General features: G+C 56.3%; 45 protein-coding genes and 1 riboswitch (2 of these 46 only partly in view). Of the genes, 31 read left to right on the top strand and 14 right to left on the bottom strand.

The genetic code is table 11. The annotated features are described in order from the left end of the window. A protein-coding gene (locus ACW9KT_RS09835; protein ID WP_457079810.1) for a SusC/RagA family TonB-linked outer membrane protein crosses the window boundary here: on the bottom strand, positions 1-1,131 show its 5' portion. 1,908 nt of this gene lie to the left of the window's left edge; 1,131 of the gene's 3,039 nt are visible here — the first part of the coding sequence; its start codon is at positions 1,129-1,131; its stop codon lies off the left edge, out of view. Positions 1,132-1,688: 557 nt separating this feature from the next. Beyond that, a riboswitch (SAM riboswitch) is annotated at positions 1,689-1,780 on the bottom strand. 342 nt (positions 1,781-2,122) lie between these two features. Between ACW9KT_RS09835 and ACW9KT_RS09830 the strand changes: the two genes are divergently transcribed. The 9 genes from ACW9KT_RS09830 (at position 2,123) to ACW9KT_RS09790 (ending at position 10,981) form a co-directional block, all read left to right on the top strand. After that, entirely contained in the window at positions 2,123-3,430 is a 1,308-nt protein-coding gene (locus ACW9KT_RS09830) for an APC family permease (RefSeq protein WP_457079809.1), read from the top strand. A 71-nt stretch (positions 3,431-3,501) separates the two neighbouring features. Next, entirely contained in the window at positions 3,502-4,671 is a 1,170-nt protein-coding gene (locus ACW9KT_RS09825) for an LLM class flavin-dependent oxidoreductase (RefSeq protein WP_457079807.1), read from the top strand. A gap of 74 nt (positions 4,672-4,745) precedes the next feature. Beyond that, positions 4,746-5,417: a hypothetical protein gene (locus tag ACW9KT_RS09820; RefSeq protein WP_457079805.1), complete on the top strand. Its 672-nt coding sequence runs from the start codon at positions 4,746-4,748 to the stop codon at positions 5,415-5,417. A gap of 138 nt (positions 5,418-5,555) precedes the next feature. Next, positions 5,556-7,127, top strand: coding sequence for an NAD(P)/FAD-dependent oxidoreductase (locus tag ACW9KT_RS09815; RefSeq protein ID WP_457079803.1), 1,572 nt, complete (start codon positions 5,556-5,558; stop codon positions 7,125-7,127). A 110-nt stretch (positions 7,128-7,237) separates the two neighbouring features. Beyond that, the gene (locus ACW9KT_RS09810) at positions 7,238-7,597 is read left to right on the top strand and encodes a CoA-binding protein (RefSeq protein ID WP_457079801.1); all 360 of its coding nucleotides are present in this window, start codon (positions 7,238-7,240) and stop codon (positions 7,595-7,597) included. Between the two features lie 203 nt (positions 7,598-7,800). Beyond that, positions 7,801-8,328 carry a YceI family protein gene (locus ACW9KT_RS09805; protein WP_457079799.1) on the top strand — a complete coding sequence of 176 codons (528 nt, stop codon included), beginning with the start codon at positions 7,801-7,803 and terminating at the stop codon, positions 8,326-8,328. 104 nt (positions 8,329-8,432) lie between these two features. After that, the gene (locus tag ACW9KT_RS09800) at positions 8,433-9,011 is read left to right on the top strand and encodes an RNA polymerase sigma factor (protein ID WP_457079797.1); all 579 of its coding nucleotides are present in this window, start codon (positions 8,433-8,435) and stop codon (positions 9,009-9,011) included. Next, positions 8,992-9,834, top strand: coding sequence for a hypothetical protein (locus tag ACW9KT_RS09795; RefSeq protein WP_457079795.1), 843 nt, complete (start codon positions 8,992-8,994; stop codon positions 9,832-9,834). The genes ACW9KT_RS09800 and ACW9KT_RS09795 overlap by 20 nt, the downstream gene beginning before the upstream one ends. A gap of 13 nt (positions 9,835-9,847) precedes the next feature. Then, the gene (locus tag ACW9KT_RS09790) at positions 9,848-10,981 is read left to right on the top strand and encodes an outer membrane beta-barrel protein (RefSeq protein WP_457079793.1); all 1,134 of its coding nucleotides are present in this window, start codon (positions 9,848-9,850) and stop codon (positions 10,979-10,981) included. A gap of 82 nt (positions 10,982-11,063) precedes the next feature. Here ACW9KT_RS09790 and ACW9KT_RS09785 read toward each other — a convergent pair whose 3' ends face one another. Next, on the bottom strand, positions 11,064-12,509 hold the full coding sequence (locus ACW9KT_RS09785) for a Gfo/Idh/MocA family protein (protein WP_457079791.1): 1,446 nt from the start codon (positions 12,507-12,509) through the stop codon (positions 11,064-11,066). 334 nt (positions 12,510-12,843) lie between these two features. On the opposite strand from ACW9KT_RS09785, the gene ACW9KT_RS09780 reads away from it, so the two are divergent. From ACW9KT_RS09780 to ACW9KT_RS09740, 9 genes are all read left to right on the top strand, one after another. Then, complete coding sequence (locus ACW9KT_RS09780; RefSeq protein WP_457079790.1) at positions 12,844-14,385, top strand: MBL fold metallo-hydrolase RNA specificity domain-containing protein; 1,542 nt, start codon at positions 12,844-12,846, stop codon at positions 14,383-14,385. A 96-nt stretch (positions 14,386-14,481) separates the two neighbouring features. Further along, positions 14,482-15,489: a 2-hydroxyacid dehydrogenase gene (locus ACW9KT_RS09775; protein ID WP_457079788.1), complete on the top strand. Its 1,008-nt coding sequence runs from the start codon at positions 14,482-14,484 to the stop codon at positions 15,487-15,489. A gap of 42 nt (positions 15,490-15,531) precedes the next feature. Next, positions 15,532-17,028 carry a L,D-transpeptidase scaffold domain-containing protein gene (locus tag ACW9KT_RS09770; RefSeq protein ID WP_457079786.1) on the top strand — a complete coding sequence of 499 codons (1,497 nt, stop codon included), beginning with the start codon at positions 15,532-15,534 and terminating at the stop codon, positions 17,026-17,028. 296 nt (positions 17,029-17,324) lie between these two features. Next, a complete protein-coding gene (locus tag ACW9KT_RS09765; RefSeq protein ID WP_457079784.1) occupies positions 17,325-17,762 on the top strand; it encodes a hypothetical protein in 438 nt (145 codons plus the stop codon). Positions 17,763-18,098: 336 nt separating this feature from the next. Further along, positions 18,099-19,556, top strand: coding sequence for a BON domain-containing protein (locus ACW9KT_RS09760; protein ID WP_457079782.1), 1,458 nt, complete (start codon positions 18,099-18,101; stop codon positions 19,554-19,556). Positions 19,557-19,688: 132 nt separating this feature from the next. Beyond that, complete coding sequence (locus ACW9KT_RS09755; protein ID WP_457079780.1) at positions 19,689-19,913, top strand: hypothetical protein; 225 nt, start codon at positions 19,689-19,691, stop codon at positions 19,911-19,913. A gap of 18 nt (positions 19,914-19,931) precedes the next feature. Then, positions 19,932-20,753: a universal stress protein gene (locus tag ACW9KT_RS09750; RefSeq protein ID WP_457079778.1), complete on the top strand. Its 822-nt coding sequence runs from the start codon at positions 19,932-19,934 to the stop codon at positions 20,751-20,753. A gap of 41 nt (positions 20,754-20,794) precedes the next feature. After that, the gene (locus ACW9KT_RS09745) at positions 20,795-21,694 is read left to right on the top strand and encodes a universal stress protein (RefSeq protein ID WP_457079776.1); all 900 of its coding nucleotides are present in this window, start codon (positions 20,795-20,797) and stop codon (positions 21,692-21,694) included. A gap of 393 nt (positions 21,695-22,087) precedes the next feature. Continuing rightward, positions 22,088-23,764, top strand: coding sequence for a DUF4394 domain-containing protein (locus ACW9KT_RS09740; protein WP_457079774.1), 1,677 nt, complete (start codon positions 22,088-22,090; stop codon positions 23,762-23,764). Positions 23,765-23,890: 126 nt separating this feature from the next. Here the strand turns inward: ACW9KT_RS09740 and ACW9KT_RS09735 are convergent, their stop codons facing one another. The 3 genes from ACW9KT_RS09735 to ACW9KT_RS09725 all read right to left on the bottom strand — a co-directional run bounded on the left by ACW9KT_RS09735 (position 23,891) and on the right by ACW9KT_RS09725 (position 28,737). Continuing rightward, positions 23,891-24,634 (bottom strand): TrmH family RNA methyltransferase, encoded by a 744-nt coding sequence (locus ACW9KT_RS09735; RefSeq protein ID WP_457079772.1) that lies wholly within the window; start codon positions 24,632-24,634, stop codon positions 23,891-23,893. Positions 24,635-24,867: 233 nt separating this feature from the next. After that, positions 24,868-27,021 carry a tetratricopeptide repeat-containing sensor histidine kinase gene (locus ACW9KT_RS09730; protein WP_457079770.1) on the bottom strand — a complete coding sequence of 718 codons (2,154 nt, stop codon included), beginning with the start codon at positions 27,019-27,021 and terminating at the stop codon, positions 24,868-24,870. A gap of 174 nt (positions 27,022-27,195) precedes the next feature. After that, a complete protein-coding gene (locus ACW9KT_RS09725) occupies positions 27,196-28,737 on the bottom strand; it encodes a glycosyltransferase family 39 protein (protein ID WP_457079768.1) in 1,542 nt (513 codons plus the stop codon). Positions 28,738-29,000: 263 nt separating this feature from the next. On the opposite strand from ACW9KT_RS09725, the gene tamL reads away from it, so the two are divergent. Further along, complete coding sequence (gene tamL, locus ACW9KT_RS09720; protein WP_457079766.1) at positions 29,001-31,502, top strand: translocation and assembly module lipoprotein TamL; 2,502 nt, start codon at positions 29,001-29,003, stop codon at positions 31,500-31,502. Between the two features lie 341 nt (positions 31,503-31,843). Next, positions 31,844-35,128, top strand: coding sequence for a T9SS type A sorting domain-containing protein (locus ACW9KT_RS09715; RefSeq protein WP_457079764.1), 3,285 nt, complete (start codon positions 31,844-31,846; stop codon positions 35,126-35,128). A 129-nt stretch (positions 35,129-35,257) separates the two neighbouring features. Here ACW9KT_RS09715 and ACW9KT_RS09710 read toward each other — a convergent pair whose 3' ends face one another. Further along, positions 35,258-37,393 carry an alpha-ketoacid dehydrogenase subunit alpha/beta gene (locus ACW9KT_RS09710; protein WP_457079762.1) on the bottom strand — a complete coding sequence of 712 codons (2,136 nt, stop codon included), beginning with the start codon at positions 37,391-37,393 and terminating at the stop codon, positions 35,258-35,260. Between the two features lie 202 nt (positions 37,394-37,595). On the opposite strand from ACW9KT_RS09710, the gene hemF reads away from it, so the two are divergent. Both hemF and ACW9KT_RS09700 read left to right on the top strand, forming a co-directional pair. Then, positions 37,596-38,507 carry an oxygen-dependent coproporphyrinogen oxidase gene (gene hemF / locus ACW9KT_RS09705; protein ID WP_457080187.1) on the top strand — a complete coding sequence of 304 codons (912 nt, stop codon included), beginning with the start codon at positions 37,596-37,598 and terminating at the stop codon, positions 38,505-38,507. Between the two features lie 32 nt (positions 38,508-38,539). Beyond that, positions 38,540-39,115, top strand: a complete 576-nt coding sequence (locus ACW9KT_RS09700; protein ID WP_457079760.1) for a phosphatase PAP2 family protein — start codon at positions 38,540-38,542, stop codon at positions 39,113-39,115. A 116-nt stretch (positions 39,116-39,231) separates the two neighbouring features. Here the strand turns inward: ACW9KT_RS09700 and ACW9KT_RS09695 are convergent, their stop codons facing one another. Then, the gene (locus ACW9KT_RS09695; protein ID WP_457079758.1) at positions 39,232-39,438 is read right to left on the bottom strand and encodes a hypothetical protein; all 207 of its coding nucleotides are present in this window, start codon (positions 39,436-39,438) and stop codon (positions 39,232-39,234) included. 61 nt (positions 39,439-39,499) lie between these two features. Further along, positions 39,500-40,090: a riboflavin synthase gene (locus tag ACW9KT_RS09690; protein WP_457080185.1), complete on the bottom strand. Its 591-nt coding sequence runs from the start codon at positions 40,088-40,090 to the stop codon at positions 39,500-39,502. Positions 40,091-40,354: 264 nt separating this feature from the next. Here ACW9KT_RS09690 and ACW9KT_RS09685 point away from each other — a divergent pair, with 264 nt between their 5' ends. From ACW9KT_RS09685 to ACW9KT_RS09665, 5 genes are all read left to right on the top strand, one after another. Beyond that, positions 40,355-41,005 carry an RNA polymerase sigma factor gene (locus ACW9KT_RS09685; protein ID WP_457079756.1) on the top strand — a complete coding sequence of 217 codons (651 nt, stop codon included), beginning with the start codon at positions 40,355-40,357 and terminating at the stop codon, positions 41,003-41,005. Between the two features lie 140 nt (positions 41,006-41,145). Further along, positions 41,146-42,231, top strand: coding sequence for a FecR family protein (locus ACW9KT_RS09680; protein ID WP_457079754.1), 1,086 nt, complete (start codon positions 41,146-41,148; stop codon positions 42,229-42,231). A 122-nt stretch (positions 42,232-42,353) separates the two neighbouring features. Further along, on the top strand, positions 42,354-45,440 hold the full coding sequence (locus ACW9KT_RS09675; protein ID WP_457079752.1) for a TonB-dependent receptor domain-containing protein: 3,087 nt from the start codon (positions 42,354-42,356) through the stop codon (positions 45,438-45,440). Between the two features lie 109 nt (positions 45,441-45,549). Beyond that, positions 45,550-46,458 (top strand): AEC family transporter, encoded by a 909-nt coding sequence (locus ACW9KT_RS09670; RefSeq protein WP_457079750.1) that lies wholly within the window; start codon positions 45,550-45,552, stop codon positions 46,456-46,458. 130 nt (positions 46,459-46,588) lie between these two features. Further along, positions 46,589-47,890: a cation:dicarboxylate symporter family transporter gene (locus ACW9KT_RS09665; protein ID WP_457079748.1), complete on the top strand. Its 1,302-nt coding sequence runs from the start codon at positions 46,589-46,591 to the stop codon at positions 47,888-47,890. Between the two features lie 117 nt (positions 47,891-48,007). Here ACW9KT_RS09665 and ACW9KT_RS09660 read toward each other — a convergent pair whose 3' ends face one another. Both ACW9KT_RS09660 and ACW9KT_RS09655 read right to left on the bottom strand, forming a co-directional pair. Continuing rightward, on the bottom strand, positions 48,008-48,865 hold the full coding sequence (locus ACW9KT_RS09660; protein ID WP_457079746.1) for an alpha/beta hydrolase: 858 nt from the start codon (positions 48,863-48,865) through the stop codon (positions 48,008-48,010). A 50-nt stretch (positions 48,866-48,915) separates the two neighbouring features. Then, the gene (locus ACW9KT_RS09655; RefSeq protein WP_457079744.1) at positions 48,916-50,334 is read right to left on the bottom strand and encodes a sugar transferase; all 1,419 of its coding nucleotides are present in this window, start codon (positions 50,332-50,334) and stop codon (positions 48,916-48,918) included. 189 nt (positions 50,335-50,523) lie between these two features. Between ACW9KT_RS09655 and ACW9KT_RS09650 the strand changes: the two genes are divergently transcribed. The 4 genes from ACW9KT_RS09650 (at position 50,524) to ACW9KT_RS09635 (ending at position 53,809) form a co-directional block, all read left to right on the top strand. Further along, on the top strand, positions 50,524-51,177 hold the full coding sequence (locus ACW9KT_RS09650; protein ID WP_457079742.1) for a protein-L-isoaspartate(D-aspartate) O-methyltransferase: 654 nt from the start codon (positions 50,524-50,526) through the stop codon (positions 51,175-51,177). 72 nt (positions 51,178-51,249) lie between these two features. After that, complete coding sequence (locus tag ACW9KT_RS09645; RefSeq protein ID WP_457079740.1) at positions 51,250-52,308, top strand: redoxin domain-containing protein; 1,059 nt, start codon at positions 51,250-51,252, stop codon at positions 52,306-52,308. 85 nt (positions 52,309-52,393) lie between these two features. After that, positions 52,394-52,912, top strand: a complete 519-nt coding sequence (locus tag ACW9KT_RS09640) for an acyl-CoA thioesterase (protein ID WP_457079738.1) — start codon at positions 52,394-52,396, stop codon at positions 52,910-52,912. A 99-nt stretch (positions 52,913-53,011) separates the two neighbouring features. Further along, positions 53,012-53,809: a hypothetical protein gene (locus ACW9KT_RS09635; protein ID WP_457079736.1), complete on the top strand. Its 798-nt coding sequence runs from the start codon at positions 53,012-53,014 to the stop codon at positions 53,807-53,809. A gap of 207 nt (positions 53,810-54,016) precedes the next feature. On the opposite strand, the gene ACW9KT_RS09630 is transcribed toward ACW9KT_RS09635, so the two are convergent. The 4 genes from ACW9KT_RS09630 to alaS all read right to left on the bottom strand — a co-directional run. Next, positions 54,017-55,165, bottom strand: coding sequence for a redoxin family protein (locus tag ACW9KT_RS09630; protein ID WP_457079734.1), 1,149 nt, complete (start codon positions 55,163-55,165; stop codon positions 54,017-54,019). A gap of 104 nt (positions 55,166-55,269) precedes the next feature. Beyond that, the gene (gene gatB / locus ACW9KT_RS09625; protein ID WP_457079732.1) at positions 55,270-56,733 is read right to left on the bottom strand and encodes an Asp-tRNA(Asn)/Glu-tRNA(Gln) amidotransferase subunit GatB; all 1,464 of its coding nucleotides are present in this window, start codon (positions 56,731-56,733) and stop codon (positions 55,270-55,272) included. A 37-nt stretch (positions 56,734-56,770) separates the two neighbouring features. Further along, positions 56,771-57,541: a TonB family protein gene (locus ACW9KT_RS09620; protein WP_457079730.1), complete on the bottom strand. Its 771-nt coding sequence runs from the start codon at positions 57,539-57,541 to the stop codon at positions 56,771-56,773. 33 nt (positions 57,542-57,574) lie between these two features. Next, positions 57,575-57,671: the end of an alanine--tRNA ligase gene (gene alaS, locus ACW9KT_RS09615; RefSeq protein WP_457079728.1), read on the bottom strand. Its footprint extends 2,588 nt past the window's final position; 97 of the gene's 2,685 nt are visible here — the last part of the coding sequence; its start codon lies off the right edge, out of view — the gene reads right to left on this strand; its stop codon occupies positions 57,575-57,577.

The following is a 57,671-nucleotide window of genomic DNA, read 5'->3' as shown; positions in this document are numbered from 1 at the left end:
ATCAAGATTCACGCGCAGGCTGAAGCGGTTGAACTTGCTGGGCCTTGCAATGGACTCCTGATCGAAATAGCCAGCGCCGATGTAGAATTGGGTTTTGTCTGAGCCACCCGCCGCCGACACCTCGTAGCTCTGGGTGCGGGCCGTGCGAAACACATCGGAGAGGCGGTCATAGGTTTGCTGCTCTTCCGGCAGTCCCCGACCGCCTTCCGCCACCGACCGGAAAGGCACTAGCGCCGGGTTGCCGCCGTCGTTCAGAAACCGCTCGTTTTCCAAGGCTGCCACCTCCGGGCCAGAAGCCAGCTTGAACTGCTTGGGGGCTTTGGATACGGCCTGATAAGTATCGAAAGTGATGCGGGTTTTCTCGCCGGCCTTGCCGCGCTTGGTTCGGATAAGCACCACCCCATTTGCCCCCCGAGAGCCATAAATGGCCGTGGCGTTGGCGTCTTTCAGAATTTCGATGCTCTCAATATCCTGGGGGTTAAGGTCGGCCAGCGGGTTGGAAGACACTTGGTTGCCGAGGCCCGTAGCTATTAAGTTGGTATTGTTAATAAACACGCCGTCAACCACATAGAGCGGGTCATTGCTGGCATTTACCGAGTTGCTGCCGCGCACCCGGATAAAGATGCCGCCGCCCGGCACCCCTGAGTTGGCCGATACCTGCACGCCGGGTGCTTTGCCCTGCAATAGCTGGTCGGGGCTGGCAGCGGGCACATCTTTGAGCGCATCGCCTTTTACCGAGGAAATAGCGCTGGTCAGAGATTTGCGGTTTTGCTCGCTGTAGCCTGTTATTACCACCTCTGAGAGCTGCTGCACGTCAGACTTCAACGCCACGCGCAGGTCGCCGCCCTTGGTGCGCACTTCCTGCCGTACGTAGCCGATGGCGGTGATAACGAGCGTGGCGCCTTCAGCCGGAATAGGCAGTGAAAATTGCCCCCCAGGGTCGGTGGAGGCGCCCGTGGTCGTGCCTTTGATGATGACCGTCACGCCCGGCAGCGGACTTCGGTCGGCAGCATCCGTAACGGTTCCGTTGACGGTTTGGGCCGCCGGTTGGACAGCAGCAGTTTGCGCAAACCCTGTGGTAGCGCCCGCCAGCAAGACGGCCGGCAGAGTTAAAAGAGTAGAAGATTTCATGAGAAAAGTCTAGTCGAGGATTGAGATTGGATAGACCCTTGGGCTGCTCCATTTTGCCCCCTGCCGTCCCTACCACCCCGTATCAGACAGGGTTTTGCAGGTGGCATTGTCAGGGGCAGCAGTGTGTTTTTCTCCCCTACCGCGTCGGAAACAGCTAGTAATCGACGCAAGCTTTTTTCTTGGCTGGCCCTGCTTGTGCACAGAAGGGCTCAGCACTGCAGCGGTAGCGGCGGCAGTTTTGTGCAAGAAAATTGGGGGTGGGAGCCGACGCAGCACCGGGGCCCGAAGCGTAGAACGCTTGGGGGCGGCGGGCAGGCGGGTATGGGTTGCTAGCTCGGCCAATGAGATGCAGGCGGGCGTAGCGGCCTGACGGCGCTAAGCTACCTTTCTCGGTAGAGAGTTAGCAGGAAAAAAAGAGTCTTTCCAACGCTTTAGCAGGCCATACCGGCCATCTGCATACAGATGGCACAACAACACATGATACAACACCGATGCTGTAAAGACAGGCGGGTGAAGTAGGCAGCGGGGGTACTGGGGGAGCTTTTCACGGTACTTTGTTTTTATATGGTCAGGACTTGGCACCGTTCCAGCAAAGCTGGGGGTTGCCGGCGTTTCGTCGAGCCTGTCTCTCCACGCCTCTGTATAAAAACAATCCTTCGATGGGAAAGAATTGATGCTGTAAAGGTAAAGACGCGTTTTTCAGAAACGCAAATTTTATTGTTTGCAAGTCCCGCTCTCGGTTTTCAGATTAAATAACTCCATCAAGCCAAAAACTTGCACCACGCGCTCCGTTGCCTATATTTGCCTCCCAGCGGCTACTAAATCAGGCCCTGACAGTTGGCTAAAAAAAGCCTATTAATTCTTTGCTTTCTCCTGCATGCTGCCCCTGAAGCTGATCGAAAAACGCCTCTATTGTTGTTGCCCCGCAACTGCTTGAGCCCGCGTAGTGGTTGCCCCGGCGACCCGTTTTTCGTTGCATTTTTCGTTTTGCATGCCCTCCTCCCCAATGGTCGCCTCCCGACCAGACCTCGTGCGCGGTATTCGGCGCTGGGACTTCGTCGCCCTGATTATCAACATCACCATTGGGGCCGGCATCCTGGGTTTGCCCTCCAAAATCTATGCGCTGGTTGGGGCTTATAGCTTGGTGGCGTACGTAGTTAGTGCGGCCATCGTAACGCTCATTATTTTGTGTTTTGCCGAGGTCAGCAGCCGTTTTAGTGGCACGGGGGGGCCTTATTTGTATGCTCGAGAAGTGTTTGGCCCTTTGGTAGGATTCGAAGTAGGCTGGCTGCTTTGGATTTCTCGCCTGGCCAGCTTCGCCGCCCTCTGCAATCTGTTTATTGACTATGCAGCTTACTTCTGGCCAGCGGCCGGGGCTGGGGTTGAACGAGCGGCCCTTATTACGGGGATTATAGTCGTTCTCACCTGTATAAACCTAGTGGGAGTGCGTACGGCTTCCCTAATTAATAACATATTCACTGTCAGCAAGCTACTAGTGCTGGGTCTGTTTACAGCTGTGGGATTATTTTTTGTTGATTGGGGGGCTTTTTCCTTTGCAGTGCCGCCCACCTACGGTAATTTTTCGGGGGCAGTGCTACTGCTCATCTTCACCTTTTCGGGGTTCGATGTGGCGGCTATTCCTGCTGGTGAAATTCAACAGCCCCAGCGCAATGTGCCATTTGCATTATTCATAGCTATAGCCACGGTGGCTTTCCTGTTTCTGCTGGTACAAGCGGTGTGCATCGGCACCCTACCCGACCTTGCCACCTCCGACCGGCCCCTTGCTAGTGCGAGTCAGCAGTTTCTGGGAGCCGCGGGCGCGGCTTTTATTGCCGGTGCGGCGATGCTCACAGCCCTGGGCACCCTTAACGCGCTAATGCTTACGGGGCCCCGCTTGCTGTTCGCTTTGGCGGAGCAAGGCCAGATTCCGTCCTTTTTTGGCGCTACCCACCCTCATTTTCGCACTCCATTTGTAGCCTTACTCGTGTCGGCGGTACTGAAGCTGGTATTGGCTATTTCCGGCACTTTTATCTATGCACTCACCCTGAGCACCATTATTCGGCTGGCATATTTTGCGCTTACCTGCGCTGCGTTGCCGGTGCTGCGGCGTCGGCAGCCCCTGCACCCTGCGCCGTTTCAGGTGTGGGGCGGTAGCGTGGTGGCAGTGGTGTGCGTGGCTCTCTGCCTGTGGTTGCTTAGCAGCAGCCAGGGCACAGAAGCCCGCGATGTGGCGGTAGCTGCGGTGGTTGGCCTGGGCTTATATTTTGTCTCGAATGGGCGTACGACAGCCAAGCCATAAGTTGTTCTTATCTCTGCGAATGTGCCCCCAGTCCTAGTTTTGATTTTTGCATCTCCCCTTTTCCTATTCCTATGCCGCTTGCTTTGCCCATTGCTTCCGTTGCTGTTCGCACGCCCCAGCGGGTGGCTGAGATTTCCTGGTTTGATGACCTGTGCGGGGGCGACACGCAGTATTTGAGCGTGCTGGATGGGGTCTACCGCAGTTCCTGGGCTCATTGCCGCGACATCACCCTCAAGGCCGAGCAGCTAGGTTACTCTAATATTCTGCTGCCAACTTCCTACACCGTGGGCCAGGATGTAATGACGTTTGCGGCCGGAATTGCCCCCCAGACCTCGCATATCAATCTGCTTACCGCCATTCGTACTGGCGAGATTCACCCGCCCATGCTGGCCCGCGCTCTGGCTTCGCTCGACCACATGCTGGAAGGGCGACTTACTATTAATATCATCAATTCCGACCTGCCTGGCCTGCGCGAGGTGCCCGAGCTACGCTATCAGCGCTGCGCCGAAACCATCGAAATCCTGCGCCAGGCCTGGACCCAGGAGCGCATCGTGCACAAAGGTGAATTGTACCAATTTGATATGCCTTCTGACCCGGCCAAGCCCTACCAGCAAAACGGCGGTCCGCTGCTCTACTTCGGTGGTACGTCGGAGGGCGCCCGGGCCGTGTGCGCCCAGTACTGCGACATGTTTCTGATGTGGCCCGAGACGGAGGAAATGCTCTACGAAACCATGCAGGACCTGAGTGCCCGCGCCGCCGCCCACGGCCGGCAAATTGATTTCGGCCTGCGCATCCACGTTATCGTGCGCGAAACCGAGGATGAAGCCCGAACCTACGCCCGCAAGCTGATGTCGAAGTTTGACCCCGTGAAAGGCGCTGAAATTAAGAGCCGGGCCCAAGATTCGTGGTCCTTGGGAGTGCACCGCCAAAACTTGCTGCGCGAAAACGCCGATATGGAAGGCTTCGTGGAGCCGCTGCTGTGGACCGATATCGGCAAGGCGCGCTCCGGGGCGGGCGGTGCCTTGGTCGGCAACCCCGATCAGATTGTGGAAAAGCTCAACCGCTACATGGATATGGGCTTTCGGGCCTTCATCTTCTCTGGCTACCCTCTGCTCGACGAGGCCGACCACTTTGCCCGCTACGTGCTACCACGCCTGCCCAACGTGTCAATGCCCCAGGTGCAAGGGCGCATTCCACTTGAGACGCCGGTCACACCACTTACCACGGCTATTCTTCGATAAAGTGTTTTTTGGTGGCTGTTTGCAACCTAAATCACTCGTAGTTGCTCTTGACTTTGTAGCTGACTCGAACTGCCATGAAACAATTATCACTGCTCCTCTGTAGCCTGCTGATGCTGGGCTGCCAAACCGATAAAGACGCACTGGCTCTTGAAGGTTCAACCGAGGAGTTTGAGGTTGAGACCATGGGCCGGGGCATGGATTGTGGTCTTCCCCTGATTGATTTTAAAGACAAACTAGATGAAGTTGAGAAGATAACGGGCTCCTCCTGGGACCGGTTTTATGCCTACAACCTTAGTCCGGAGCTTTGGCAAGGCAAAATATTGAAAGTTAAAATTCGCAAGACCAGAGACAGTGAGTTGGGCATTTGCACTACCTTCGGACCATGGTACCCGTGGGTGACCATCGTTAGTGCCAGAGTCACGGAGGAGTGCCTGGAGTATCGCCAGGCTCCCGCGGTTGGCGTAGAAGGCCCAGTCACTGGCCGAGTAAATGAGGTTGTGCCGCTCTCGGTATCCTTCGGGGTCAGCAGCGGGTGCGGACAGTTCAATCAGTTTGTGGTAGAGAGCTTAGCTGGCACTACGCACACGGTACAGGTACGAGCCCGCTACGCAGGTTGTATTTGCACCCAGGTTGCTCCTATTCTTCAGGCAACCTACCCGTTTCAGGCAAATCAGCCGGGCATATATACAGTCCGGTTTCGTAAAGCCGATAACAGCTTCGTGACGCACACCGTGACGATTCAATAGCGCAGCGGCGCAGTTTATAGTGCGCTTTCAACCCAATCCATACTAATCGCACTAAAGCCAACCTGGTGGTGTTTCGTGCTTACCTTTGCCTGCAACAAAGGTTTCTCACGGTTTAAAGGCTAGCTCCCTTTCACCCCCATGTTCGACAAAAAAGAAATAGAAGTGCTGCTTCCGCCCGAAGTAGCCTACGACGAATTTGCCCGCTACCGTGCCCTGCTCGATGCAGTGGGTGCTCAGCCTGGCGAAGCCGATTTTGTGCATTTGCGCAAGCGCTCCATTGATGCTCGCGGCCGCCAACCCCTCGTCCGCCTGCGGGCCGATGTGTGGTTTCAGCCCCCGCCCGCCGATATTTTTGGTCCCTGGTTTACGTATTCCGATGTAAGCCAGGCACGCCGCTCGGTCATTATCGTAGGGGCCGGACCCGCAGGCTTATTTGCGGCTTTGCGGGCCATTGAGTTGGGTATAAAGCCCATTGTATTGGAACGAGGCAAAGACGTGCGCACCCGCCGCCGCGACTTAGCGGCCCTCAACAAAGACCATGTTGTAAACCCCGATTCCAACTACTGTTTTGGGGAAGGCGGCGCGGGCACTTATTCCGATGGCAAGCTCTACACCCGAGCCACCAAGCGCGGCGACGTAGGTCGTATCCTAAAGCTGCTGGTGCAGCATGGCGCCACTCCCGATATTCTGGTCGATGCCCATCCGCACATTGGCACCAATAAGCTCCCCTATGTGGTAGCCGCCCTGCGTGACTCTGTACGGCAGGCTGGCGGCGAAGTGCGCTTCGAGACGCGGGTAGACGATTTGATTCTGGAGAAAAACCACCTGCGCGGCGTAGTCACGGCCACGGGTGAAGCCGTGGAGGCCGACGCGGTTATTCTGGCTACCGGCCACTCGGCCCGCGATATTTATGAACTTTTGCATCGTCGCGGCGTGCGGGTGGAGGCTAAGCCCTTTGCCCTCGGTGTGCGCGTGGAGCACCCGCAGGCCCTCATCGACCAGGCCCAGTACCGGCGCACCGACCGCGGGCCGCTGCCGGCGGCTTCGTATTCCTTGGTGCACCAAACCCAGTGGCGCGGACAGCAGCGAGGCGTTTTCTCGTTTTGTATGTGTCCGGGGGGCTTTATTGTGCCCGCGGCTACGGCTCCCGGTGAGGTGGTCGTGAATGGCATGTCGCCGAGCCGCCGCGATTCGCGCTTTGCCAATTCGGGCATTGTGGTAGCGGTGGAACTGGAAGAAATGGACCTGAAGCGGCATGGCGCGTTGGCTGGTTTGCGCTTGCAGCAGGAAATTGAGCAGCGCGCTTGCGCGCTGGGGGGCAATTCGCAGGCCGCCCCAGCCCAACGTCTGGGTGATTTTCTGAAAGACAAGCTTTCACCCGAACTGCTAGAAACTTCCTATCAACCGGGCTTGGTATCGGTGCCTATGAGCCAAGTGCTGGGCGCGGGGCTTACCGACCGTTTGCGCCAGGGTTTCAAAGCTTTTGGGCAGAAGATTGCTGGCTACGCCACCAACGCGGCGCAGATCGTGGGTGTGGAAAGCCGTACTTCGGCCCCCGTGCGCATTCCGCGCGACCCGGCCACATTGCAGCACCCCGAAATTACGGGGCTGTTTCCCTGTGGGGAAGGCGCGGGCTTTGCGGGCGGCATCGTATCGGCGGCGATGGATGGAGAGCGGTGCGCGGAGGCCGTGCTGGCAGTGTTAGCTTGAAAATGCCCCCCAGCCCAGTTTTTTTCGTATAAATACAGAATGGACAGCTCCGCTGTTTACTCATTATTTCACCATCAAATGGCCGCGCTTTGCCGCGTGTCCTCAGCTATATGAAAAAGACCCTCGTACTCGGCGCCAGCGACAACCCCGCGCGCTACGCCTATAAAGCTGTTCACTCCCTCAAGCGCCACGGCCACGATGTAGTGCCCGTAGGCCTACGCAAAGGCCAGATTGCCGGCATCGACATTCACACCGACCGCCCCACCGACTCCGAAATTGACACGGTAACGCTCTACGTTGGCCCCAAAAACCAGCCAACCTGGTACGATTACATCCTGGATTTAAAGCCCAAGCGCATCATTTTCAACCCCGGCACCGAGAATCCGGAGTTGGAGCGCATGGCTCAGGAGCGCGGCATTGAGACCGAAGAAGCCTGCACGCTGGTAATGCTGTCGGTTGGGCAGTACTAAGTTATTAGCCTTTAAAAAGCCCCCCAGGATTAGTGCTGGGGGGCTTTTTTGTGCGGTGCAACTAGTAGTTAACCGTTGAGGCAGGCGTAGCTTCAAGGGGGACGAAACAAAGCAAGCTACTTCGTCTTTTGAAGGAAACGGTGTTGCAATGTCAAGTGCATGCGCTTCCTACCCCGCGGGTTGTATCCTAAAAGGCTATCCTTATGAAACAAAGGTTTTTACTTGGATTACTGCTTTGGTTGTGCGCTGGTATGACGCCGGCGCAAACTGATATTGCCGAGTCGGATATTCGATTTCAGATCGTGAATGCCGGCCTTACCGTGACGGGCACGTTCTCGGGCCTTAACGCGACGATTCGCTTCAATCCGGCTGCTCCCGAGCGAGCTTTTATTCGCGCCTCCGTCCCGGTGAACACCATCAAAACCGGTATCGGCCTGCGCGACAAGCATTTGCTGAAGCCCAACTATTTTGATGCGGAGAAATTTCCGAACATAGTGCTGGAGTCGTCCGCAATTCGCAAAACGGGTCCGGGCAAGTACGAAGGACTGTTTAAACTGACCATCAAAGGCACCCAGCGCGAGGTGAAGCTGCCATTTTCAGTATCGACGGCGAATGAGCTAACCGGCAATTTTCGCCTCAATCGGCGGGATTACGATGTAGGCAACGCCAGCCTGCTGTTAGCTGACGAGGTGGACGTGAGCATTCGGGTGAAGCCGTCCCACGGCTTTTAAGCGATATTTTAGAAAAAAAGCATCCCAGAGGCAACCGCTACCGCAAAGGTTGCATCTACCCCACCAAACGCCCTGCTATTGTCCTTTTCTACTCTTTCTTTCCTGTGACTGACGCCGACCTCATAGCTGCTTGCCGACAAGGTAACAGCCGCGCGCAAAAACAGCTCTACGAGCGGTTTGCGGGCCTGATGCTCTCGGTGTGCTCGCGCTACCTGCGCCACCGCGAAGATGCTGAAGAAGTGATGCTGATGGGTTTTGTAAAAGTTTTTAGAGCCTTGGATCAATACCGCCACGAGGGCAGTTTTGAGGGTTGGATTCGGAAGATTATGGTGAACGAGGCCCTGGGCCAACTCCGCCGTAAAGAACCGCTCCACCTAGCCATCGACGATTACCCCGTAGACGTGGCCATCACGGCGGCCGACGCGGAAAGCGACCTGAACGCGGCCGATTTGATGCAAATGCTTACCCAATTGCCCGCTGGGTATCGTACCGTATTTAACCTCTACGCCGTAGAGGGCTATTCTCACCCCGAAATTGCCGAGCTGCTGGGCATTACGGAGGGCACCAGTAAATCGCAGCTGAGTAAGGCTCGGGCTATGCTCCAGCGCCGCTTAGGCGGGGCTAGCAGTGCTTCAGCTTCCACCTCTTCACCTAAGGAATTTTATGCAACCGGAAGATATTGATAAGCTGTTTCGGGAAAAGCTGGAGCGCCACGCGCCCCCGCCACCCGACTACCTCTGGGCCCAGCTCGAAGCCGAGTTGCAACCCGCCCGTAAGCGCCCCGTTATGTGGCTCTACGCTTCCGCCGCTGTGATTACGCTGCTCATGTTAGCCGGCGGCATGTGGTTATGGCGGGGAGCAAATCTGAACTCGCCTGTAGGCACTATAGCTACTGTAGCTACCAAGCCTACTACCAAACCGGCTCCTGTGGTTTCTTCGAAAAATTCATCTTCTCAGGCAACTCTTCCCGCCGCGCAGTCATCTACCACATCAGAAGCCGCCAGTGTAGCAACGGCTCCTACGAAGCAGCCTGAGTCGGGGGCGCAACCAGCCCAGCCGCTTCGCTCCAAGTTAGCTACTGCTCCGCAACTAGCCCGCGCTACACCCGCTCCTCGCTCGTCATCACCTAAAGCTTTACCTACCACTCAGTCTAAGTCTTCGCCGAGCACTATGGTAGCTACCCTCACTCCCACCGAAGCGCAACCGGAGCGCCCAGTGGCCGAGGAAACCCTATCAATTGCCCCCCAGCAGCTTCCCACCGTAGCCACTGCTACCCCATCCGCACCCACAGGCCCTATAGTAGTCGAAGTGCGCCAGTCGACGGCCACGGCTGCGCTCGCTGCCACCCAGGAGGCTCCCCGCAAGGGTCGCCTTGGTGGGCAGGTAATGCGCCAGGTGGGCAATGCTTTGCGCGGCGAACCAGTGACTTTACCCCGCTTACCAGAGGACGTGACCGTGACTGTCCGGCCTCCCGGCGCCAACCACGCCCTTGTCATTCAACTCTAATTTTTCCTACACCATGAACCGCTTCTATACTCTGCTGGCAGTAGTGCTGCTGGCCCTGGCCGCGCCTTGCCGCACCCTTGCCGCTGCTCCCGCCCCCGACGACACCATTGTGGTGAAAATGCCCAATCAGGCCACTATGACGTTGTTTGTCAAGAACAAGGCTCAATTGCGCGAGTTCCGCAACTACAAGCTCGACTCGCTGATGATCTTGCTCGACACCTACATCACCCAAGCTGAAGCCGCCGGTAAAACCGCCAAAACGGAAACGGTAACGATGGAATTTTATCCGGCTAAAGACCAGCCCGGCAAGCAAGTGCCCGAGCAAATCCGGGTGACGGTGCGGGCGGATAAGGGTAAAAAACGCGAAACGGAACGGGTGGATGTGGTGCTAGGCCGCGGCTTCGGTGTATCGGTAGTAGAAGACGGCGACGGTGACCATGTTTCCGTGAAAGTAGGTGCCTCAGCCGTCGATGACTCCACCCGGAATGCTCAGCGCGAAGCCAAGCAAAAAGCGCGCGCTGCTCGCCCCGGCCACAGCGACTTCGGTATCGATATTGGCTTGAATGCCTTAGTAAATCGGAATGCCACCACCGCCGAGGACTTCGATCTGCGCCCCTTCGGCTCCCGCTACATCAGCTTCAACTGGCACTATCTGTACCGCCTTGGCCCACAGGGCAGCCCCCTACGCCTGCTCACCGGCCCTGAGCTGTCCTTCAACAACTACATGTTTGATAACAACGCCCGCTTGTTCACGACGCCCGTCGGCACGCAAATTCTGAACGAGCCTCTCCTCGACCTGGATAAAAGCAAGCTGGCTACCACGACTGTTAATCTGCCCTTGATGCTGGTGTTAGGCGCCAAAAACAGAAAAGGCAACGACGACGGATTCCGGTTGGGTGGCGGCGGGTTTGTAGGCTACCGTCTCGGCAGCCACACCAAAATCAAATACGACAACAATGGCCGCAACCGCAAAGACAAAGACCGTGGCAGCTTCAACCTTGAAGATTTTAATTATGGCCTGCAAGGGCTCGTGGGTATCGGCGACTGGGATCTATTCGTCAAATACAATCTAAACGAGCTATTTAAAGACGGCCGCGGCCCTCAAGCCCAGACTCTCAGCTTCGGTATAACCCTTGGCGGCATCTAGGATTTAGGAATAAAAAAGACAGTGTAGAGAAAAGCCCCCCAGATAGATTCTGGGGGGCTTTTTCTGTTAAACGTATTTAAGTCTATGCATTCTTCTTCGGCTCCGGTCCGCGAAACACATCCGTACCAGTTACGGGGGGCAATTTTACTGGCCGGCCTTCGCGGGCTGACTGGTAGATAGCTTCCATGATGCGCTGGTCCTGCAACCCTTCTTCGCCGGGCGTGTGAGGCGGCTTGTCTTCCAGCACGCAGGCAGAAAAGTGGTCCATTTCGGCCGCAAACTGATTTACTGGGCTTATCGTAATCTGATTCTGCATCTTGGCTGGTCCCTCGGCGTGAGAGGTTTGCAGCTGCTGGCCGGTGTAGGCATAGGCATTATTGAGGTGCATCCAACCCCGCTCCGAGTTCACGCGGTAGAAGCGCGAATCGTGGGTATTGTAGTGGGTGATACTGTCCACAACGATGCCATCGGGAAAGCGCATCTGCCACGACATCAACTCTTCTACTTCCTTAAACAACGGGTTGCCGGGTGTACTGTGGGAGTAGCCAAATACCTCCGTGGGCTCGGTGCCGAGCAGAAAGCGCGAGGTATTGAGACAGTACAAGCCAATATCGGGGAGGGCGCCGCCGCCGGCCAGGGCTTTTTTGTGGCGCCAGTGATCTGGGTTAGCAGAGCTTTGGCTGTTTTGGGCCTGAATGTATTTTGTCTTGCCCCACTTGTTTTCGCGGATCATGCTGCGCACCAGTCGGTTGTAGGGCTCGTATTGAATGCGGTAGGCAATCATGAGCTTGCGGTTGGCTTTTTTGCAGGCCGCAATCATGGCCTCACACTCGGCAGAGGAGTTGGCCATGGGCTTTTCGCAGAGAATATGCTTTCCAGCCTGCGCCCCGCGAATGGTGTACTCAGCGTGCATGGAGTTGGGCAGGACAATGTAGATCACCTGCACCTCCGCATTGTCCTTTAGCTTATCATAATCGGCGTAGCTGTAGCAACTCTCGGGCTTGATGCCGTACTGCTGGGCCACTTTCTTAAGCTTCTCGGGCGAACCACTGACTAAAGCCACCGGCTTCGATTTTTTGCATTCTCCGAAAGCCGGCAGCAACTCCTCCAGGGTCAGGTGGCCCAGCCCAACCAGCGCATAACCCACCCGCTGATCGGGGGGCAAAGGCGTGGGCGTGGGCCCCGATTGCGGGTCTACATCTGACTTCCAAGCTTCGAGCTCAATGGGCTTATCCACGCCTGAAGGAACCTTCGCCGGCGGCGACACAGCTTCCGAGGACGGCACCTGCTGCCCATCGGGAGCGGTGTAGCGCGTGGATGCATCCACCTCCGAGGCTGGCGTGCCGGTGGTGGGCACAGCAGCGCTCGTTGCGGCCCCGGCGCCGGCTTTGTCCTGGCAGCTGGCCAGCGTGCTAGCGGCCACTCCCACGGCCAGGCTTCGTCCAGCCAGAGTTAAGAATTCCTTGCGCGACACCTCTTGGTTGGCTTGGCGCAGCACAGTGCTCAGTAAATTATTGGTAAAAGACATAAAGTGAAGGGGTTGGAAGAATAGAATAGAGAAACAAAGCAGGCGTTGACACGAATTATAAGCTGGTCTTACGAGCGTTTAAGGATAAATAGATGATCACTTTTTGGGCTATCTGCGCAGCTCAGAATAAGGTTGGTACCCGTCTGGGCATCGGAGTGCTGATGGCTGCCATTTGGGCCCGGACCTGACTGGTCCTGTTGAACGAGCAAGGTCATGGGGTGATTTGATTTCTGTCATGGGCGGGGCCGGCACGACCTGTTAAACTTGCATGTCGGCCGGAAGCCTTTGCTGACAGGCCTTTACTCGCTGGCGACGCACACTATTGGCCTTTGCTATGAACGCTGCTTTCCGCTTCCCTTCTCCTGCTTCTCCCACTACTTGGCTCCCTCATTTGACGACGCGAACCATCTACCCCCGCCCAACGGTGCCGACCGTCCAGCCCCAGGTTGGGCATTGGACCGTACCCGAGCAGCTTCCCCTCGACGTCAGCCTGACGTTTCTGGGAGCCGCGCATTGCGTGACGGGCTCTAAATACCTCGTGACGATGGAGCAGGACCATCAGCGGCGGCAGCTGATAGTTGATTGCGGACTGTTTCAGGGGTTGAAGGAACTGCGGCTGCGCAACCGTGAGCCGTTACCGCTCTCCGCGGCCGACCTGGAGGCGGTGGTGCTTACGCACGCCCACATCGACCATAGCGGCTACCTGCCCAAGCTGGTAAAAGATGGCTTCCGGGGGGCAATTTTCTGCACCGACGCCACCGCCGATCTGCTCGAAATCATGCTGCTTGACTCAGCTAAGCTACAGCAGGAAGAAGCCGATTACGCCAACGCTGAGGGCTTTTCCAAGCACCATCCGGCCGAGCCACTCTATACTGTAGCCGATGCTGAACAAGTGCTAAACCTGCTTCAGGCAGTGCCTTACGATGAGACCGTCGATGTAACCGAGCAGGTGCAAGTCACCTTCCGCGACGCGGGCCACATTCTGGGTTCGGCCAGCATTGAGATGATTATAAAAGGCGCCCAACAAACCAAGAAGCTAGTATTCAGCGGCGACTTGGGCCGCTACGACAACCCCGTATTATACGACCCTACCCCGATTGCGGAAGCCGATGTAGTGGTAGTCGAATCCACGTACGGAGACCGGAATACGCGTATTCAGGACCCGGAGGCGGAGTTGGCGCGAGTGGTAAATGCAGCCCTGGGTCGGGGTGGCGTTTTACTTATTGCCGCCTTTGCGGTAGGGCGCACCCAAGCCCTGCTTCACTATCTGCGCAAGCTGCGCCAGGAGGGGCGCGTGCCCCAGGTGCCGGTGTACGTGGATAGCCCTATGGGAACGCGCGTCACCGATTTGTTTCGCCACCACACCGATGCCCACCGCCTGGGCCTGAACAACCCGCTGCGTTTCGATGGGCTTACTTTTGTGAGCAGCCAGCAGCAGTCCAAAGCGCTAAACAAGCTTACGGGCCCGGCAATCATTATTTCTTCCAGCGGAATGTGCACGGGCGGGCGCATCGTGCATCATCTGTCGCACCGCTTGCCGCGCCCGCAGGATACGCTCCTACTCATTGGCTACCAGGCCGAAGGCACCCGGGGCCGCAGCCTCCAGGATGGCGCCCCGCAAATCAAGATGTTTGGCCAGTGGGTACCCGTGCGCTGCCACGTAGCGGAGCTCGACGGCTTCTCGGCTCACGCCGACCGCTCCGAGCTATTGCGCTGGCTGCGCGGCTTCAAAAAGCCCCCCAAGCGCGCCTTTGTAGTCCACGGCGAGCCGGTAGCCGCCGACAGTTTGGCCCAGGCCCTGCGCCACGATTTGGGCTGGCCCACGGTAATAGTACCGGAGTATCGAGAATCTGACATTCTCTTCTCGGGTATCTAATCACTGTTAAGACGCAGATAATCAACAATAAACATTCTCAAGCTCCACCGTCGCAATTACACACATCTTTACAGGTTACGAACTTAAATTTCTATTATGCAAATCACCGTTTTTAGTGCTCATGCTTTTGAGCAACCTTACCTGACCCAGGCAGCAAAGGACCAGCATGAGCTGCGCTTTGTATCGGAAGCCCTTTCGTTGGCAACAGTCGCCAAGGCCAAAGGCAGCTCAGCCATAGCTATTTTCACCAGCGACGATGCCTCGTCGCCGGTGCTAGAACAGCTGGCGGCTCTGGGCGTGCGCTTTGTGGCCGTACGCGCTGCTGGCTACGATCAGGTAGATGTGGCGGCGGCTAATAAGCTGGGTATCCGCGTGGCTAATGTGCCCGAGTACTCGCCCTATGCCATTGCTGAGCACGCCGTAGCCCTTATTCTGGCCCTGAACCGGCAGCTAATAAAGGCCGATGAGCAGCTGCGCCAGTATAACTTTCAGCTCGACAACCTCATTGGCTTCGATTTGCACGGCAAAACGGTTGGTATTGTCGGCTGTGGCCGTATTGGTGGGGTGCTGGCCGGCATTCTGCACGGGTTTGGCTGCCGGTTGCTGGGCGCCGATGTGGAGCCCAATGACGAGCTCTGCCGGAGCTACAACCTGACTTACGTGCCATTAGCGGAGCTGTGTGCCCAGGCCGATATTATCTCGGTGCACGCGCCCCTCACGCCCCACACCCGCTACCTCATCAATGCCCAATTGCTAGCCAGCATGAAGCCCGGCATCATGCTCATTAACACCGGCCGGGGCGGCGTACTCGACACCAAAGCCGCACTGGAAGCCCTCAAGTCTGGGCAACTGGGCTACTTGGGCCTCGATGTATATGAGCACGAAAAAGACCTGTTTTTCCATGACCACTCCCAGCGCCCCAACCACGATCCGCTGCTTGATGAGCTGCTGGCCCAGCCCAATGTGCTGATCACCGGGCATCAGGCTTTCCTTACCCAGCAGGCCCTGGGCAACATAGCCGACACCACTCTTCAGAATATCAATGAATGGGAGCTTGGCCAACCAATTAGCAACGAACTGCACCACGAGCTACAACCGGCTTAGGTAGCGCTGGGGGGCTTTTTTCCTGTTTCATTTACTCCTTTCATGCTCGCCCGAATTTCGCTTCTGTTTGCTAGTGCGCTGCTGGTTTTGCTGCAATGCGGCGACCGGCATCAAACTGCTGTAGTGCGGGCAGGCGGTGTGATTGAAAGCGGAAAAAAGCCCCCCAGCACCTTGCAGCTGGCCCAAGGCGGTGAAGTGCTGAAAGCATTGCTCGACACAACGGCGAGTGGGCGCGCGGCCGCTGATGCGCGCCTTGGGTTGGAAGTCGGGCTTCAGGTACGCACGTTCTATGGTCCCGCACCCGCGCCCATCTGGACCCAGGGCACCGACAGCTTAACTGCCGACGCCGCCGCACTCCTCACTTTACTCAAGCAAGCTCCCAACTACGGCCTACGAGCCGAAGACTACGCCACGCGCCGCCTACTGACCCTGCGCGACTCCTTGTTGTTGAGCCAACCTACCTCCAGCGGCTTAAACGCGGCGCGACAGGCACGCTTTGACGTGTATCTGACCGACGCCGCGCTCCGCTTTATGCTCGATTTGCACCGGGGCCGGCTCCAGCGTCATCAATCTTCACCGTTGGAGCGGGCCGCGGACCAAGCGTTGCAGCCGGCTCTAGTGCTTCGACAAGGGCTGGCAGCGGGGCAGGCAACGACCGCAGTGCTGGCCTGTCAACCCCAACACCGGGAATATCAGAGGCTGCAAGCAGCACTAGCTCGCTGGCTGCGCCAACCAGTCGCGCCCGACTCGGCCGCCCGTCGCCAAGCCCAGTACGAGCAGGTAGCCCTCAACTTGGAGCGCTGGCGCCGCGAGGCCATTCCGGATTCAACGTATCTGCTGATAAATATCCCCGCCTTTACCCTCCAGGTAGTAAGCACCGACAGCGTGCTGCGTCAGCACCGCGTGATTGTGGGCAAGCCCCAAACCTCGACCCCAACGCTCAGCAGCGTTATCAAGCACTTCACGCTGGCCCCTGACTGGCACGTGCCCCACTCCATTGCAACCAAGGAGATTCTGCCCCGACTAAAGCAGGATGCCGGCTACCTGGCGCGCAACAATTTTGCCCTCTACAATAACCGAGGTCGCCTGCTGGACCCCTACCAAATCAATTGGCGGCAAGTCACGGCCCGGAACTTCCTGTATGCCATCCGGCAGTCGGCGGGCTGCGATAATGCTTTGGGCAACATTGTGTTTCGGTTTAAAAACTCCTACTCGGTGTATCTGCACGATACGCCCGTGCGGCAAGCATTTACTTATCCGATGCGGGCCCTGAGCCACGGCTGTATTCGGGTGGAGTACCCGTTTCAGCTGGCGGCCTTTCTCTTGCGGCGTGGGGGGCAAAATGTGCAGTTGCCCACCGAGGATGAGTGTGCCCGCCAACCCCGGCCCCAAGATGTGCCCCTCACTCAGCCTATTGCCGTGCACATCCGCTACGCTACCTGCGCCGCCGAAGGCGGCCGCCTCCGTTTTTACCCCGATATCTATGGCCACGATGCGGCCTTGCGGCGGCAGTTGCAGCTGGTGCGCAGCGCCCAATAAGAGCAATTTTGAGGTCCAGTGATGCAGCCTTTTCGCAAAATTCGCGAACATGATTATTATCAAGGTTTTACTTGATTCAGGCCATTGCCATCAGTAAGTCAGGGCCTGATATTTACAGCAGTAAAATCGCCTGCAAGGGGCGGATGTTCAACGGCTTAACATCTACGGCCATGGTCACTTCCACCTTTTGGTTTTCGCTGTTACTCCTGACGCTGGTCAGCGTCGGCTTGCACTTGTTTCAGTCCCCGCACTACTTATCCACCGCGGGCTAAGGTCTTGCATCACTGCTTCAAATCATGGACAACCGCTTTCTCCCCGACCTAGACACGCCGGCCCAGCGCCGAGAGTTCGTGAACCTCTTCACTGCCAATATTGCCCAGGACGACGTGCTGAGCCTGGTTTTTAGCAGACCGCTCGAAACCGAAATCCACTATGTATCGGCGCAGGAGTATGCGTGGTGGGAGCTAGCCCTGACTGGTGCTTGGTACCAAGGCCAGCCAGGCCACGCCCGACCGCACGCCGGGCCCTTATTCGCCTGCTGGTGCCAGTTGTTAAAAAGCACTTTTTATGAGAATTTCAGCGGGCCGCAAGCAACTGAAGCCCAAGGCCACGTGCTCAACCTGGCCACCATGCTCATGCATCGGCATCTGACCCAACAGCCCGAGTACGAAGGCGCCGAAGCAGCCCAACCCAAGGGCCAGGCCGCGCTCAAGAAAATGCAGGTTACTTTTTAAAAACAATCCAACATCCCAAACCTGTGCTTACCGGCTAAGCTAGCTGCAGGCCAGCCAGGCGCAGGCGCTACGGGCACAATGTATCCGCCTCGGCAAAACGCGGCGCAGACTCGCAAACGCTGAGTAAGGCCAACCCGACAGCTGCGGCTGGGGGGAAAAATCATGAATGGCACGACCGAAAGCCAGGCGCTACTGCGGCACCTGAGCAAGGCGCGGCAGGCCGGATGACGCAAATCAGGCTTTTGGTTGGCACAAGTCATTCTCTGGCCCTGGGGCCCAAACTAACTTGCTTTTACAATGAACTGACAGGCATCCGATTATCTCACGAATTCAGTTATGAATACCCAATCAGCCACCGCCACTACTACTGAGGAAAAACCGTTGGCCGACGAGTTGATCACGGCTGCAATTGAGTCCTTTCTGCAGTTAAAGCAGGGCAACGCCACCTGCTACCTCATCAAGGTAACGACCCGCGAAGGCATTGTCGAGCTGACGGGCTTTACATCCAGTCTGCTGGCTCGCGAGCGGGCCGAAGAGATTGCCAAAGCAGTGCGCGGCGTGCGTGGGGTGGTCAACGAAATTATCATCCGCACACCCGATGTGCCTGATGAAGTGTTGGCGCAGAGTGTAGCACAGGCGCTGGATCAGAATAATGCCACGGCTTCGTACAGCGTGCGCTGCCATGCTCAAGAAGGAGCAGTAACCCTGCAGGGCACCTTGCAGTCGTGGGCCGAGGAGCAGCTGGTGCTACGGGTAGTAAAGGGGGTGCGCGGCGTCCGGCAAATTCATAATCAGCTTATCATTCGTGATGGGGAAACGGCCAAGTCCGACGAGGAAATCACGACGCAGCTGCGGGCTTTGCTGGAATGGGATATTCGGGTTAAAAACAACCTAATAACAATTCAGACCGACCACGGCGCCGTGGAGCTATCGGGCGCTGTAGGCACGACCACCGAGCGCGACCACCTTATTACACTGGCTTATCTGGTGGGAGCTACCCACGTGAATACCCACAACCTGCTGGTGGCTCCCTGGGCGCTGGATACCGCCTTGCGCCAAGAGAAATTTGCCCCCCACGCCGACGAGGAAATAGCGCAGGCCGTGCGTGATGTGCTCCACTACGACCCCCGCATTGGGAGCGCGGCAGCATCGGTGCAGGTGCGCGTCCACGGCGGGGTGGTGATGCTGGCCGGAAGCGTCGATAGTCTGGCCGCTAAGCGCGCAGCCGAGCAGGATGCCGATAATGTGGTGGGCGTGGCCGGCGTGCACAATCTGCTACAGGTGCGCGCCTCCTACCCCTCGCCCGACGCCACTATTCGGGAAAATATCAAGCTGGCTTTGGCCAAAGACCCTTTCGTGGGCCATTGTAAGTTCACCGTGAACGTGTACAACGGCAAGGCGCAGCTCTACGGCACCGTCGCCTCGCACGCCGACCTGGAGAGGGCCGCCGATGTGGTGGCGGGTGTCAATGGCGTGGTCGATGTGGTCAATCATGTGCTCCGCGCGTCCTGCCCCGACCACTCCGGGCCAGCATCAAACACGATGGTTGTGGGCTACGCTTCGCCGGCTCTGGGCTACCGCCACGCCGACTATATACTGGAGCAGCGCATTCGCAACCATTACTACTGGTCGTCGCTGCTGCACGACCAGGATATCAACGTCATGGTGCAGGATGGACGCGTGACGCTCACGGGCACCGTGGATACGACGTTGGAGCGCAAGCGGGCCGTCGAGGAGGCATTCGCCTGCGGCGCCCACGATATAAACAATCACCTGCACGTGGCCCTAGAGTAGCGTCCCACCGCTGGTCGGGGGGCATTTCTTCCCCGAATTACTGCACTACCATTCACTTTATAGCCTACGCGGGCGAGCCGGCGCTTAGTCTTGACTCCGCTGCTCGGCAAGCTCGCTAAAACTCCGATTACCATGCATCATCACTCGCGCACGAAGTTCTATCCCCATCGCCAGCTGCCAGCTGCCGCTCACAGCACCGTCGGCCAACAGGCTAATCTTAGCCGGCGGCAGCGCCCGCTCTCTACCTACGTGGCCTCGGTGGGTCCCAAATTTTATCAGCCAAACGATACGCTGACCGAAGCGGAAGGCCTAGCCCGCAACAGCTACATGACGGGTGCTTACGCCGGTTCGTTTTAAGCTTTTCACTCAACAGCCATGATACCCGCCATCATCGTTCTCACCGACTTTTTTGCCGTTTCCAACCGGGCTTTATCCTACGCGGCGGAGCTGGCCGTGCCGCTGGAGGCGCATCTGGTACTGCTGCACGTGCGCCACGATGGGCTGCTGTCGCCGGAGGAATATATGCACCGCGGTGGCTGGCGCAATGTGCAGCAAACCCATCAGGCACTGCACACGCTGGCCGAGTCGCAGCCAGTGCCTACGCAGGTAGAAATATCGGATAATTTTCTGCCCGATGCCGTGGCCGATTCTGTGCGCCATCATCAGCCTCAGCTCCTGGTTTTGGGTCGCCCTGGTACGGCTAACACACCCAACGAAGTCGTGTCGAGCGCGGCCATGGATCTGCTGCGGCACGTACCCTTTCCGCTGCTGATCGTGCCTACCGTAGGTTGGGACACCGTACCCCCGCGCCGCCTCGCCCTGGCCGTTGATGGCGAACCGTTTTCGCTTTACGATAACCAGCGCATTGTGCAGCAGCTTCAGCAAGCCATGCCCGGAATGCTGCAAATCATCCACGTTGCCAGCGGTCCCGACGACACGCGCACCCCCGATCAGATTTTACGCACCGTACGCGCCTGCGGCCTGGCCGATAAGCTCAGCCCGGAGCAAGTACACATCGTACCCGAGATGCCGACAGTCGAAGGCGTTTTGCAAGCTGCTAGTGAGCAAGAAATAGATATGCTGGTGGTGATTGCCCGTCGGCACAACCTACTTAGCAGCTTGTTTCACCGCAGCGTTACGGCCCAGCTTATTGGCGAAAGTCCGCTCCCTGTACTGTTGCTGCCTGCTTTGGATTAACTCAGCTTTTTGTATATTCCTTTCTTACTCAGCTTGATTGTATGTGCTGCTTCTCGTTTATCGTGCTCACTACGTTTTATCCGGCCGCGCAGCGGGCCCTGCACTACGCCGATAACCTAGGCAGCACCTTGGGCGGACGGTTGGTGCTGCTGCACGTCAATCGCGCCTCGCTTTACGACCCTTATATGTTTGCTGGAGAAGCGTGGCGGCAGCAGGAATTGGAGCTGTCCGCTCAGACGGGCGCTCAGCTTCAGCAGCTAGCCAAGCAGCTGCACACGCCGGCCACGGTGGAGCTAGCCACCGATCTGCTGCCCACTGTGGCCCAAGGCCTAGGCCAGCGCTACCCGGCCGCTCTGTTTGTAGTGGGCCTCTCCGATGCTGACACGCCCTCTATCGAGCGCCTCTGCGCCACGGCTCTGGAGCTGCTGCGCGCCGCCCAGCAGCCCGTGCTGGTCGTGCCCCGCAGCACCCGCGCCGCCAGCCCGCCCCGGCGCGTGCTGCTGGCCGCCGACCAGGAAGCCTTCACCTTGCCGACGGCCGCTGCCGTCAACGAGCTACTGCGCGGCCTGGGCGCCGAGCTTACCGTAGCCCACGTCTCAACGGTGGAGGACGACGCGGGCTGCGCCCAGGCCTTGCAGGCGGTAGAAGCCAGCGGCCTGGCTATGGGCCTACCCACCGTCAACCTGCGCGGCTACTTGCACCTGAGCCCGGCCGCTGGCCTGCTCGAAGCTATCGTGGACGCCCAAGCCGACTTGCTCATTATCGTGGCCCGCTCCCGCACTTACCTGGGAGAACTGTTTCACCGCAGCGTTACAGCTCAGGTGCTTGGCAATTGTACCGTCCCTATCCTCATATTACCCGTGCAGGAAACACCCAAAATTAAGCGCACCAAAAGCAGCCAGCGAACCACCGCCAAGCTCGACAACAGTCAGCAGGCCTAATGATAGTGGGCAGACAGATTATTTTTAATTAAATATGCCCCCAGCGGGCTGGCAAGTAGCTCAGTTCACGCGAGCCTTACTTTTTCTAGTAATCTATCTATCCGTTAATTCCGACTTTTAGCTATCTTTTTCTTACAATAAAGAAGCCCTCTGGATAATCTTCAGAAGGCTTTTTTATTAGTCAAAGTTCGTGTTATTACCATATCCTCTTGGAAATAAACTTAGAATAAAGGCTTACTCAATCCACTTGTCTTTGCATTCAGTTTTTAGCACTTGAAGGCAATATTAAAGTTGTTCTATTAAAGCGAAATAATCATAACAACGAATATATAAAGCTTTCGTATGGGAGATCAGTGATATTATTTCTTCCTTCCATCCTATACTGAAGTTAGCATGCTAAAAACTTCTTCTCTTGCCAAATGGGGCGTGGCCGTTCTATTATTGTCCTCGCTCAGCAGTTGCGAAGACATCTTCGAGCAATACTTCCCCAAACCCAACCCCACCCCACCTACTAACCCTACATTTCCCGGATTGGGATTGGACATCCCTTTTTATACCTTGTCTAACGGTACTAAGCTGGACGCTTATTCCACGGCTAATCCATCTACGCGCACTAGTTCCATAGCTGTCACGGGCTTAGGGAGTGGGGAAACACTCTTAGCCATCGACTTCCGGCCCGCCACGGGCCAGCTCTACGGGGTGAGTAGCGCCAGTCGCTTATACGTGATTAATCAGAACACGGGTGCGGCCCGAGCCATTGGCGCGGGAGCATTTACCCCGGCCGTATCTGGCAACCTAGTAGGCTTCGACTTCAACCCCACCGTCGACCGCATTCGCCTGGTGACCTCTACGGGGCAGAACCTGCGCCTCAATCCTGAGACGGGCACCGTGGCGGCTACCGATGGTAACATTAATGGTGCAGCTGGAGCTATGCTTACAGGCGTTGGGTACACTAACAATACAGCCGGAGCGGAGACTACAGCGCTGTATGCCATCAACTCGCAGAACCAGCAATTATACTTAGTAAACCCACCGAATGACGGTACCCTCGTAACGGTGGGCAGCCTGAACTTACCCGTGAGCGGCGATGGCGGCTTCGATATTGATGCCAAGACCGGCACTGCTCTAGGCCTCTATACTGTCGCGGGCAGACCTACTTTGTTTAGTGTGGATTTAGCCACCGGGGCGGCGCGGCCCTTAGCTCAGTACGCCGCCAACTTAGCCTACTCCGGAATTGCAATTCCTACTCAGCCAGTCGTCTATGCAGCAGGTTATATATTCATATCTGGCAGAGGCAGCGCTAATTATTTTTATAGTTTCGACCCCACTAACACCTCTGGCCCTAGGGATGGCCGAATTGAGAGAGGTATAAGCGGGCTAGGGCGCAATGAAATAGTTGAAGGCTTGGATTTCCGGCCCGCGACTGGTCAACTCTATGCCTTAGTGCTAGGCAGAGGTGGCCGCTTTTTAGACGGGACTATATTTGAACAAAGCACTCGGCTATATACAATAGATGTGGCTACGGGTAGGGCTAGCCGCGTGGCTGACGTGAGCATTCCCTTAGCTGAAGGTGCCTCCTATGGCTTTAGTTTCAACCCTTTGGCGGACTATATTCGCATTGTGAATAGTAATGGCCGAAACCTACGGGTAAATCCTACCGATGGTACAGCTGTCGAAGATGGCATGATAAACCCTACTTCCGCGCGTACTATCTCAGTAGCTTATAATAATAGCTTCTTTGGCGCAACAAGCACCAACCTATATAATTTAGCCTTCACACCAGGTGACGCCAGGACTAAGCTCTACTTACAGAATCCGCCAAACGCTGGCACTCTAACCGAAATTGGCAACATAGAAGTAAGTGGAGCACCTGGGGCTATAGCACGCAATGTCAGCCATTTTGATATTGGAGGCACCACCAACACGGCTTACGGTACTATAAGCTATGGTAGTGCTGAATATGCTGTCGTGAACATTAATTTAATGACAGCAAAGGCCACTTATCTTCGCCAGGTCCAGTTCAATGGCGGCCCCTTCATTACTGGTGTAGCCGTTGCTCCAGGCTTCTAAGCTGGCGGTAATTTAGGCTACTAAGACACAAAGACCCTGGCTTGTAAGTCAGGGTCTTTGTGTCTTAGTAGCAATCAATGAGAGGCGAGGCCATAATAAAATGGGCATTCCCATGATTTTCTTGTCCTATAGTTCCCGGTGAAAATTATCCAGCAAAATCGCCGCTGAAATAGCCACGTTCAAACTCTCGGCCCCTCCTGTTCCCGGAATATACAGCCGCTGCGTGAGGCGCTCCAGCACCTCGGGTCGGGGCCCGTGCGACTCGCTGCCCATGATGAGTACGCCGGCCGGCTGCAAGGTGAGGCGGTGCACATTGTCGCCTTCGAGGTGGGCACCGTAGCGGGGCACGCCGGGGGGCAAATTGTCGAGCCACGCTGGCAGGTCGCGCTGCCAGACGGGCACGCGGGCGAAGGAGCCCATGGTAGCGGCCACAGTTTTGGGCGCCCACGGGTCGGCACAAGTATCGGAGCACACAACGCCTTGTAGTCCGTACCAATCGGCCAGGCGGATGAGGGTGCCCACGTTGCCAGGGTCGCGCACCTGATCCAAAGCAAGGAGCAAACCATTGCTGGGGGGCAAAAGTGGCGGCTCAGCGGGCAGCTGCGCAATAGCCAGCGCCGTGATATTGGTGGCTAGAGTACCCAGTCGGGTCAGCTCGTCTTCCGTTACCAACTCATAAGGCACAGCGCTGGGCAGCGCCGGAATTTTGGCCGCGTACTCCGGGGTCAGAAAGATGCGCTCCGTCGTCAGGCCCGACGCCAGCAGCTCCAGCACACTTTTTCCGCCCTCCACCAGAAAAGCTTCGTAGCGCTTCCGATATTTCTTTTGCTTGAGCTGCTCGACGCGGGTTTTTAAGGCTTTGGAAATCATCAGTAGACAGTAACAAACGAGGCGTAGCAGATCAAGCCTGGGGGGCATTTTTACGCCGGCTTGCTCCCAGGCGCAAGGTCAAATTTGGGCTGTGAAGCACCCAACATACCAGCCCAAACACGCAAAAAAGTAGTGCTTAGAAAGCACCAAGGTACGGTGACTTTCTAGCCCAACGATGGCCCATACGTCTAATTTTGGGTGCAATGGCGGGCCACTTCAGCCGCTTCCCCACTTCAATGGTGCTGCTCTTCCCACAGTTCCGGCTGGTAGTGAGCATAGTCGGGGGTGGGGCGCGTGGCGTAAGCCGGCAAGCTGATGGTAAACTCCGTGAACTCGCCTTCCACACTCTCTACCGTGAGCGTACCGCCATGGCCCTGCGTAATAATGGTGTAGCTCAGCGACAGTCCCAGACCAATACCTTCACCGGGCGGTTTGGTGGTAAAAAAGGGCTGAAAGATTTTGGCCTGCAATTGCTGCGGAATCCCGGTGCCATTGTCGCGCACCTTTATAATTACTTGATCATTACGCAGTCTGGTGCTTACTCGCACTTTGGGCTGGTATCCACTTTGGCTTTCCTGCTGTTGTCGCTGCCGCACGGCGTAAAAAGCATTGGTCAGCAGATTGTGTAGCACTCGCCCAACTTCCGCGTCCACAATATTTACGAGCGGTAGTGATCTTAGGTCAGTTTCCGTTTCCACCGTAAACTGTTTGTCCTGAGCTCGCAAGCCATGATAAGCCAGCCGCAGATATTCCTCGCAGAGGGCATTCAGGTCAGTGGCCTGCCGCTCACCCGAGTTAGGCCGGGCGTGCTCTACCATGCCCCGCACAATACGCGCCGCCTGCTGCCCATACTGCGTTATTTTCTGCAGGTTCTGCGTCAAGTCATCCAGAAGCTCATTTTCAAGCCCACCGTTGGTGGCGCGCGTCTCGCGTAGTTCCATTATCAGGTCCGTGGATACTTCAGCGAAGTTATTGACGAAGTTGAGCGGGTTCTGCATTTCGTGAGCAATGCCCGCCGTCAGCTCGCCAAGTGAAGCCATTTTCTCCCGTTGAATCAGCTGGGCCTGGGTCGCCTGCAATTCTTGTTGCTGGCGGCGCAGCTGTTTGTTGGCCTGCTGCTTTTGCCGGTTGTTACGCCACAACAGCACGCTCAGCCCCGCAACCACCACTAAGCCCAGCAGCGCGCCCGTCAGCAGCATTTGTTGCTGACGATTTTGCTGACGAATCAGCTGCTCATTGCGCTTGAGTAGCCAAATCTGTGATTTTTGTTTATCCAGCGCATATTGATACTGGAGCGCGGCCGTGCGCCGAGTTACTTCCTGACTGCTCAAGCTATCCTTATAGGCCACAAATAACTGCTGGTAACGATAAGCGTCGTCGAAGCGTCCGAGTTGGGCGCTAGCCTGGGCTAGTACTTCGCTGGCGTCGCGACTTACGCTTTTGGTGCCGCTTCGCTGACTGGCCCGCAAACTGGTTCGGCCATACACCAAGGCACTATCGGCGCGGCCCGTGTGCAGGTGAGCCCTCCCCAGAACAACTTGAATGAGGGGAATATTGCCCACATCTTCCAGCTGCCGTAGGCGCCGTAGTCCCTGCCGACCAAAAGCAAATGCTTGGGAGTAGCGCCCCAAACGCTCGCTCATGTCGGCCATGCGCAGTTGGCCTAGTGTTACCAGCCGCTCATTGCTAGCCTCGTGGGCTAGCTTCATTTGCTGCTCAAAATACTGCAAGGCTTTGGCCCACTGGCCCTGTACACCAGCCAGCCGGCCAAGCCCATCGAGGCAAAAGGCCGCCCCTTCCTTGTCGCCGGCCCGATTAGCCAGCTTCAGGCCGCGCTCCAGGTAGTGCTGGGCTTTGGCATACTCTCCCACTGTTATACAGGCAATACCCAACTGGCTGTTCATCAGGGTCAGCCACCGCTGATTGTGCAGCGCCTCAGCCATGCGAAGTCCTTCAAAGCTATACGTCATGGCTTGGGCAAAATCACCCTGTGCGTACACAGCAAAGGCCAGATTGTAAAGGCAGGAAATCTGGTAGGGGCGGTCGTCGAGCTGTTTGAATAGCTTCTGGGCCTGTAAAGTGTACGTCATCGCCGACTCATACTCATTGCGGAAGCGGTAATAATAACCGAGCCCCAATAAAGCCTGTGCTTCGCCGGAGGTGTACTGCAGGCGGCGGGCCAGCTCCAGAGCTTCCTGAAACGCCTGAAAACTCTGCTTAGTCGTCTTCTCCTGCCGCGCCAGAGCCAGGAGGCGATTTACCCGAATGGTATCGTTGTGCTGATAAGCTTTCAGCGTTGCCTGCAGGCGTTCACTTACGGAGTCAACCACCTGCGTGACGGTGGTCAGTACACTGAGCCAGCACCAGAAGATTAGGGGGAGCTTCATACCAATCAGTGCTTCAAAGTCCAACCAATTAGTAAGTTACGAATTGCTCAGCACTTACTCCAGCAGAAGCAGCAGAAGGATTAGGGCGCCCACGCGCCAGCAGTTTCTTTCTCGGCTGCGTTAAGAAATAGACGTACTGACGCTCGGGTCGTTGCTTAGCAGTGAGCTTAAAATTTACCGCTTATTCGGTGCTCGACCCTCCCACTGCGCTAGCTCCGTGCGCAACTCTTGGCGCACTCGGTGGCGCACGCTGCTGTCGGGCTGCAACCCGACCGTAATATGCGTTCCTCGCTCGCGAGCATAAGGGTCTGTGACCGTAGCAGCGCGCCGGTAGAGGGCAAAACGCGGCGCCAACTCATCGTCGGGCTCATCATCGATGATAAGCATAGCCTTGCACTGATCTAGCGTGGGGTACCAGAATATGAAGCTACCGTTGAGGCTGTTAGCCGCAGGCATAGCACGGTGACGGTTATAGTAGTTGATAGCACTTGCCTGGCCGTAGTTGGCGCAGTGAATAAGCGTGTGGGCCCGCACCGAATCGGGCAAGCTTTGGTAGACCGACCAGGTTTTGTCGGCCAGTTCCCGCCAGCCCAGCATGTCGGCGTAGTCCTGAGGTAAGGTGTGCTCCTGCCCGTCTTCCCAGCGGTACACTCCCAAGCCAGCGTACGTCGAACGCAGGGCGGCCATGGTAGCCGGACTTCGCACCGGATATATCAGGGGCAAGGCTAGTACAAGAAAAACTGGTGGTACAGCTAGTAGCGCGGGCTGCAGCGCCTTCTTCCAGCGGAATGTGCTCAGACGCGTTTCCCACCATACAGCCCCAAAGGCGAACAGCACGGGATAATAGCCTAGGGCATAATAGTCTTTGCCGTGCATAGCAGCCAGCAACGTCACGCCCAACACCGACATCCACCCTACGGTGCGGTAAGCGCGAAATTGCTGGCTCAGCAGCAAAGCAAGCACGCCCGGCACCCACACCCAAACGGCGGGCAGACACATGAGCAGCTGCGCTTTCCAGAAATCAGCGGCTTCCACATGTACCAACTGACTTTCCTTGAGCAACGCCATATGATGCAGAAATGGAATGCCATGGCGCAGCTGCCACACCACATTGGGCAACCATAGCAGCAGGGCCAACCCCGCCGCGCCCCAGAAATGACGGTTTGCCAGCATCCGCCGACTGGGCGTCAGTAAAAGCCCCCCACCCAAAGCGGCAATGAAAAACAGGGTAGTGTATTTGTTCAGCAGCCCCAGCCCAAGCGCCATACCCAGCAGATACAGGTAGCGGGGCCGATTTTCCTGAAAAAAGCACACAAGAAAGTATAAGCTCAGCGCAAAGCTGAACACTTCAAACGAGTTAGGCTGAAAAAGAATATTGAGGCGCGCGAAGGCCGTACCCAGGTAGCAAGTACCGGCCAGACACTGCGCAAACCAGCCCCCACCGAGGCGGCCAGCCAGCCGCACCACCACGTAGATAGTGGCCGCGCCCCACATAAAAGGCCAGAATCTCACCCAGCCCTCACTCCCACCCAGAGCCAGCGTTAGCCAGCCTTGCACTGCAATAAGGGGCGGCACTTCCAGGTAGCCCCACGCCAGGTGCTGCCCATGATTCAGGTACAGGTATTCGTCGCGGTGCAAGTCGTAAGCTGGGCTGATGAGCAGGTAGCCAGACACGAATTTGATCAGGGCGAAAGTCAGCGGCAGCAGGCGTTTCATACACATCAAGGTAGCATTACTTTTCCTTGGTAACTGTACTACAGCTCAAGTATGAACAAGGTCAAGTTTCGCTGATTTACACAAAGCCAAATTATCTTTGTCAGGCCCATAAAGGCGGGCAATGGCCAACTATTTAAGCAGGGTTGGGTAAAAACGCAGAACTTAGCAACCTGAGCACGCTGTGGCCTCCCTCCGCGGAGCTGGCCTCGTGCCTGAGCTAATACTTTCCTGGGTGCCAGGCGTGCACAAACTTTGCTTCCGCTTTGAAACCAACTTCACTAGTACCGCGTCCTGCGGGGGGCATTTTGAGGATATTTCCTTCCTACGCTTGGGTAGTGGTCCTGCTCTTGGGGCTGTTGGGTAGCTGTACGCCAACCCGATTATTGCCCCCCGGCCGCAACTTGCTTCGCGCCATCAAGCTCAAGGGCGTAGAGCAAGCTGATGCTGAACGCCTCCAGACGCTCTACCAACAAAAACCCAACTCCCGCTTTCCCCTACCAAAACTGGCTATCTATCAGCTGGGCAATAACTTCTACAACCGGGAGAAAGTGCAGCAACGCCTCGAGGACGAGCGGCGCGAGTACCGGGCGCGCATTCAGGCGGCCCGCCCCGATTCTGTGAAAGTGGGTAAGCTCCTGGTGAAGCGCGACCAGCACCTGCGCCGCCACCAGCTCGTCCTAGATAAAGGCAACGCCATTATGCGCCTGGGCGAGGCGCCCGTGGTTTACGACTCTACGCTCACGCAGCAGACGGTAGAGCAGCTCAGCATCTCGCTTAAGTCGGAGGGCTTTTTCCGTAGCCGCGTACAAGCCACCGAGTCTCTGCGCGACCGCATGATGACCGTAACCTACACCATTACGGAAAATACGCCTTTCAAGTATGCGCAGCTGGAGTATGAGATTCCTGATTCGAGCGTGGCGCGCGTTGTGCGGGCCTCCCAAAATGCTTCACTGCTAAAAGTCGGCGACCGATACGATGAAACCTTGATTGGGCAGGAGCGCAACCGGCTTGAAACCTTGCTTAAGAACGCGGGATACTTCGATTTTCGCGCTCAGTACATTACCCTCGAAGCTGACACGAGCTTCACTCCTACCACCGTACGTCTGCGCACGCTCATTGCCAATCCGGAGCCGGGCGTTAATCATCAGATGTACACCATCCGGCACGTCAATTTTCTGACTGATGCCGGCACAATTCGCTTCGGGGTGAAGCGCGATACCATCATTCGCGACTCCGTGTACTATCTCGCTTTTCAGCACCGCTTCAGTACGCGCGTACTCGACCGGAAGCTCAGCATACGCCCCGATCAGCGCTATAGTCTGGCCAACACCCAGCTCACGCAACGCCAATTAGCTGACCTTGATGTATTTCGTTTTAATAACGTCAGCTACTCGAAGGTGGTACCCACAACCGGCGCCGACTCTATCAGCACCCAGCTGGACGCCACCGTGAACGCTTCCCCTCACAAGCGCTATCAGGAACTCACCGAGTTTGGCGCCACCTTTATTGCCGAGCAGGTTGGACCCTTCGTGAATGCTCGCCTGAAAGTGCGCAATGTATTTGGCGGCGCCGAAGTACTGGAATTTGGCGTGCGCGCCGGCTTTGAAGGTCAATACAACCGCGTGACGGGCAGCGACATTCCCCAAACCGTTCTGACCACCCAGCTGGGGGGCAATATTAACCTGGTAATTCCGCAGTTTGTGTTGCCCTGGCGCTCGGGCCGAATTCTGTCGCGCTACAATCCGCGCACCCGCCTCAATACCACCTACACTTACGTGCAGCGCCCCGAGTACACGCGCACCAATTTGGAGGGCACCTTTGACTATATCTGGCAGCGCTCTTTATTTCATCAGTGGGTGCTTACCCCCATCGATATAAGTATTATCAATACTCCCGAATCCAGTATTTCCCCCGAGTTTCGAGCCCGCCTCGACCAACTATCCAGCGACGGCTCTCCCCTGTTCCGTAGCTTCACCCAGCTGTATGTGCCGAGTATTAACGCTACCTCACTCTACAACTCCAACGACTTCAACCAAACCCGCGACGCCCGCTTTCTGCGCCTCTTTGCGGAAGTAGGTGGCCTTACCCGCTCTTTCTACCAAGATCGTATCAACCTGAACGTGTATGACTTCGCCAAATTCACGGCTGATTATCGGCGCTACCACAAGCTAGGCGACAAAAGCTTCTTCGTGTACCGGCTCAACGGTGGCGTGGCGCGGGCCCTTACTCGCACCGGCGTTCGCGATACATCCGAACAGCTTATTGATCGTCAGCTAATTATCCCCTACGACAAATACTTATTCGCGGGGGGCAGTTCTAGTGTCCGCGCTTGGAAACCCCGCCGCCTGGGACCCGGCTCTTACACTACTCTGCGTACACTTCGCAATGGCGATGTAGTGCGCGACTATAACTTAGAGCAACCTGGTGAGTTCCTGCTAGAGGGTAGCGCAGAGTACCGATTCCCAGTGTACAGCTTCATTAACGGGGCTGTATTCACGGATTTTGGCAACGTTTGGAGTTTGCAAAGCGACCCGCGGCCGGGCGCTCAATTCCACCTCGATAGCTTCTGGCGACAGTTTGCCGTAGGCTCCGGCGCCGGTATTCGCCTCGACTTCGCCTTCCTGATTCTGCGCCTCGATATTGCCACCAAAGTATACGACCCCACCGCCCCCGAGGGTGAAAAGTGGGCAATTCGAAACTTCCGCCTCTTCGGCCGAGGTGAAGACCAAACAGCCTTCAATTTAGGAATCGGCTATCCTTTCTAGGATTTAAGTGATACCTATTAATTAAAGCTTTTATTAAAAAAGTTTAATTAATAGAAAAACGCAGGGATAAATATCTGTAGTGTTTTACCAATAACTTATGTGTATATAGGCTATAAAAGCACTTTATGGCTGTGATTTTGCTATTAGCCAGTTAACGCAACTGGTTTTAAGAAGTAGGTATATTTCTACTTTAGAAGCAAAATAATTCTGCTTTTTATCTTATTGCTAATTGTGTTTCTCCTGCCTAGGTCTTGGCATGGGGCGGCGCAGGCTTCCTCTTTTGCTCAAGCCCACGTCGGGTGAGCAACTGGCCTGCTTCTCCTATCGCCTAATTCTATTCTATGAGAACACTGTTACGCGCTATAGTATCTATTTTAGTACTTGCTCCCCTGCTGACTCAGGCTGAGGGCTCCCGTCAGCTGACGCCCAATAAGGCCCTGAACCCGGCCACCAACTTACCGTATCCCCTCACCGACCCGCGCAACGACCGGGCTGGCTTCCTTACCCACGACGTAAATGCTGCCACCGGAGGGCTCGACCTGTCTTTAGGGTTCTTGAAGCCCCAGGCTTGGGGTACTACTGCTACTCCTTTTTCGGCCGATTACCGGCTGCACATTCGCCTAAAAGCCGGCGAAACGCTTCAGTATGGTGTACACCGGGTAGCCCGGGTCGGCGGTGGCACCCACGCCAACCTGCTCCTGACCCTTCGTTATGGGGCCGGTGCGGGCACTATCGTTAGTCAAACCAAGCTACTCCGGGATGTAGCCAGCGTGAGCCAAGCTACCCTGCTTCCTAATCAGGCCGGCGTAATTGCTAATACTGCTCAACACCTAGTAGGGCCTTCGGTAACGGCCGGCGACGGTGGCTACGCGCCGCTTACCTACACTAACACCACGGGCGCGACCCAAGACTTTTTTGTAGAGTTTACTCAGGAAGGCGAATTTACGGACAAGCGCACGCAGCCCGGATTCAACGATTTGGGCACTCGTAACCCCAATTTTATGAGTGCACTGCGCTCAGAATATGACTTCTGGGATTTTACCGTCCGCGACGCAGCTGGGCAGGAAAAGCCAGGGCGCTTATTTAGTAAGTTGTGGTCTTTCACGAGTACTACCTCAGGCGGTACAGGCTATGAAAATCGCATTTCGGCTAACTTTTCACTTTTCCCCCTTATTGAAAGCCCCCAGCACCAGGGGCAGTATTACGTCAAGCAAGTGGAACTGACGGGCATGCGCCCTCTCGTGTTTTATTTCGTTTCGAATGCGAATGGCTCTCGCGCCAGCGCCAATATCGGCAGCACCTTCGCTGAGCGGCGGCGTAGCCAGGTGGGCAACACAGGCTACCCCGAGTATCCCAACTTTGTAAACGACCCCGACAAAGAGCTATGGCCCAGCGCTCCAGCGCCGCGGTTTGCCACTTCTCAACGAGGCTTTTGCGAGGGTGGCCTCGGCAAAGTAGCCTTCACTACTGTTTCGGATGAAACCGGCTCGGTTGCCATTCTAATCGACTTGAACAGTAACGGAGTACAGGACGGCGACGACGTGCTGCTGGAGCAAGCGGTAGTACCCGGCGCTAATACGATCGTGTGGAACGGCCTCGACCGGTCCGGACGCGTGGTGGCCGCTGGGTTGCCCATCAAGCTGTCTTTTACCAGCCAGGGAGCCCCCGTGAATTTTCCGGTGTACGACGTGGAGGGCAATTCTGGGGGCCTGCGGGTACAAAACATTCGCCCCTCAGTAGGCGGTAACAAGTACTATGACCGCCTATATTGGGATGACTCGCGGCTGACCGCTGCCGACCCTCTGTACTTCCCCGCCACGCGTCCGGCGCCCGACGAAGCCAGCGTGCGCACTGATGGTGTTATTTCGAGCACGGCAACTTATCAGGGCGTACACCGCTGGGGCAATGACACCGACGAGGCCGGTAACGACTACACTATCAATACCTGGACTTACGGCTTTATTTCGGCCCCCAGCGAAACGCTCTATACCTATAGCTACAGCTGCGATGCTGACCAGGATGGCGTGGATGATTTGGCTGACATTGATGATGACAACGACGGCATTCCGGACCTGGACGAAAGCTACGGCCTAGACCCTGACGTGCTCGTAAATGGTACGCCGCGCTATTTGGCTGGCTCCTTCGTAGTACCGGGCCACGGCGGCTTCCGCGACGTAAACGGCGACGGTATCAATGACCTGTTTGATCTTGATTTGGATGGCATCCCTAACCACCAAGACATTGACGCGGACGGCGACGGCATTCCGGATGCGCTGGAGGCCAATAACTACGCCATGCCCGCCCAATATCAATCGGGCACGGGCCGTATTGGCGGTGCAGTGGATGCGCTGGGAATGCCCGTAGCGGCCCAGCGCAGCGCAGGCAGCCGCCAAACGCTCTTCGCCAACTCCGACCACGACGGCGACCGAGTGCCCAACATGTTTGACCTCGACTCCGACAACGATGGCATCCTAGACAGCCGTGAGGCCCAAACGACGGCAACTTATCGGGTTCCTTCCGGCCTCGATTTTGATCGTGATGGCCTCGACAACGCCTACGATCCTACTCCGGGGATTGACCCGGCGACTGGAAAGGCAGCCGCGCCTGGCAACTCGCTGGACCCGGGGCGCCTCGTTGATACCGACCGCGACGCAGTAGCCGACGTGTTGGATTTTAATTCTGATAATGATCCGTTTCCCGATTGGCAGGAGGGCTTTGACGATAACAAAAACGGTAGCCACCTCGATGACTACCTAGCGCGCGCCGCCGCCTTCATTATGGAAAATCTTACCAAAGCCGCTTATTATGCCCTTGCTGGCAGCAGCGTGCCTACATGGCTTACTACTGCGGATGGTAACGAAAACCCAAGCTTTCTGGATCCAAACAGCACCTACTACCACGACGACAACGCCAACGGTCTAGTTGATCTGTTTGACCCGGCCTATGGTGGTTCACCCTCTACGGCCCCGCGTCGCGATGCGGCCCAAACAGAAGCGGATTTCCGCTTTGTACCTCAACCAATGAAACCTGCAGGTGGAGGATCGAAAGAACCGCAGCCCATTACCCCGCTGCCTGTCGTACTTACTGGTTTTCAGGTGCAGGCCGCAAACCTCGACGCCGTTCTTACCTGGACTACGGCTCAAGAGCTGAGCAATGCCTATTTCGACGTAGAGCGCTCCTTCGATGGCCTTACCTTTACAGCTGTGGGTCAGCGCCCAGGTCATGGCACTACCTCTGAGCGCCAGGCTTATGATTTCCGCGACAAAGGTGTAGGCACCACACCGGGCACGGTGTACTACCGTCTGCGTCAGGTTGATACGGATGGCAAGGCCCTACTAAGTGATGTGCAAACGGTAACCTTCAGCGCCCATGCGGCGCAGCCGGCCGCCCAGCTCACCCTGTATCCGAACCCCGCCACCGATTACGCTACCCTTGAGCTGTCAGCCTTGCCCCAGGGCGCTTACACTATTGAGGTTCGCGGGGCTGATGGGCGCTTGCTTGCACGGCAGGTAGCTCCCGGCGGTACCCCTCTTCGACTACCCGTCGCTACCTATCCCGTTGGTACCTACTTGGTTCGGGTTATCGGCATCAACTTTCATCAGATGCTAAAGCTGGTGAAAGAGTAAAGCAACAGACCTTACAAAGTATTTAGCCAGGCAGAAAAAGCCCCCCAGCACTCGGTTGGGGGGCTTTTTCTGTCTGGCAAATAAACTCTGAGCGCTTCGTACTGAGCTTGCTACGAGCTTTACTGCGGTTTAGTACTCCAGCAGTTCGCGCAGGGCAGTGGCCACTTTAGCAGCACTAGGCAGCATCTGACGCTCCAGCTCCACGTTCAATGCAATAGCGGGTAGGTTGGCAGCACCCAAGGTAAAAACTGGTGCATCAAGCTGCTGAAAGCAAGCCCGTTGAATGCGGCCGGCCAGCGACTCAGCGAAGGAATTCATCAGCGGCTCTTCGGTGAGCACCAGCACTTTGCTATGGCGCATAGCGGCGGCTTGCACCGCATCAAAATCCAGCGGGTTCAAGGTGCGCAAGTCCAGTACTTCGACTTGGCCAGGAAACTCCCGACTGGCCGTTTTGGCCCAGTACACGCCCATGCCGTAGGTCACGACCACGCAGGTATTACCGCGGCGCAACTCCTCGGGGTCAGCGGCCTGGGCAATAGCAGCTTTACCTAAGGGCAACACGTAGCCAGCGGCGGGCTCAATGGTCTTGGCATCTTCGGTGCCGGGTACTTTGCTCCAATACAGCCCTTTATGCTCCAGCAGCACTACCGGATTAGGGTCAAGGAAGGCCGCCCGCAGCAAGCCCTTCATATCGGCAGCATTGCTAGGATACACCACTTTAATGCCCCGAATCGTTAGCAGCGTGCTTTCGATGGAGCCCGAATGGTAAGGACCACCACCGCCGTAGGCTCCAATAGGCACCCGAATAAGTGCCTGCACCGGAAACTGACCATTCGACAAATAGCAGGATTTGGAGAGTTCTTCAACGAGTTGGTTCAGCGCTGGCCATATGTAATCGGCAAATTGAATCTCCACAATGGCCTTGGCCCCAACGGCGCTCATACCGGCCGTGCTGCCCACAATATAAGCCTCCTGAATAGGCGTGTTGAACACCCGCGCATCGCCGTATTTCTTGGCTAGCAACGCTGCTTCGCGAAAAACGCCCCCCAGCTCGCCCCCCACATCCTGGCCGTAGAACAAGGCCTCCGGAAACTCGCGCAGAATATCATCGACGGCGTGCAGGGCGGCATCTACCATCAGCACTTTATCGGCGCCGACGGGGGTGCGCTCCCCAGCTTCCTCCGTTATAGCTTGGGGGGCGAATTCGTGGTTGGAAAAGGTAGCGGGCTCCGGGTTAGGTGCGACCAATGCTCGCTCATAATCGGCGTGCACGAGGGCAGTGGCCTCAGCTGTGGCTTCCTCCAGTTCTTTCTTAGTAAAGCTGCGCAGAAGCAGTTGTTGGTGCAAGCGAGGCAAGGGGTCCTGGGGCGTGTGCTGAGCCAGGTTATCGCCGCGGTACCACTCCCGGCGCACTCCGCTGGTATGGTGCCCCAACAAGGGACATTTGGCGTGTACCAGCACGGGGCCGCGGGTGCGGCGCACGTAGGCAAAGGCCTCGCTCATAGTGGCGTAAGAAGCCGAAAAATCAGCTCCATCCACGCGCAGGCGGTGCAGGCCTTTAAAGCCCGCCGCAAACTCGTACGCATCCATGGCGCGCATTTCACGGCCGGTAGCTGAGATGCCCCAATCATTATCCTGCACCAGATAAATAATGGGTAATTGATGCAGCACAGCCATTTGCAGGGCCTCCGATACTTCCCCTTCCGTCATAGCCCCGTCGCCAATGGAACACAGTACCACCGGTTTTGCTTGAGCTATTGCAATTGATGTTGCCGCTTCCCGCTGCCCTTCCAAGTACTTAATACCGTGCGCCATACCGGTTGCCGGAATGGCTTGCATGCCCGTAGCAGAGCTTTGGTGAGGAATAGTAGGAAAGCCTGCACGGCGCAAAGACGGATGACAGTAGTATGTGCGACCACCGCTGAACGGGTCGTCACGCTTAGCCATGAGTTGGAGCATTAGCTCGTAGGGCGTGAGGCCCATGCCGAGCAGCATGGCGTCGTCGCGGTAATAGGGGGCGGCGTAGTCGGTGGGCAGCAGGTGGAAGGCGGCAGCCAACTGAATGGCCTCGTGGCCCCGGGCCGTAGCATGCACGTATTTGGCCGCTATAGCCTTCTTTTCTTCGTAAAGGCGCGCCATTTCGGCAGCCGTACGCATGAGGCGGTAGGCGCGCAACAGCGTTTCTCGACTAGGATTGGTGGCAGCAGCAGCGTGTACGTGGGGGGCAAAATCAGTGTCGGGCGCGGGAGCAGTCGAGTTCAGCATGAACGGCGGGAAGTTGGGAAGGCGAAATTACAGCATCGGGGGCAGAGTTGGCGCGGCGGGCGGTTTTCTGCTTAATTTTGACCTGCAACTTCAGGCCGCATACATGCCCTGCACAGGACACCATGCTATCTGAACAGATTCACCCGCTATGAGTTCTACGCCCAACGCCCAATCTCCAGAAGCAACCACTACGGAGTCCCCGATGCCAGTCAGCCCTCTGCGAGCCAGTGTAGAGGACTGGATGCGGGAGTTTCAAACCCGCCTTTGTGCCCAGCTAGAAGCGGCCGACGGCGGTGCTACTTTCCGGCGCGACGCCTGGGAGCGGCCCGGTGGTGGCGGTGGCGTGTCGCGGGTGCTAGAGAACGGGGCAATTCTGGAGAAGGGCGGCGTGGGCTTTTCGGCCGTGCACGGCGAAATGAGCGCCCAAGCGGCCAAAGTGCTGCTCATGCCCGACCCACGCTTTTTCGCCACGGGCGTATCGGTGGTCATGCACCCGCGCAACCCGAGGGTGCCCATCATCCACATGAACGTGCGCTACTTTGAGGCCGGCAACGGTGAGGCCTGGTTTGGCGGCGGCATCGATCTGACGCCCATTTATGTGGATGAAGCGCAGGCCCGATGGTTTCATCAAACGCTGCAAGCCGCCTGCGCCCGCCACGATGCCACCTACTATCCGCGGTTTCGGCAGGGTGCCGATGACTACTTTTTCCTGCCCCACCGCCAGGAAACGCGCGGTGTGGGGGGCATTTTTTTCGACCGGCTCACGGTAGGTCAGCATGGCTCAGCTGAGCAGCTTTTTGCCTTCGTGCGCGAAGTGGGCGACATTTTTGGGCCACTTTATACGGAGCTAATGCGCCAAAATGCCCCCCAGCCCTTCGGACCGCGAGAGGAAAGCTGGCAAATGCTGCGTCGCTCCCGCTACGCCGAATTTAACCTGGCTTTTGACCGTGGCACACGATTTGGGCTGGAGACCGGCGGGCGCACCGAGAGTATTCTAATGAGCCTGCCGCCTCGCTGCGAGTGGCATTACGACCAGCAGCCCGAACCCAACTCCCCTGAAGCTGCCACGTTGGCGTGGCTGCGCAAAGGTGTACTTTGGGCCGAAATGCCCTAGCCCTTCGACCTCGCCCGCTACCCTTCCCATCATTGATTGAATTACTTCAAGCCCTGGACCGCTGGCTGCTCATAGCCGCCAATGCCAATCATTCGCCCGCGTTAGATGCGTGGATGATTTTCTTTACTGACCGCTTCGTGTGGTTTCCGGCCTACTTTGTTCTCATTGTCGTGCTGAGCTACCTATATGAGCGGCGCGCCTTCCTCCTGCTGCCCATGCTGGGTCTGAGCGTGTTGCTGGCCGATGTGATTTCCAGCCGGGTGTTCAAGCCCTACTTCGCCCGCCTCCGCCCCTGCCACGACCCAGAATTATCAGAAGCCCTGAACCTGGTTAATGGCTGCGGGGGGCAATTTGGGTTTCTTTCGTCGCATGCGGCGAATGCTTTTTCCCTAGCCGTATTCTTGGGTTTAGTCCTGCCCCGCCGCTTCTGGCTGGCCAAAGTTCTGCTGGTTATTTGGGCCGCTGTGGTATCCTACAGCCGCATCTATTTGGGCGTCCACTACCCTTCCGACGTACTAGCCGGCACCATGCTCGGCAGTCTCGCGGCCTGGGGATGCGCTGAGCTATATCGTCTAGGAGCCAAACAGTGGTGGCCTCACGCCGTTTGAGTTCTGATCGTTCTTTCAGGGAGTAGCTAGCCTGTCTATATCAGGGCAAGACTTTCTCTCTGTCACTAAAAGACCTCCGCAGCATACGTTGCGGAGGTCTTTTAGTGATAAGTGAGCTACTTTTTAGTTCCCGGCTTGCGTTTGCCGGTATGGCCGTCGCCCCTGTCACCCTGGCCGGACTTGCTGGTGACTTTGGAGTTGTGCTTGTCGTCTTGGGACAACGAGCGGTTCAAATCTACGGAGGAGGTAAACTCGCCTTTCTCATTACGGCGCACGTAGCGCTTGTCGCCCTCTTTGGGCTCAATTAACTCGCGTTTAGACATGGGAATTAGAGCTGGTGGTTGCTCAGTGGTACGTAGCGCCAACCCCAAGGTTTACAACACCTTACTTACCCAAAAGCTTAGCTACATACTTGCCTACAATGTCAAACTCTAGGTTCACCAAGTCACCGGGGCGCAGGTCCTGAAAAGTGGTGTGCTCGTAGGTATACGGAATAATAGCCACGCTGAAGCCATCATCGGTGCTGTCGAAGCAGGTGAGGCTGGTACCATTGATGCAGATGGAACCCTTCTCCACCGTGACCCGGCCGGGGCCGGGCGCGTGGCGGAAGCGGTAAAGCCAGGAGCCATTCTGGTCGGTCACGCTCTCGCAGGTGGCCGTCAGGTCGACGTGGCCCTGCACGATGTGGCCGTCGAAGCGGCCATTAGCCGAGAGGCAGCGCTCCAGATTTACGCGCCGGCCGGGTTGCCACTGGCCCAGATTGGTCTTCTGTAGGGTTTCGTCGATGGCTGTTACGGTATGCGTGCCAGCGGCCGCGTCCACGGCTACTACCGTCAGGCAGGCGCCGTCGTGGGCCACGCTTTGATCAATTTGCAATTCGTGGGCGAAGGGCGTGGCCACGGTGAAGTGGCGGTTGGTGCCTTCCGTGCGCACATCGGTAATGGTGCCGAGCGATTCTATTATTCCAGTAAACACGTGCTGTTGCTCTAAATATTGAGGTGCGAAGGTACTACGGCGGTAAGTATTGCCGTCGGTCAGCGCTTGCAACAACCCGAACCCGTGAAATGATTTCCGCAGGTTGCAAAGCGAGGCAATCATTGGTTTTGGTTGTTCACGCCGCGCATTATGCTATTCATAAACCACAGCTTAACATGGAAGGTGAGCCCCGCACAAAATTTACTTTAATTGATAAATTATTATAAATTGTAGGGACCATTATAAGTTGGTTTTCACGCATTTATGAGAAGCCTTTTGTCTATCGGCTCCACTTGCCCACAGTCCTGTGCCAGCTGGGACGACGATGCGCTAGTGCTGGGCTTAGAAGCCGGAAACGAAAGGGCCTTCACCGAGATATACGAGCGTTACTGGCAACGACTTTACGCGCTGGCCCACCGCAAGCTCAAAGCCAGCGCCGATGCGGAGGAGGTGGTACAAGACGTATTCGTGAACCTCTGGCACAAGCGTAGCACCGCTCGCATTTATAAGTTGGATGCGTACTTATTTGCGGCCGCCAAGTACAAAATCATTGACTGCCTGCGCGCCCGCATGACCCACAGTGGCTACATTGCCTACGCAGCCCCGCATTCGCGCCTAGCTGATAGGAGCATGGAAGGAGAACTGGGTGCCATAGACTTATCGGGGGCGTTGGCAGCCAGCGTGGGTCATTTACCAGAAAACACACAAACGGTCTTCCGGTTGAGCCGGGAAGAGTATCAATCGGTACCAGAAATAGCGGTGCGCCTCAATCTGGCGCCTAAAACGGTAGAGTACCATCTCACCCGCTCCTTGCGGTTTCTGCGCGCCCGCTTAAGAGAATTTTTACTATTTCCGTTTATACTAGCACAGGTTATATTTGAACACAAGACTTTTATTATCAATTATTTATACTAATTATTTTACTCTGTGAGCAGCAGCACACACTGCACTTTTTGCCATTTTCCGACTTATTCTAAAATAAATAAGCCCCCCAGGCCAGGGGTAGGCTCATCATGTGCGACTAGTGAATAAGAGCCTTCTTATTTCTATCGAGCATGAAGCAAGCGAACTTTAAAAAGGCATTGCATCGCTATTTGCAGGGCGAAAGTCCGCCCGCTGAAGCGCGACTTGTGGAGCAGTGGTATCAGGATCTAAACGAATCGTCGCCGGACCACAAGCTAAGCCCAGCCGACCACGCTCGCCTGAAGGCAGCCCTGTGGAGCCGGATACAACACAATATTCAGGCGCCAGCAACCACTCAGGTTTCTGTACGGATTTGGGATACGCCCGTATTGCGCTGGGCCGTGGCCGCAATTCTGGTTTTAGGCCTTGGTTTTGGTGGATTTCAACTACTTCGACCGCAGCAATCTGTAGTCGTAGCCAGCCGCCCGGCGGCGCCGCACCTCGTATCCAGCCCTGGCCAAACGCAGTGGATTACGCGCACCAATCCAACAAACCAAGTAATGCAGCTGGCACTAGGCGATGGCAGCACCGTGGCCTTGCAGCCGAGCAGCAGCCTGCGCTATCCTCCTCTATTCACAGGTGCGCAGCGGGAAGTACACCTACAAGGCGAGGCTTTCTTTGAAGTAGCCCACAATCCAGCTAAGCCCTTTCTGGTGTTCACTGACAAGCTCGTTACTAGGGTGCTCGGCACCAGCTTTACGGTGCGCGCATTTCCCGACCAGCGCCAGGCGGTGGTGATGGTGCGCACGGGCCGGGTACAGGTAAGCCCTCGCGCCAGTAGTTCCAAAGGCGCTTCACGTCGGGTAGCCACGCCGCTCGAGCTCATTCCGAACCAGCAGGTAGCGTATTCGCCGGAAGTGCTGGAGATGCGCAAGGAGCTGGTAGAACGCCCGGCCCTCCTCAACCCCCGCCCCTTTGCCTTCGACGACCGACCAGTTACGGAAGTGATTCGGGCCCTAGAGCAGGCCTACGGCGTGCCTATCGTCTACGATGCGGAGGCCTTGGAAGACTGCACAGTACGGCTGATTTTCAAGGAAGAGCCTCTGTTTGAGAAGCTTGATCTGCTGTGCAAGGCGCTCGGGGCTTCTTATGAGCGGGCGGGCACCAAGGTTCTTTTTTACAGCAAGGGCTGCCGCAGCAAGCTCGGTACGCCAAGCACGGCATCAGTTGAGGGCTAAGCCAGAAAACTGCCCCCCGGCTAGGCAGTATCGTTCTTATACCCTTACTGATTAGCTCATTACGCTTCTCCTGTTTCTACTCACTCCATTCACTACGTCCCACCAATCCCATTTTCCACCCCATGAAACTACCATTACCCCTCGTCCATCTTTGCCGGCAGTTGTTGCTGGTGTGGATGCCGCTGCTTGCGCTGGTCGCGCCGGCTACCGCCGCGAATCGGCCTACCACGCAGAACGTGCTGGAGCAGCACGTGACCCTTTTACTGGAAGAGCAGCCAGTACTGACGGCGCTGGCAAGTCTCGAAAATCAAGTAAATACTCGCTTCCTGTACAGCCCACAGCTTATTGGGGCTAATCGCAAAGTGACTTTGCAAGCTGTGGATACGCCCTTGAGCGGGGTGCTGCAATCCTTGTTTGGGCCCCTGCAAATCACCTACGAGGTAGTGGATAGCGGCATTCTGCTGGCTCCCATTATTGAAACCAAGAAAGCGGCCGACGCAACCGTGACGGGGCGGGTAGTAGGTGGCGACGGCGAGCCGATTCCGGGCGCTACGGTGCTGGAACAAGGCACCAACAACGGTATCAGCACCGACGGCGACGGACGTTTTTCTATCACTGTGAAGCCCGGCGCGACCTTGGTAATCTCGGCTATTGGCTTCCGAAGCCAGCAGATAGCCGTGGGCGACCGGACTACGCTAAACGTTCGGCTGGAAACGAGCACCACTGAGTTGGGCCAAGTTACGGTAGTGGGCTCGCGCGGCCTGCCCCGCACTGATGTAGAGCGCCCTGCCCCGGTTGACGTACTCAACGCCAAAGAATTGCAAGCCACTGGGCAGGTTGATCTGGGCCAGCAGGTGCAGTTTAACTCTCCTTCCTTCAACTCTGCTAAAACCGGCGTAAACGGCGTAGCCAACTATGCTGACCCAGCCACCCTGCGCGGCCTCTCCCCCGACCAGGTACTTGTGCTCGTAGATGGCAAGCGCCGCCACCAGTTTTCGGCCCTCAACCTGAACGTAACTGTGGGTAGCGGCACGGTAGTAACCGACCTAAACTCGGTGCCTACGCTGGCCGTGGAGCGCATCGAAGTGCTGCGCGATGGCGCGGCGGCCCAATACGGCTCCGATGCTATTGCGGGCGTTATCAACCTGGGGCTCAACAAAAGCACGGGCGTGGCTACTGTCAGAACCCAATATGGCATCACTCAGGAAGGCGACGGCGCGCAATACCTCGCGGGAGCCAACTATGGCATTAAGCTGGGCAAAACCAACCCCGGCTACCTCAACCTGACCCTGCAATATCAACGGCAAAACCAAACCAACCGCTCCGATGACTATGTGGGGGGCATTTATACCGCCTTCCCGGCCCTGACCTCCGCCAACCCGACGCCAACCGCTACGCAGATTGCTAATGAGAACCGCATCCGGGCCGAGCGGGGCGTGTATCCACCGGTTGGTGAGCCTTTCAAAGTAGGCGTGTACGGTAGCAACCAAGCCGATATTTATCAGGGTTTCTATAACCTAGGCGTACCAATCGGCGGGGCCGGCTGGTCGGTGTACAGCTTCGGTGGGTACTCGCGCAAGGACATTCTGGCGTACGGATTTTTCCGCAACGCCCAGCCAAACAATGTGAATTACAGCCCTGTGCAGCCCGACGGCTACTTACCCGAGTTACCCGGCCGTAGCGACGACTACTCCGCTGTAGTGGGACTAAATCGTAAGCTGGCTGGTGGCTGGAACCTAGATTTCAGCACGGGCTACGGCTACAATTATCTAGATCTGTTTGCCAACAAAACATCGAATCCTTCTCTGGGAGCCGCCTCTCCTACCGACTTTTACGTGGGCCGTAGCGCCTTCGGGCAGAGCACGAGCGAGGTAAACGTGTCGCGCAACTACGTTGGCTTGTTCGGCACCAAGTCATTCAACCTTGCTTTGGGCAGCCAGTTCCGGGTCGACCGCTTTGAGCTGGAAAAAGGCAGCCCTGAGTCTTACGAGGTAGGACCATTCGCGCTAGCCGCGCCGGCCACGCCTACTTCTCCCGCCCGCACCGCTAAGGCTCCCGGCTCCAGCGGCCGCCCCGGCATTGCCCCCGACGACGAAACCAACACCACCCGCAGCAACGTGGGCGTGTATGTAGACGTGGAAAGTGACATCACGGAGCGCTGGTTGGTGACTACCGCCCTGCGCTACGAGAACTACTCCGACTTTGGATCCAACATATCTGGTAAGCTGGCATCGCGCCTCAAGGTGACGGAAGGAATTGCCTTGCGCGGCTCCATCAACCGGGGCTTCCGGGCGCCTTCTTTGCAGCAAACCTTCAATAGCGTAACCACCTCCACGGTGCAAGCCGGAGCTATTGTTCAAACCAAGCAGTTGCGCAACAACGACCCCCGTCTAGTGCCCCTGGGCGTGAGCGATCCGAAGGCTGAAACCTCCTGGAACTACAGTGTTGGCGTAGCCGCCCGGCTCACTGAGGATCTGCTTTTCACCGTCGATGCCTACCAGATTGACATTCGAGACCGCATCATCAATAGCGAGCGATTGGTAAAAAGCGACATTCGGGCCCTGCAGACCCCAGACTTTGAGAACATCAGCGAAATCCGCTTTTTCACCAATGCCATCGACACCCGCACCCGCGGCATCGACCTGGTGACTACCTACAAGTATGATTTCAGTGAGCGTAGCCGCCTGAGCACCAGTCTGGCCCTTTCCTTTAATGCTACCAACATCGTGCGCACCGGCGATACGCCAGCCGCCCTGCAAGCCGGCACTACCAACCGGATTCTGCTCATCGACACGGTAAGCATCGGGCTGATTGAGCGGGCCCAGCCGCGCCAGAAAGTGCTGTTTTCGGTCACCTACCAGCTTGGCAAGTTCAGCATCACGCCTCGCGCCTCCTACTTCGGGCCCGTGACAGCCTACGAGAAGCCGGCCAACATCGCGGCCACTGCAACCACCCCATTACGCTACGTACCACACATCAGCCAGGAATTCAGCGGCAAAACATTGCTCGACCTAGCCTTAGTGTACAATCCGGTGAAGGTCGTGTCAATATCGGTTGGGGCTAATAACATCACCAATGTCTATCCTGACAAGGTAGATGCCGCCCGTTTTGCCAGCTATTCCAACGGCGAAATCCCTTATTCCCGCAACGTGGCTCAGTTTGGCTTTAACGGTGCTTACTACTATACCAACCTCACATTGACGTTTTAAGGGCAAGGATTTGAAAGGATGAAGTGGTGCGTTTGTCGGTTTACTTGCGCAATCAAAAATGAGCTTACCACTTCACCCTTTCACAACCTCACCACTTCGTACACAAAACATGATCAACCTTACCTTGCTGCTGCTGTGTCTGGGTGCCGGGGCGGTGCTGCGGCAGTGGCGGGTGGTACCAGTTGGCGCTCCGGCAGTGCTCAACCAGCTGTTGATCATGGTTTTCATGCCGGCGCTCACGTTTTTGCACCTCTCAGTAGCCCGCCTCGACAGCCATTTTCTGCTGCCGGTGCTGGCGCCCTGGCTGATTTTTGGGGCTGGCTATTTGTTCTTTGAAGCCGTGGGGCGCCGTTTGCAGCTTTCACGGGCTACCATTGGCGCCCTGATTCTAACGGGCGGCATCAGCAGCACTTCCTTTGTCGGCTTCCCAATATTTGAGCTGTTGTATGGGCATGAGGGCTTGGAGCTAGGCATCATGATGAGTCAGGCCGGCTCCTTTCTAATCGGGGTGACGATAGGCGTAGCGGTAGCATCGTGGTACGGGGCCGCCGAACCGTCCTGGGGGGCAATTTTCCTCAACGTGCTGCGGTTTCCGCCCTTTATAGCCTTCGTACTGGCGATGATTGCCAATGCGGCTGGCTACCAGCACCCAGCGTTGGTGCGCGGGGTGTTGGAAAAACTGAGCGCACCGTTTCCCATTATTGCCCTGCTTTCGGTGGGCTTGCAGCTAAACGTAGTAGTGCCCCGCGCGCAAGTTCGAGGGCTGGTACTGGGCTTATCTTACAAGCTATTGCTGGCCCCGCTGCTCATTTATGGCCTCTATCACACTCTGGCTCAACAGCACAGCCGCGTGGTCGACCTTTGTGTGCTGGGCGCCGCTATTGGCCCGATGAATACGGCCGCCGTTTTGGCGGAACGCTACGGGCTAAATTCGCCGCTGGCCGCGCAAATGGTGGGGCTGGGTATTCCGCTTTCCTTGCCCTTGTTGGCATTGCTGGGTTGGTGGTTCACGCGGTAGAAACGCTTACTTGCACCGTGTGAGTCAATAGAAACCTATGTGCAATAGCTGGTTGTGCCACTTGATACAATGGTCTCCTCAACTCACTAATTCACCATTTCACCGCTTCACCTCTCTTTAGGTTGATTTCATGAAAAAAATCGTCACCAACCTCACCTTTTGGGTGCTGACGGCCATTATAGCCGGGGCGCTGCTGGGACATTTTGCTCCGGCCACGGCCGTGAAGATGGACGTGCTTGGCAAGTCCTTTATCAACGTAGTCAAGCTCTTTATCAACCCTATCATCTTTCTGACTATCACCCTGGGCATCAGCAGCATGGGTGACTTGAAGAAGGTGGGCCGGATTGGCGGCAAGGCCCTGATTTACTTCGAAGTCGTGACTACCCTGGCCCTGGTTATTGGCATTGCCGTGGCGTATGTCATTCAACCCGGTGCGGGCGTCGTGCCCCAAAATACCGACGGAGCCGGCATAGACCAATTCACCCAGCGGGCAGGGGAATTTTCCTGGCTGCATTTCCTGGCCGACAACCTGACCTTGCAAGTGCTGCTCGTGTCCATAGTGGGCGGCATGTTTCTGAGCCGCTACGCCCGGCGCCAGCCCATCATCGACCGGCTTACCTGGGCCTCCCGCTACGTGTTTTTGGGCCTGCATTGGGTGATGCGGTTTGCACCTATCGGGGCATTTGGGGGCATGGCCTTTACCATCGGCAAGTACGGCGTGGGCACGCTCATTCCCCTAGGCAAGCTCATGGTGACGGTGTATGTGACCATGGCCTTATTCGTTTTTATAGTGCTGGGGGCCATTATGCGCTACTGCCGGCTGCGGCTGCTCTCGTTTCTAGGCTACATCAAGGAAGAGTTGCTCATTGTGCTGGGCACCTCGTCTTCAGAAGCCGGCCTGCCGGGCCTGATGGAGAAGCTGGAGCGCATGGGCTGCGCTAAACCTGTAGTGGGTCTGGTAGTGCCGGCTGGCTATTCCTTCAACCTCGATGGCACCACGATCTACCTTTCTCTGGCCACACTATTTCTGGCCCAAGTATACAACGTGACGCTGACTGGGGGGCAAATTCTGACGGTTATCGGCATCCTGATGGTGACCAGCAAAGGGGCGGCGGGCGTCACGGGTTCAGGCTTTGTAGTGCTGGCCAGCACGCTCACGGCCATCAAGGTTATTCCGGTGGAAGGCTTGGCCCTGCTACTTGGCGTCGACCGATTTATGTCAGAGGCGCGCTCCATTACTAACTTCATCGGCAATGGCGTGGCCACCATTTTCCTGGCTCACAATGAGGGTGCCCTCGACCACGCCCAGGCCGAGCGTATGCTCGAAGGTCATACCAGCATTTCCACGGTTGAGGAGGCTATTGACCAGTATAATCCTTCCCTGCCCAATCTGCCGGTCGAGCCGGCTGCCCCGCGCAAAGAAGTGCTGTAGCGCCACCTGTTTACTTAAGCAATAAACCTGCTGATTGCCTTCCAAAGTCAGCTTGCCGATTGGCTTCCAGACAACTCAATTAAACCAAACACCGGACAGGTTCAACGGGCCAAGCAATCAGCGAGCCGCCGGTGTGTTTGTTGGTTGCAGTTTGAGAAATGCCCGGAATGCTTTTAAAGCAGCCGGATGGTAAATTGTGCCATGGGTCTCCTGCGGCATGGGCTCATACTGCCAGATTATGCCGTGTGCAGTTTTTGCTCGCAAAGTCTTCGCTAGGCGGCTGGTGGCTTCAGCAATATCTTTCTGGTCGCTACTGGCCAGAAACAGTTTTTTTGATTGCCTGGACTTTGTTTGGAGTAGCGCCGAAGCTTGGTTGACTAGGTAATTATTATTCCACCACAGGCTTGGGTCGAAAGCCAGATAGGTGTCAAATAAGTCTGGTTCAAGCAGTAAGGTTTCTACAATGAAGAGACCAGCCAGCGATTCGCCTACAATAGCGGTTTCGGCAGTAGTGCGGTAGCGTCGCTTTACTTCTGGCATCAGCTCCTGCCGAATGAACTGCCGAAATGCCGCGGACCCGCCTACCTGGGGGGCAATTTTCTTGTCTTCCGTGTTGGTAGTAGGCCCGGTCAGGTCACGGCGGCGAGCTGTATTTTCAATGCCCACCAGCAGAAAGGGCCGCATCGTTCCATTGCCCACCGACACCTGCACCAAGCCCGCAACATGCAGAAAATCCTCGGCCATACCGCCGTCGGGCATGTATAGCACGGGAAGCCGCAAGCTGGCCGAATCGGCGTAACCGGGCGGCAGATACACGTTAATCCGGCGCGTTTCACCTAAGGTTTTCGACTCAATGGTGAAGGTTTGCCCTATTACCAACGGCGCTGACGCTCCGCTGCTCGACTGGCCTTGGGCCGCTACTACGAAACCCAGACACAAAAGGAAGGAGGTAAACAGGGAGCGCAAAAGAGTCATGGCTTACGCGAATTAGTAGTGAATACTCGATACCAGCGTATCGCTATGCCTTACTTGCCCCGGCCCTCAATGATAATCTTGAGTGTGTAAAGCAGCACGCGAAAGTCCATAGCCAGACTCATATTCTCGATGTAAAGAATATCGAATTTGAGGCGCTCTACCATTTGCGGCACCGTTTCGGCGTAGCCGTATTTTACCTGGCCCAGCGACGTGAGGCCAGGCCGCACGCGATGTAGATGGCGGTAATGGGGGGCAATTTTGATGATCTGATTGATGAAAAATTGCCGCTCCGGGCGCGGTCCCACAATGCTCATTTCCCCCTTGATAACGTTCCAGAACTGGGGTAGCTCGTCCAGGCGCACCTTGCGCATGAAGCGGCCCCAGGGCGTAATGCGCGGATCGTGGTCGGAGCTGAGCGCGGGGCCGCATTCCTCAGCATCGATGTACATGGAGCGAAATTTATAAATCCGAAACGGCACGCCCTGCCGGCCGATGCGCTCCTGGCTATAAAACACCGGCCCCGGCGACGAAAGCTTCACCATGACGGCCGTAACGGCATAAACCGGCCAGGCTAGCAGCAGAAATAAACCGGAGCCCACCACGTCAATCACGCGCTTGAGCACCTCCTGCCACAGCGGCAACAAGTCCTGCTTGATCTCAATGAGGGGTGTGCCAAACAAGTGGTTTACTTTCACCGACCCCAACAGCATCTGATACAGGTCGGGAAGCACACTGACGCGAGCGGGAGTGCCTTCCAGCAAAGCCAAGAGTTCCTGAATCATGCGGTGCTCGCTGGGCTCAATGGCAATTACAATCTGCTCGATGTGCAGAGCCCGAATAAGGGCAGGCAGGCGCTGGTAGCTACCCCGCCGGGGCAGGGCGTCAGCCAGGGCGCTATCGACGGTATCTCCGACGGGCGTGAAGCCCACCAGTTTGAGTCCCAGGTGGCGGCTGGTACGGGCCAGTTCGTGGTAAGTGTCGTGAGCTAAAGAGTTGGAGCCGACCAGTAGAGTATTAAAGGAAATAACGCCCCCGCGTACCAGCTTCTGTACGCTGCTCACGGCCCAGGTACGCAGCACAGCCGTTATGAAAAAGTGCAGCAGGAAGTAGGCTGAAATCGTTTTGTAGTAGAGCTGGTAGCTATTTACACCCTCATCATCGAGCAGAAAGGCAAAGAAAATAACCAACGCTCCAATCACTGATACGCGCGCCAGCCTAATAATTTCGGCCAGACGAGATTTGCGAAAAATATCGCGGTACTCACCAATGAGGGCGTAAAGCACGAGCCAGAAACTGGCAATAACCAGAGCCGAGCCGGTCAGCGAGAACAGCACGCTTTCAGTGAAGCGGTAACCTTCATTTATTTCGCTGAGCAGGTATTTGCGCAGCAGAAAAAAGCATATCCATGCCAAGAGGGCCGCTCCGAAATCGGCGCCTATCAGCTTCAGCTTTTGGATGGTACGAATCAAGGGCTAACAACTAAGCCGGACCTAGGGGCGCGGCAACAACGGGTGGCGGTGCAGCAATGGCGACGAAAGCGTAATTTCGCCGTCAGGACTGCGCTGGGGGGCAATTTTGCTTCTACAAGTAACAGTCAAAGGTAGGGCATTAAAGCGGAATTTTCCGGCCCCTCGCGCCTACCGTTTCGTATTCATCACATGGATGCTAATAGCTACCGGCACCGTGGCCTGCGGCGGGCCCTCGTGGAAGAGCTGCGCCGCAAAGGCATTCGCGATGAGCGCGTGCTGACGGCCCTAGGTACCGTGCCGCGCCACTTGTTTTTTGCCCCAGCTTTCCAGGCCCACGCCTACCAGGACAAGGCATTTCCCATTGGCGAGGGCCAGACCATTTCTCAGCCGTACACTGTAGCCTACCAAACAGAGCTACTGCGCCTTACACCCCACGACCGAGTGCTGGAAATCGGCACGGGCTCGGGGTACCAGTGCTGCGTGCTGCTGCAGCTTACGCCCCACGTGTTCAGCGTTGAGTATAACCCCAAACTGTTTGAAGGCACGCGCAAGCGCCTGCTGGAGCTGCACCAACACGCCCACCTAGTTTGTGGCGACGGCTCCTTGGGGCTGCCGGAGCAAGCCCCTTTCGATAAGATTCTGGTTACGGCCGGCTCGCCCAACATCCCGCGGCCCTTGCTGCGTCAGCTGCGCATTGGCGGGGCGCTGGTTATTCCAGTGGGCGATGCACAGGTGCAGCGCATGATGCGGGTGGTGCGGGAAAGCGAAGACGAGTTTTCGCGGGAGATTTTTGAGGAGTTCCGGTTTGTGCCGCTGTTGGGCCGGGCCGGGTGGGGCGGGTAAAATGGAAGCATGACAAGATACTATAGTATAAATATATATATTTCTCGCGCTACCACTTATACCTTGCTTGCTATGCTAAAATCCTCTATTCTCTGTGCACTTCTGAATCTGCCTGCGGTACTAGCCACCGCCCAAAACAGCCGTTCCTGTCAGATTATAGGCAATATCAAAGGGTTGGGAAATAAGCCCGTCGTATTTGTGTACGAGCAGAAAGGGCATCAGCATCGAGATACCGTGCGCGCCGTTAATGACCGCTTCACGTACGTAGCGCCCTTCAGCGACGACGGCACGGTCTACTTAAAACTTATTCCTTCGCGCCTCACTACTTTCTGGTCCGATCCAGGCCAGAAAGTGACGATAACAGGCTCCATAGCTGAACCTGGCCAACTCGCGATTCTGGGCTCTCCAGATAATGACTTGCTCACACACTTCAACCAACAAATAGGGTGGAAATTTGATCGGCGCATGAGGGCTCATCCTGATTCTATGCTGGCATTACAACAGCTAGCTCAGCGGCCTACCCTCGACTTTATTAAAGCTCATCCACGGAGCCGCATCAGCGCTGACCTGCTTTACTTTCAAACCCGCTACGACGATAAGCCTCTGGCCGAGTACGAGTTGCTGCTACGTAGCATGTCGGCAAGCGTTCAAGCTAGTCCGCAGGGCCAAAATGTCGGCCGTCGATTGCAGGCAATTCGCAATCAACCTGCCGTGGGTCGGCCAGCTCCAGCCTTCACCATACCTGATACTGCGGGTGTAGCCGTATCGCTGGCTAAGTTTAAGGGTCAGTACGTGCTACTTGACTTCTGGGGGCACTGGTGCGGACCCTGTATTAAGGCCATGCCTCACCTCAAGCAATTACAAACGCGATACGGCCAACAACTAGCGGTGGTGGGCATCGGCATGGAACATGCGGATGACAAGCAGAATTGGCTAAACGCTATTCGCAAGCACCGCGTTACTTGGACCCAACTTTCGGAGTTAAACACGGACAAGGGGACAATTGAACAATATAATATCAATGGATTTCCCAGCTATTTGCTCCTGGATAAGCAAGGTGTTGTATTGGAGCAAAGCCTGGAGCTTGACTCGATCGAAGAGCGCTTAAAGCTACTGCTACCCAAACCGTAGCCGTTGCTTGGAGGGCAATATGCGGGCAGACCCGGCGCGGCCGCTTATCTTCGCGGCTTCAATCTCGCCTCTTCTCTCTACCCCGATGCGCAAACAGAAGCCCGTCAAAGACTCGTTCGTAAACATGACCGAGTTGGTGCTGCCCAACGATACCAACACGCTCAACAACCTTATGGGCGGCCGCATGATGCACCTAATGGACATCGCCGCCGCTATTTCTGCCCAAAAGCATTCCAACCGCATCGTTGTGACGGCTTCCGTCGATAACGTGTCATTCAGTGCCGGCATTCGCCTGGGCAACGTCGTGACGCTGCAAGCCCAGGTGACGCGCTCCTTTAGCTCGTCAATGGAAGTGCACATCAATGTGTGGGCCGAAGACATCCCAACGGGCACCAAAGTAAAATCCAACGAGGCCTTTTTCACCTTCGTGGCTGTGGACCAGTCGGGCCGCCCAATTGATGTGCCTGAGGCCGTGGCCGAAACCGAAGAGGAAATCCGCCTGTACGACGGGGCGCTGCGGCGGCGGCAGCTGCGCTTGGTGCTCGGCGGCCGCATGAAGCCCGAAGAAGCCACGGAGCTTAAGGCCATTTTTGAGTTGGAATAAGGTGAATGTATTAAATTGTTGAGGGTTAAATGGCTGTTGTCCAACACGCCCCAGAACGACCAGTCATTTGACCTGCAACCATTTAACGAGCTTTTTTCTATGCACGAGGCTTCACTGGCTTTTTTTCAGAATTTCTACACCAACGTATCGCTGTACGTGGTTGCGGAGGCAGATGAAAATGCCCCCCAGCCAGCAACAGTGGAGCCAGTGGCAGCACCAGTAGCGGCCTCAGCATCATCTGCTTCCAGTGCCGCTACGCAGTCTGCTCCCATTGCACCTCCCGCAGCTGTGCCCCCACCTGCGGTCCAAAAGGCGCCCTCTCCGCCGCCAGCGGCACCGCCAGTTGTGGCCGCACCGACACCGGTTGCCCCTGCGCGCTTACCGTCGTTGGCGGGGCTACAATTGCCCCCCACGCCTGCTGTAGCGCCTGTAGTTGCTCCTACTCCGGCTACTCCTCCCTCTGCCCCGGCCCCGCCACAGCGCACGGCTCCGCCCCTCACCGAAACACCGTTCTCCACGCTAGGCAGCAACGCGAAAGGGCTGGTCATTCTGGTGCGGATGGACCCCGAGCGGTTCCGGCGCTTGCCCAAAAACGTCTTCTTAAACAACCTACTCAAGGCCATCCGCCTGATTATGGAAGATGTGGTGCTTATCAATGTGGAGTCACACCTACCGGTGGCTTTGAGCACCTTACGCCAAAAGCTGGCGGCCAAGCAAGTCATTGGCTTCGGCAAAAACCTGCTCGACGTGGCCATCTACAAAACCCAGCTCTACGAACCCGTGCTGCTGGTCAACGACGTGGCCTACCTGCCCGCCGCCGAAATTGAGCTGCTAGAGGAAGACAATAGCCGCAAAAAGCTACTCTGGCAAGCAATGCAGCGTATGTTTTTAAGCTAGGCTTATTTATTACTTGCTGATTTATGAAAACAGGCGGTCATGCAGAGCGCAGCGAAGCATCTCGCGTGCTGATGCTGGAATACTAACCTCACTACTGCAAACGAGATGCTTCGCTGCGCTCTGCATGACCACCTTACTGGAATAAGCTTACAAAAAAGCCCCCCAGGAATTCCTGGGGGGCTTTTTTGTAAGCTTTAACTTTAAACCTTAATTCGCAGCCAACACTGACTTCAGCTTTTCCTCCAGTTCCTCACCGCGCAGGTTTTTAGCGATGATGCGGCCCTGTGGATCCAGCAAGACGGTCTGCGGGATAGACTTCACGCCGTAGGTCTGGCCAGCGGCGCTTTCCCAGCCTTTCAGGTCCGATACGTGGGTCCAGGTGAGGCCATCTTTTTCAATAGCTTTCTCCCACTTGGTTTTATCCTGGTCGAAGGAGACGCCGTAAATCTCGAAGCCTTTGCTTTTGTACTTGTTGTACATGCGCACCACGTTGGGGTTTTCCTGCCGGCAAGGTCCGCACCAAGAAGCCCAGAAATCAATCAGCACGTACTTGCCACGTAGGCTGCTCAGTGAAACAGCTGGGCCAGCAGGCGAGGCTAGCTGAATGTCGGGCGCCACTACGCCTACGGCCGTGGGGCGCAACACATCCAGGCGCGTCACCAATGACTGGGTGTAGCGCGAGTCAGGCAAGGTTTTCTTGAACTGCGTCGTCATGGAATCGGCGAAGGGAAACTGCTCATCGGGGTTCAGCACGTTGCCCACCACAAAAGCCGACACGACGGAGTTGGGGTTCTGACGCACCAAACTTTTGATGGCGTTGATGTTGCGCGTTTGCACGGCCGTAAAACGTGTACGGATGGCGCGCATCGAGTCTTCACGGCCGGCCTGGGCAAACTGGTTGTAGCGCTCCCCGAGGCCCTCCACCGTCTTTTTAGTCTTATCCAGCTCCCGCATCAGGCGCTGCATGAGCTCCGAATCGGGAGAGCCTTTCACGGTGTAGCTGGTGCCCAACTGAGCCGCATCGCCAGTTACTTGCACCTGACTGCCATTTTTGAGCGCCAGCAGTACTTGGTTGGCGTCATCTACTTTGAGTTGATACAAACCGGCCTCGGGCACGGTGCCCTTCATCGTGAAAGTACCTTTCTCGTCGACGGTAGCGGTATCGCGCGAAATGTATTGCGTTTCGCCTAGCTCCGCCAGATACACTTTGGTACCGGCTGGGGCGTTGGTCAGCTGCCCACTTACCTGGTAACTCTCGCCCGCGGCGGTGGCAGCCGTGCCGGAGCTAGGCGCTGTGGCTCGATTGCAGGCATTGGCCATGCCCATGACAGCGGCAAACAGCAGTATACTCTTCATCTTATTCATTATCTCGGTTAAAAAGCCAGGCCCGGAAGGCATTGTGTTAAACCCAAATCAGCGGCTGAGGTTCCCAGATGCGTTGCTTGGGCTACCGCCGGAAATTAAGCACTCGCGTCCAGCTTCTGGCGCAATAGCTGATTGGCGGCTTTCGGGTCGGCTTTGCCACCAGTCAGCTTCATTAATTCGCCCATAAACATACCGGTCAACGCTTTTTTGCCGGCCCGGTACTCCGCTACTTTAGCTGGGTTGGCCGCCAATACCTGCTCCACCATCGCCAGCAAACCAGCCTCGTCCGACTCTTGCAGCATATTCTGCTCCTGAGCGGCTTGGGGGGCATTTTTACTTGGATTGTCAAGCAAATAAGGAAACAACTGCTTGGAGGCAACCGAGTGGCTGATCTTGTTTTCGTCGATAAGCTGAATGATGTCGGCCAGGTGCTGGGTTGTCAGCGGGAACTCGACCATCGGCAACGCGCGCTCATTCAAATACGATTTGACGGGCCCCATTACCCAGTTGGCGGCGGCTTTGGCATTTGTCGTTTGGCGAGTAAGCTCGTCGAAATACAAAGCCACTTCTTTCTGGTCGGTGAGCACTGAGGCGTCGTAATCCGACAAGCCTAGTTCGCCGGTGAAGCGGGCGTAGAGCTGCTGGGGCAAGGCCGGCAATTCGGCCTGCACGCGGTGCAGCCAGGCATCGTCGATAACTACGGGGGGCAAATCTGGCTCGGGGAAGTAACGGTAATCGTTCATCGTCTCCTTGCTCCGCTGTCCGCTGGTAGTGCCCGTGGCCGCGTCGAAGCCGCGCGTTTCGCTGTCGATGGTTTCGCCCGCTTCCAGGATGGCAATCTGCCGCTCAATCTCGTGCTCAATGGCGCGCTGCACGTTGCGGAAGGAGTTCATGTTCTTCACCTCCACCTTGGTCCCGAACTTGTCGGCCCCTTTGAGCATCACCGAAATATTGGCGTCGCAGCGCAGGGAGCCTTCCTCCATGTTGCCGTCGCAAATGCCCAGGTACACCACCAGCTTCTTGATTTCGGCCAGGTAAGCGTACGCTTCCTCGGCGTTGCGAATATCCGGCTCCGACACAATCTCAATCAGTGGCACGCCGGCGCGGTTCAAATCTACCAGCGTTTCTACTTCGCCCGCCAAGTGCATGGATTTGCCCGCGTCTTCCTCCATGTGAATGCGCGTAACGCCAATTTCCCGCGTAGTGCCGTCGCTCAACCGAATCGGGACGTGGCCTTTGGTGCAGATCGGCGTTTTGTCCTGAGTAATCTGATAGCCCTTGGGCAGGTCGGGATAGAAGTAGTTTTTGCGGGCAAAGAGGTTGTCACGGGTAATCTGGCAATTGGTAGCCAAGCCCATTTTCATGGCAAATTCCACCGCCGAGTAATTTACCCGCGGCAGCGTGCCGGGGTGGCCCAGGGTAATTACCGAGAGGTTATGATTAGGCAGCGCACCGTACTCATTCTCATCCGACGAGTACATTTTGCTGTGCGTGAGCAGCTGCGCGTGCACTTCCAGACCGATTACGGGCTGGTATTTCGATTTTATTGCTTCGTCCATGAATGGGTAATTTTCGCTGATTTAATAAGCTAGATGCTTACTTTTTAGACTTAAACAGTTTTGGACCTTCAATATTGAAATTGATTGGCACCGTAAAGCTAACTGTAACAGGCCGCCCATCTTGTTGACCTGGTGTCCAATGTAAAGTTTGATGAATTACGCGTAAAGCCTCTGCATCTACCAATGGATGTACGCTTTTCACTACCCTAATATTCTGCATCTGCCCCGTAGAATCAACACTAAATCCTACCTGCACTTGACCTTTTATATTATTTCGCAGGGCCTTAGCTGGGTACTGTATGTTAGTGGCTATGAAGTGCATAAAGGCGTCATAACCACCTGGATAGGTAGGCATAATTTCGTAGGCAAAGAACGGAACGAGTTTACCTTGTGAATTAAAGCATTCTCCACTAACACTTTTTCCGTCGACAAATAGCTCTCGCCGCTTTAGTGTCCCGCTAGGATAATAGGTAAGTAACTCGCCCTCTCGATTTCCGTGCACCCAATTCTCGCGCTTTTGTAACTGCCCGTTTTCATACCAATTTTCACTAATACCATTTCCACGATTGGCTGTACGCCTGGCCTTTTCAAATTCGCTAAATGATTTAGGTTTACCGCTCGCATAGAAGCTACGAATTATACCTTGAATACTGTCTTGATATACCGTTTCCTGCCAGCAGTAAGCCCCATCAATTGACGGAAGTTTTTCACCAGTTTTTGTGAAATATTCCACTTTCTTAACTGGTACTTGCTGACTGCGCACTGAAATACACGTTAGCAAGGCTATAACTATCAAAATGTACTTCACTGTAGCTACTTACGTTAAGATTAAGGCCATTATTTAGAATATTACTTTTACTATTAACCCCTCCGCCTTCTCAATAGCCGCACCAAGCCCAGCCGCATTTTTGCCCCCCGCGGTAGCAAAAAACGGCTGA

It is taken from the genome of Hymenobacter sp. HD11105 (assembly GCF_054051685.1).
This window is presented reverse-complemented; position numbering and strand designations above follow the sequence as displayed.

What these genes read in the sequence shown, in the direction of transcription:
- ACW9KT_RS09830 (WP_457079809.1), top strand. Translation starts at nt 2,123, where the DNA reads ATGCCCTCCTCCCCAATGGTCGCCTCCCGACCAGACCTCGTGCGCGGT.
- ACW9KT_RS09825 (WP_457079807.1), top strand. Translation starts at nt 3,502, where the DNA reads ATGCCGCTTGCTTTGCCCATTGCTTCCGTTGCTGTTCGCACGCCCCAG.
- ACW9KT_RS09820 (WP_457079805.1), top strand. Translation starts at nt 4,746, where the DNA reads ATGAAACAATTATCACTGCTCCTCTGTAGCCTGCTGATGCTGGGCTGC.
- ACW9KT_RS09815 (WP_457079803.1), top strand. Translation starts at nt 5,556, where the DNA reads ATGTTCGACAAAAAAGAAATAGAAGTGCTGCTTCCGCCCGAAGTAGCC.
- ACW9KT_RS09810 (WP_457079801.1), top strand. Translation starts at nt 7,238, where the DNA reads ATGAAAAAGACCCTCGTACTCGGCGCCAGCGACAACCCCGCGCGCTAC.
- ACW9KT_RS09805 (WP_457079799.1), top strand. Translation starts at nt 7,801, where the DNA reads ATGAAACAAAGGTTTTTACTTGGATTACTGCTTTGGTTGTGCGCTGGT.
- ACW9KT_RS09795 (WP_457079795.1), top strand. Translation starts at nt 8,992, where the DNA reads ATGCAACCGGAAGATATTGATAAGCTGTTTCGGGAAAAGCTGGAGCGC.
- ACW9KT_RS09790 (WP_457079793.1), top strand. Translation starts at nt 9,848, where the DNA reads ATGAACCGCTTCTATACTCTGCTGGCAGTAGTGCTGCTGGCCCTGGCC.
- ACW9KT_RS09785 (WP_457079791.1), bottom strand. Translation starts at nt 12,509, where the DNA reads ATGTCTTTTACCAATAATTTACTGAGCACTGTGCTGCGCCAAGCCAAC.
- ACW9KT_RS09780 (WP_457079790.1), top strand. Translation starts at nt 12,844, where the DNA reads ATGAACGCTGCTTTCCGCTTCCCTTCTCCTGCTTCTCCCACTACTTGG.
- ACW9KT_RS09775 (WP_457079788.1), top strand. Translation starts at nt 14,482, where the DNA reads ATGCAAATCACCGTTTTTAGTGCTCATGCTTTTGAGCAACCTTACCTG.
- ACW9KT_RS09770 (WP_457079786.1), top strand. Translation starts at nt 15,532, where the DNA reads ATGCTCGCCCGAATTTCGCTTCTGTTTGCTAGTGCGCTGCTGGTTTTG.
- ACW9KT_RS09765 (WP_457079784.1), top strand. Translation starts at nt 17,325, where the DNA reads ATGGACAACCGCTTTCTCCCCGACCTAGACACGCCGGCCCAGCGCCGA.
- ACW9KT_RS09760 (WP_457079782.1), top strand. Translation starts at nt 18,099, where the DNA reads ATGAATACCCAATCAGCCACCGCCACTACTACTGAGGAAAAACCGTTG.
- ACW9KT_RS09755 (WP_457079780.1), top strand. Translation starts at nt 19,689, where the DNA reads ATGCATCATCACTCGCGCACGAAGTTCTATCCCCATCGCCAGCTGCCA.
- ACW9KT_RS09750 (WP_457079778.1), top strand. Translation starts at nt 19,932, where the DNA reads ATGATACCCGCCATCATCGTTCTCACCGACTTTTTTGCCGTTTCCAAC.
- ACW9KT_RS09745 (WP_457079776.1), top strand. Translation starts at nt 20,795, where the DNA reads ATGTGCTGCTTCTCGTTTATCGTGCTCACTACGTTTTATCCGGCCGCG.
- ACW9KT_RS09740 (WP_457079774.1), top strand. Translation starts at nt 22,088, where the DNA reads ATGCTAAAAACTTCTTCTCTTGCCAAATGGGGCGTGGCCGTTCTATTA.
- ACW9KT_RS09735 (WP_457079772.1), bottom strand. Translation starts at nt 24,634, where the DNA reads ATGATTTCCAAAGCCTTAAAAACCCGCGTCGAGCAGCTCAAGCAAAAG.
- ACW9KT_RS09730 (WP_457079770.1), bottom strand. Translation starts at nt 27,021, where the DNA reads ATGAAGCTCCCCCTAATCTTCTGGTGCTGGCTCAGTGTACTGACCACC.
- ACW9KT_RS09725 (WP_457079768.1), bottom strand. Translation starts at nt 28,737, where the DNA reads ATGAAACGCCTGCTGCCGCTGACTTTCGCCCTGATCAAATTCGTGTCT.
- ACW9KT_RS09715 (WP_457079764.1), top strand. Translation starts at nt 31,844, where the DNA reads ATGAGAACACTGTTACGCGCTATAGTATCTATTTTAGTACTTGCTCCC.
- ACW9KT_RS09710 (WP_457079762.1), bottom strand. Translation starts at nt 37,393, where the DNA reads ATGCTGAACTCGACTGCTCCCGCGCCCGACACTGATTTTGCCCCCCAC.
- hemF (WP_457080187.1), top strand. Translation starts at nt 37,596, where the DNA reads ATGCCAGTCAGCCCTCTGCGAGCCAGTGTAGAGGACTGGATGCGGGAG.
- ACW9KT_RS09695 (WP_457079758.1), bottom strand. Translation starts at nt 39,438, where the DNA reads ATGTCTAAACGCGAGTTAATTGAGCCCAAAGAGGGCGACAAGCGCTAC.
- ACW9KT_RS09685 (WP_457079756.1), top strand. Translation starts at nt 40,355, where the DNA reads ATGAGAAGCCTTTTGTCTATCGGCTCCACTTGCCCACAGTCCTGTGCC.
- ACW9KT_RS09680 (WP_457079754.1), top strand. Translation starts at nt 41,146, where the DNA reads ATGAAGCAAGCGAACTTTAAAAAGGCATTGCATCGCTATTTGCAGGGC.
- ACW9KT_RS09675 (WP_457079752.1), top strand. Translation starts at nt 42,354, where the DNA reads ATGAAACTACCATTACCCCTCGTCCATCTTTGCCGGCAGTTGTTGCTG.
- ACW9KT_RS09670 (WP_457079750.1), top strand. Translation starts at nt 45,550, where the DNA reads ATGATCAACCTTACCTTGCTGCTGCTGTGTCTGGGTGCCGGGGCGGTG.
- ACW9KT_RS09665 (WP_457079748.1), top strand. Translation starts at nt 46,589, where the DNA reads ATGAAAAAAATCGTCACCAACCTCACCTTTTGGGTGCTGACGGCCATT.
- ACW9KT_RS09660 (WP_457079746.1), bottom strand. Translation starts at nt 48,865, where the DNA reads ATGACTCTTTTGCGCTCCCTGTTTACCTCCTTCCTTTTGTGTCTGGGT.
- ACW9KT_RS09650 (WP_457079742.1), top strand. Translation starts at nt 50,524, where the DNA reads ATGGATGCTAATAGCTACCGGCACCGTGGCCTGCGGCGGGCCCTCGTG.
- ACW9KT_RS09645 (WP_457079740.1), top strand. Translation starts at nt 51,250, where the DNA reads ATGCTAAAATCCTCTATTCTCTGTGCACTTCTGAATCTGCCTGCGGTA.
- ACW9KT_RS09640 (WP_457079738.1), top strand. Translation starts at nt 52,394, where the DNA reads ATGCGCAAACAGAAGCCCGTCAAAGACTCGTTCGTAAACATGACCGAG.
- ACW9KT_RS09635 (WP_457079736.1), top strand. Translation starts at nt 53,012, where the DNA reads ATGCACGAGGCTTCACTGGCTTTTTTTCAGAATTTCTACACCAACGTA.
- ACW9KT_RS09630 (WP_457079734.1), bottom strand. Translation starts at nt 55,165, where the DNA reads ATGAAGAGTATACTGCTGTTTGCCGCTGTCATGGGCATGGCCAATGCC.
- gatB (WP_457079732.1), bottom strand. Translation starts at nt 56,733, where the DNA reads ATGGACGAAGCAATAAAATCGAAATACCAGCCCGTAATCGGTCTGGAA.